Source organism: Pseudomonas sp. RV120224-01b (assembly GCF_003208145.1).
Lineage (GTDB): Bacteria > Pseudomonadota > Gammaproteobacteria > Pseudomonadales > Pseudomonadaceae > Aquipseudomonas > Aquipseudomonas monteilii.
Genome location: NZ_QKMQ01000015.1, coordinates 1 through 57,671 on the forward strand (window position 1 = coordinate 1; position 57,671 = coordinate 57,671).

General features: G+C 62.8%; 51 protein-coding genes and 1 pseudogene (1 of these 52 running past the window's edge). 34 read left to right on the top strand and 18 right to left on the bottom strand.

What is annotated here, in order from left to right:
- A pseudogene (locus N436_RS20690) lies at positions 1–275 on the top strand (IS110 family transposase); the annotation flags it as partial.
- Between the two features lie 77 nt (positions 276–352).
- Here N436_RS20690 and N436_RS20695 read toward each other — a convergent pair.
- From N436_RS20695 to N436_RS20725, 7 genes are all read right to left on the bottom strand, one after another.
- Entirely contained in the window at positions 353–1,252 is a 900-nt protein-coding gene (locus tag N436_RS20695) for a transporter (RefSeq protein WP_177410319.1), read from the bottom strand.
- Positions 1,253–1,327: 75 nt separating this feature from the next.
- Entirely contained in the window at positions 1,328–2,389 is a 1,062-nt protein-coding gene (locus N436_RS20700; protein ID WP_060497194.1) for an NADH:ubiquinone reductase (Na(+)-transporting) subunit F, read from the bottom strand.
- Positions 2,390–2,400: 11 nt separating this feature from the next.
- On the bottom strand, positions 2,401–2,760 hold the full coding sequence (locus N436_RS20705) for a phenol hydroxylase subunit P4 (protein WP_016714637.1): 360 nt from the start codon (positions 2,758–2,760) through the stop codon (positions 2,401–2,403).
- A 64-nt stretch (positions 2,761–2,824) separates the two neighbouring features.
- Positions 2,825–4,339 (bottom strand): aromatic/alkene/methane monooxygenase hydroxylase/oxygenase subunit alpha, encoded by a 1,515-nt coding sequence (locus N436_RS20710; protein ID WP_104834531.1) that lies wholly within the window; start codon positions 4,337–4,339, stop codon positions 2,825–2,827.
- Positions 4,340–4,371: 32 nt separating this feature from the next.
- Positions 4,372–4,641, bottom strand: coding sequence for an MmoB/DmpM family protein (locus N436_RS20715; RefSeq protein WP_019097310.1), 270 nt, complete (start codon positions 4,639–4,641; stop codon positions 4,372–4,374).
- A complete protein-coding gene (locus tag N436_RS20720; protein ID WP_110741833.1) occupies positions 4,638–5,633 on the bottom strand; it encodes an aromatic/alkene monooxygenase hydroxylase subunit beta in 996 nt (331 codons plus the stop codon). Before N436_RS20720 ends, N436_RS20715 begins: the two co-directional genes overlap by 4 nt.
- 55 nt (positions 5,634–5,688) lie before the next feature.
- Positions 5,689–5,946 carry a phenol hydroxylase subunit gene (locus tag N436_RS20725; RefSeq protein ID WP_110741834.1) on the bottom strand — a complete coding sequence of 86 codons (258 nt, stop codon included), beginning with the start codon at positions 5,944–5,946 and terminating at the stop codon, positions 5,689–5,691.
- A 374-nt stretch (positions 5,947–6,320) separates the two neighbouring features.
- Between N436_RS20725 and N436_RS20730 the strand changes: the two genes are divergently transcribed.
- Positions 6,321–7,997, top strand: coding sequence for a sigma-54-dependent Fis family transcriptional regulator (locus tag N436_RS20730; protein ID WP_110741835.1), 1,677 nt, complete (start codon positions 6,321–6,323; stop codon positions 7,995–7,997).
- Between the two features lie 45 nt (positions 7,998–8,042).
- On the opposite strand, the gene N436_RS20735 is transcribed toward N436_RS20730, so the two are convergent.
- The 3 genes from N436_RS20735 to N436_RS20745 form a co-directional block, all read right to left on the bottom strand.
- Positions 8,043–8,639 carry a DUF6708 domain-containing protein gene (locus N436_RS20735; protein ID WP_256590000.1) on the bottom strand — a complete coding sequence of 199 codons (597 nt, stop codon included), beginning with the start codon at positions 8,637–8,639 and terminating at the stop codon, positions 8,043–8,045.
- Positions 8,640–8,865: 226 nt separating this feature from the next.
- Positions 8,866–12,084, bottom strand: a complete 3,219-nt coding sequence (locus N436_RS20740) for a T6SS effector BTH_I2691 family protein (protein ID WP_110741836.1) — start codon at positions 12,082–12,084, stop codon at positions 8,866–8,868.
- 278 nt (positions 12,085–12,362) lie between these two features.
- Positions 12,363–12,764 (bottom strand): hypothetical protein, encoded by a 402-nt coding sequence (locus N436_RS20745; protein ID WP_110741837.1) that lies wholly within the window; start codon positions 12,762–12,764, stop codon positions 12,363–12,365.
- A 211-nt stretch (positions 12,765–12,975) separates the two neighbouring features.
- Between N436_RS20745 and purU the strand changes: the two genes are divergently transcribed.
- From purU to N436_RS20800, 11 genes are all read left to right on the top strand, one after another.
- Positions 12,976–13,842 carry a formyltetrahydrofolate deformylase gene (gene purU / locus N436_RS20750; RefSeq protein ID WP_110741838.1) on the top strand — a complete coding sequence of 289 codons (867 nt, stop codon included), beginning with the start codon at positions 12,976–12,978 and terminating at the stop codon, positions 13,840–13,842.
- Positions 13,839–14,750, top strand: a complete 912-nt coding sequence (folD, locus tag N436_RS20755) for a bifunctional methylenetetrahydrofolate dehydrogenase/methenyltetrahydrofolate cyclohydrolase FolD (protein ID WP_110741839.1) — start codon at positions 13,839–13,841, stop codon at positions 14,748–14,750. Before purU ends, folD begins: the two co-directional genes overlap by 4 nt.
- A complete protein-coding gene (locus tag N436_RS20760; protein ID WP_105948714.1) occupies positions 14,732–15,973 on the top strand; it encodes an FAD-dependent oxidoreductase in 1,242 nt (413 codons plus the stop codon). Before folD ends, N436_RS20760 begins: the two co-directional genes overlap by 19 nt.
- 12 nt (positions 15,974–15,985) lie before the next feature.
- Positions 15,986–16,291: a sarcosine oxidase subunit delta gene (locus tag N436_RS20765; protein ID WP_028613225.1), complete on the top strand. Its 306-nt coding sequence runs from the start codon at positions 15,986–15,988 to the stop codon at positions 16,289–16,291.
- Positions 16,288–19,191 (top strand): 2Fe-2S iron-sulfur cluster-binding protein, encoded by a 2,904-nt coding sequence (locus N436_RS20770; protein WP_110741840.1) that lies wholly within the window; start codon positions 16,288–16,290, stop codon positions 19,189–19,191. The genes N436_RS20765 and N436_RS20770 overlap by 4 nt, the downstream gene beginning before the upstream one ends.
- Before the next feature lie 3 nt (positions 19,192–19,194).
- Positions 19,195–19,800, top strand: coding sequence for a sarcosine oxidase (locus N436_RS20775; RefSeq protein ID WP_110741841.1), 606 nt, complete (start codon positions 19,195–19,197; stop codon positions 19,798–19,800).
- Positions 19,801–19,918: 118 nt separating this feature from the next.
- On the top strand, positions 19,919–20,341 hold the full coding sequence (locus tag N436_RS20780) for a nuclear transport factor 2 family protein (RefSeq protein WP_105948717.1): 423 nt from the start codon (positions 19,919–19,921) through the stop codon (positions 20,339–20,341).
- Positions 20,338–21,090, top strand: a complete 753-nt coding sequence (locus N436_RS20785; RefSeq protein WP_110741842.1) for an SDR family oxidoreductase — start codon at positions 20,338–20,340, stop codon at positions 21,088–21,090. Before N436_RS20780 ends, N436_RS20785 begins: the two co-directional genes overlap by 4 nt.
- A gap of 3 nt (positions 21,091–21,093) precedes the next feature.
- A complete protein-coding gene (locus tag N436_RS20790) occupies positions 21,094–22,341 on the top strand; it encodes an NAD(P)/FAD-dependent oxidoreductase (RefSeq protein WP_110741843.1) in 1,248 nt (415 codons plus the stop codon).
- A complete protein-coding gene (locus N436_RS20795) occupies positions 22,338–23,150 on the top strand; it encodes a DUF1365 domain-containing protein (protein ID WP_105948720.1) in 813 nt (270 codons plus the stop codon). The genes N436_RS20790 and N436_RS20795 overlap by 4 nt, the downstream gene beginning before the upstream one ends.
- On the top strand, positions 23,125–24,387 hold the full coding sequence (locus N436_RS20800) for a cyclopropane-fatty-acyl-phospholipid synthase family protein (RefSeq protein WP_110741844.1): 1,263 nt from the start codon (positions 23,125–23,127) through the stop codon (positions 24,385–24,387). Before N436_RS20795 ends, N436_RS20800 begins: the two co-directional genes overlap by 26 nt.
- Positions 24,388–24,394: 7 nt before the next feature.
- Here the strand turns inward: N436_RS20800 and N436_RS20805 are convergent, their stop codons facing one another.
- The gene (locus tag N436_RS20805) at positions 24,395–25,279 is read right to left on the bottom strand and encodes a LysR family transcriptional regulator (RefSeq protein ID WP_110741845.1); all 885 of its coding nucleotides are present in this window, start codon (positions 25,277–25,279) and stop codon (positions 24,395–24,397) included.
- Between the two features lie 146 nt (positions 25,280–25,425).
- Here N436_RS20805 and N436_RS20810 point away from each other — a divergent pair, with 146 nt between their 5' ends.
- On the top strand, positions 25,426–26,445 hold the full coding sequence (locus N436_RS20810; protein ID WP_019099485.1) for an alpha/beta hydrolase: 1,020 nt from the start codon (positions 25,426–25,428) through the stop codon (positions 26,443–26,445).
- Positions 26,446–26,485: 40 nt separating this feature from the next.
- Here N436_RS20810 and N436_RS20815 read toward each other — a convergent pair whose 3' ends face one another.
- Positions 26,486–26,872: a hypothetical protein gene (locus N436_RS20815; protein WP_232888342.1), complete on the bottom strand. Its 387-nt coding sequence runs from the start codon at positions 26,870–26,872 to the stop codon at positions 26,486–26,488.
- A gap of 253 nt (positions 26,873–27,125) precedes the next feature.
- Between N436_RS20815 and N436_RS20820 the strand changes: the two genes are divergently transcribed.
- A complete protein-coding gene (locus N436_RS20820; RefSeq protein ID WP_110741846.1) occupies positions 27,126–27,848 on the top strand; it encodes a pirin family protein in 723 nt (240 codons plus the stop codon).
- Positions 27,849–27,962: 114 nt separating this feature from the next.
- Here the strand turns inward: N436_RS20820 and N436_RS20825 are convergent, their stop codons facing one another.
- Positions 27,963–28,256, bottom strand: coding sequence for a DUF1330 domain-containing protein (locus N436_RS20825; RefSeq protein WP_110741847.1), 294 nt, complete (start codon positions 28,254–28,256; stop codon positions 27,963–27,965).
- Positions 28,257–28,335: 79 nt separating this feature from the next.
- Between N436_RS20825 and ribBA the strand changes: the two genes are divergently transcribed.
- From ribBA to N436_RS20865, 8 genes are all read left to right on the top strand, one after another.
- Positions 28,336–29,457 carry a bifunctional 3,4-dihydroxy-2-butanone-4-phosphate synthase/GTP cyclohydrolase II gene (gene ribBA, locus N436_RS20830; protein WP_110741848.1) on the top strand — a complete coding sequence of 374 codons (1,122 nt, stop codon included), beginning with the start codon at positions 28,336–28,338 and terminating at the stop codon, positions 29,455–29,457.
- A gap of 263 nt (positions 29,458–29,720) precedes the next feature.
- Positions 29,721–30,746 (top strand): ABC transporter substrate-binding protein, encoded by a 1,026-nt coding sequence (locus tag N436_RS20835; RefSeq protein ID WP_060497215.1) that lies wholly within the window; start codon positions 29,721–29,723, stop codon positions 30,744–30,746.
- A complete protein-coding gene (locus N436_RS20840; RefSeq protein WP_105948727.1) occupies positions 30,743–31,660 on the top strand; it encodes an ABC transporter permease in 918 nt (305 codons plus the stop codon). The genes N436_RS20835 and N436_RS20840 overlap by 4 nt, the downstream gene beginning before the upstream one ends.
- A gap of 6 nt (positions 31,661–31,666) precedes the next feature.
- Entirely contained in the window at positions 31,667–32,476 is an 810-nt protein-coding gene (locus N436_RS20845) for an ABC transporter permease (RefSeq protein ID WP_010954645.1), read from the top strand.
- 19 nt (positions 32,477–32,495) lie between these two features.
- A complete protein-coding gene (locus N436_RS20850) occupies positions 32,496–33,644 on the top strand; it encodes an ABC transporter ATP-binding protein (protein ID WP_110741849.1) in 1,149 nt (382 codons plus the stop codon).
- A gap of 98 nt (positions 33,645–33,742) precedes the next feature.
- Entirely contained in the window at positions 33,743–35,050 is a 1,308-nt protein-coding gene (locus N436_RS20855; RefSeq protein WP_110741850.1) for a substrate-binding domain-containing protein, read from the top strand.
- Between the two features lie 166 nt (positions 35,051–35,216).
- Positions 35,217–36,278 carry a TerC family protein gene (locus N436_RS20860; protein ID WP_110741851.1) on the top strand — a complete coding sequence of 354 codons (1,062 nt, stop codon included), beginning with the start codon at positions 35,217–35,219 and terminating at the stop codon, positions 36,276–36,278.
- Between the two features lie 141 nt (positions 36,279–36,419).
- Positions 36,420–37,772, top strand: coding sequence for an SPFH domain-containing protein (locus N436_RS20865; protein WP_110741852.1), 1,353 nt, complete (start codon positions 36,420–36,422; stop codon positions 37,770–37,772).
- A 130-nt stretch (positions 37,773–37,902) separates the two neighbouring features.
- Here the strand turns inward: N436_RS20865 and N436_RS20870 are convergent, their stop codons facing one another.
- Positions 37,903–39,135, bottom strand: a complete 1,233-nt coding sequence (locus tag N436_RS20870) for an acyl-CoA dehydrogenase (protein ID WP_019099496.1) — start codon at positions 39,133–39,135, stop codon at positions 37,903–37,905.
- 140 nt (positions 39,136–39,275) lie between these two features.
- On the opposite strand from N436_RS20870, the gene N436_RS20875 reads away from it, so the two are divergent.
- Together N436_RS20875 and N436_RS20880 are read left to right on the top strand one after the other, a co-directional pair.
- The gene (locus tag N436_RS20875; RefSeq protein WP_110741853.1) at positions 39,276–40,202 is read left to right on the top strand and encodes a LysR family transcriptional regulator; all 927 of its coding nucleotides are present in this window, start codon (positions 39,276–39,278) and stop codon (positions 40,200–40,202) included.
- Positions 40,203–40,389: 187 nt separating this feature from the next.
- Positions 40,390–41,544, top strand: a complete 1,155-nt coding sequence (locus N436_RS20880) for a cysteine desulfurase family protein (protein ID WP_110741854.1) — start codon at positions 40,390–40,392, stop codon at positions 41,542–41,544.
- A gap of 60 nt (positions 41,545–41,604) precedes the next feature.
- Here N436_RS20880 and nfsB read toward each other — a convergent pair whose 3' ends face one another.
- A complete protein-coding gene (nfsB, locus tag N436_RS20885) occupies positions 41,605–42,258 on the bottom strand; it encodes an oxygen-insensitive NAD(P)H nitroreductase (protein WP_060497226.1) in 654 nt (217 codons plus the stop codon).
- A 103-nt stretch (positions 42,259–42,361) separates the two neighbouring features.
- Between nfsB and N436_RS20890 the strand changes: the two genes are divergently transcribed.
- From N436_RS20890 to N436_RS20915, 6 genes are all read left to right on the top strand, one after another.
- A complete protein-coding gene (locus N436_RS20890) occupies positions 42,362–43,285 on the top strand; it encodes a LysR family transcriptional regulator (protein ID WP_110741855.1) in 924 nt (307 codons plus the stop codon).
- Positions 43,286–43,502: 217 nt separating this feature from the next.
- Positions 43,503–45,746: a TonB-dependent receptor gene (locus N436_RS20895; RefSeq protein WP_110741856.1), complete on the top strand. Its 2,244-nt coding sequence runs from the start codon at positions 43,503–43,505 to the stop codon at positions 45,744–45,746.
- 144 nt (positions 45,747–45,890) lie between these two features.
- The gene (locus N436_RS20900; RefSeq protein ID WP_105948738.1) at positions 45,891–48,338 is read left to right on the top strand and encodes a TonB-dependent siderophore receptor; all 2,448 of its coding nucleotides are present in this window, start codon (positions 45,891–45,893) and stop codon (positions 48,336–48,338) included.
- Between the two features lie 259 nt (positions 48,339–48,597).
- A complete protein-coding gene (locus tag N436_RS20905) occupies positions 48,598–49,350 on the top strand; it encodes an ABC transporter permease (protein WP_110741857.1) in 753 nt (250 codons plus the stop codon).
- A 10-nt stretch (positions 49,351–49,360) separates the two neighbouring features.
- A complete protein-coding gene (locus N436_RS20910) occupies positions 49,361–50,116 on the top strand; it encodes an ABC transporter permease (RefSeq protein WP_105948740.1) in 756 nt (251 codons plus the stop codon).
- An 11-nt stretch (positions 50,117–50,127) separates the two neighbouring features.
- Positions 50,128–50,913, top strand: coding sequence for an ABC transporter ATP-binding protein (locus N436_RS20915; protein WP_110741858.1), 786 nt, complete (start codon positions 50,128–50,130; stop codon positions 50,911–50,913).
- A 47-nt stretch (positions 50,914–50,960) separates the two neighbouring features.
- Here the strand turns inward: N436_RS20915 and N436_RS20920 are convergent, their stop codons facing one another.
- The 3 genes from N436_RS20920 to N436_RS20930 all read right to left on the bottom strand — a co-directional run bounded on the left by N436_RS20920 (position 50,961) and on the right by N436_RS20930 (position 54,990).
- Positions 50,961–53,393, bottom strand: coding sequence for a TonB-dependent receptor (locus N436_RS20920; protein WP_110741859.1), 2,433 nt, complete (start codon positions 53,391–53,393; stop codon positions 50,961–50,963).
- A 99-nt stretch (positions 53,394–53,492) separates the two neighbouring features.
- Complete coding sequence (locus N436_RS20925; protein WP_256590003.1) at positions 53,493–54,500, bottom strand: FecR domain-containing protein; 1,008 nt, start codon at positions 54,498–54,500, stop codon at positions 53,493–53,495.
- Entirely contained in the window at positions 54,481–54,990 is a 510-nt protein-coding gene (locus N436_RS20930; RefSeq protein ID WP_110741860.1) for a sigma-70 family RNA polymerase sigma factor, read from the bottom strand. Before N436_RS20930 ends, N436_RS20925 begins: the two co-directional genes overlap by 20 nt.
- 167 nt (positions 54,991–55,157) lie before the next feature.
- Here N436_RS20930 and N436_RS20935 point away from each other — a divergent pair, with 167 nt between their 5' ends.
- The 3 genes from N436_RS20935 to N436_RS20945 all read left to right on the top strand — a co-directional run.
- Positions 55,158–55,676 carry a sigma-70 family RNA polymerase sigma factor gene (locus tag N436_RS20935; protein WP_105948744.1) on the top strand — a complete coding sequence of 173 codons (519 nt, stop codon included), beginning with the start codon at positions 55,158–55,160 and terminating at the stop codon, positions 55,674–55,676.
- A complete protein-coding gene (locus N436_RS20940; protein ID WP_110741861.1) occupies positions 55,673–56,641 on the top strand; it encodes a FecR domain-containing protein in 969 nt (322 codons plus the stop codon). The genes N436_RS20935 and N436_RS20940 overlap by 4 nt, the downstream gene beginning before the upstream one ends.
- Before the next feature lie 96 nt (positions 56,642–56,737).
- Positions 56,738–57,671 carry the beginning of a TonB-dependent receptor gene (locus N436_RS20945; RefSeq protein WP_110741862.1) on the top strand. The gene runs 1,481 nt beyond the window's last position, so only the first 934 of its 2,415 coding nucleotides appear in the window; the start codon lies at positions 56,738–56,740; its stop codon lies off the right edge, out of view.

Genomic DNA, 57,671 nt, shown 5'->3' on the forward strand with positions numbered 1-57,671 from the left:
CAGCTCAAGCACTCAAGCAGGCTGCATCCAATGCTCGTAATGACAAGGGTTTCATTGGTGCATCGCACCGAGCCAGGCTGACTCGAATGGATACCAGCTGCGCCATCAAAGCCACTGCCCACCAGTTGGCACGACTGGTGTACAACCTGCTAACCAAGAAACAGGCTTATGTCGAAAAAGGTCTTGAGGAATTCGAAGCCAGGAGCCAAGACCGACAGGTCCGGGCTTTGCTTCGCAAAGCCCGGAAACTGGGGTACCAACTGGTGGCTGCCTGAGTGCTTAAAAAACAGTGGGTTGCATTTTGTTTGATGAGAGCTGGCTTGCCGGCGATGGGCTGCGCAGCAGCCCCCTTTCAGAATGGCAAGGTCAGCTTCAACCAGTAGGCATCACCCTGGGCGCGGTTGCGCACTTCGGTTTCCTTCGACCACTTCGCCGTCACGAACCAGCCATCCTTGCCGCTGTACTTGATCGACGGGCCGATGGCAAAGCTGCGCCCCTTGTTGTCTTCGATACGCTCACCGTCCTGGCGGTCGTCAGTCGTCTGCCGGTAGTAATACCCCCCTACCCCCAGCACCCAGCCATTGCCAAGCCCCCATCCCACGGCATAGTCCACATGAAACTCCTGCCCCGAACGGTAATCGGTGGCCGGGTTGCGCCGGTTGAAGTCGTACATCACCTTGGCATCCAGGTTGAGCCCGGCCGGGTCGATGTAGCTCATTGCGTACACCGGCTCGAACACCCAGTAATTGCGCCCGGGGTTGGCCAGGTCGTTCTTGTCGTAGCGCCCGGTGGGGGCAATCATGTCGAAGGCCAGGATGCTGTGGAACTTGTCACTGTGGTGAAAGCCCAGCGCCGGGCCGAAGATCACGTCGCCCAGGCCGCTGTTATGCTGCGACTGGCCGTTGAGCGATACCTTCAGGTCTACCAACGGCACGATGGCATGCAACGCCAGGCTGCCACCCAGCACGGTGTAATCGCTTACCCAGATCAACCGCGGCACAATGGCATTGGCGCGTACACGAAAGTCCACCGGCAGTTTGCGCCCGTCGTTGCCACGCAGGTTGTCGGCTTCGTAGTGGTTGACGAACAGCTGGCCATAAAAACCCGGTGGTGGCATGGCGCCGGACATGTAGTTTTCGGCACCGAGCGGGTAGGACGTGCCGCCGCCTTCGGTTGCATGGGACAGGTTGGCAGCGCCGAACAACGAGGCGCACACGGCAAGGCGCAGCAGGTTTGCAAGGGTCGGGGTCATCGGGTCAACCTTTTTTGTTGTTATCGGTCGGGTGCACGCCAGCCCCCTGTGGCCAGGGAGCCAGGCGTCAAAGGGTCAGATGCGTTTGAACAGCGCCGAACGCTGGCCTTCAGAGGCCCCATCAGCGGCGCTGTAGAAGCGCTCCATGAAGATGTCACGCTCGAACAGGCGGCCCTGCATCAGGCAGGTGATGGCCGCGTCGATCATCGGTGGCGGGCCGCACAGGTAGGCTTTGTGGCCGTTGAAGCGGCCCTCGAAATGCTGCCTGGCGGCGTCGTGCACGTAACCGCGCACACCCTGCCACTGTGCGTCTTCGGCAGCCTGGCTGAGGGCTGGCACATAGCTGAAGTTGGCATGGCGGGCAGCCAGCGCTTCGAACAGTTCGCGGTTGTACAGCTCGGCACGGGTACGGGCGCCCTGGAACAGGGTGATGCGGCGGGTATCACCACGCGCCAGCAAGTCGAGAATCATCGATTGCGGGCTGGAAAGCCCCGAGCCGCCAGCGATGAAAATCAGGTCGCCCGGTTGGGAGCTGCGCACGAAAAACTGCCCGTACGGGCCGGACAGCGCCAGCGCGTCGCCCACCTTGAGCTGCTGGTGAATGTACCCGGTGGCCACGCCGCCTTCCACCAGGCGCACATGCAGTTCCACCTCGTCCGCCTGCTGGGGCGGGTTGGCCAGGGAAAATGCGCGACTGCCTTCAATGCCAGGCAGTTGCAGGTTCACATACTGCCCGGCCTGGAAGGCCATCGGCCGGTCGAGTTTCAGGTGCACGCCGCGAATGGTCGGTGACAGTTCGACCAGCCGAGTGACTACGGCGTGGTAGTCCTGCACCGGCAGGCCGGCGAAGTCCGGGTCGACGTCGATGTCGGCCTCGATGACCAGGTCGCTCTGCGGGATGGCGCAACAAGCCAGCACCTTGCCCTCGTCGCGTTCCATGTCCATCAGGGCGAAGGACGAAGCGGCACCGAGGTCGACCTCGCCTTCCAGTACTTGGCACTTGCAGGTGGCGCAGGTGCCGTGGCCACAGGCAAACGGCAACCACACGCCTTGGCGCAAGGCTGCTTCGAGGATGGTCTGCCCCTCCTCTACTTCAATCTGTTCGCCAGTGGGTTCGATGGTGACTTGATAGCTCATGGCGGCATTCCTCAGTTGTGGCTGCCGCCCAGGCCTTCAAGGCCGGGGGTGTGCAGGTGCAGCAGGCTTTTGTGGGTGATGCCGTTGGCTGCCAGTCCTCGGGCCAGGTCGGGCGTGAAGGGCTGCTCATCCAGGCGCCACCGTGCAGTGGCGAAGTCCACCTGGGCAGCATCCGGGTGCAGGGCAATGGCCGGCTTGACCACCTGCTCGATGAAAGCGGCAAAGGGCAGCGCCGGGTCCACCGGCAGGGTGAACGGAGCGCAGAACAGCAGGTGGTTTTCCCAGCACAGGTACACCAGCTGGGCGCCGTGGAAGTTGGCCTGGCGGTCCAGGGGCTGGGCAGTGTAGGTGCCGATGGCGGTCACGGGCATGGTGTTGTTCCTCTTGTTCTTGTAGGGCCAGGGCGCGTCAACGGCGCCCTGGTGGTTCGGTGGCTCAGCCGGCCTTGCGCCCGGTGCCTTGCAAGGCCTGCCAGCGCTGCTGTTCGGGCGAACCCTGGTACTCGAAGTTGTCCTGCCCGGGGTCGATGTTGTAGTAGTCGCGCACCACCGCCTCGACATCGCCGCCACCGCAGTTGCCCTGCAGGATCTGATGCACCGGCAGCCAGGCCTGCACGTACTTGTCCGGCTCGAAGGCGAAGATGTCGCAGCAGCCATCGGAGCAGAAGTGGTAGCGCTCGCCCTCATGCACCAGGCTGCGGTGGCTCAGTTGCGTGGGCGCATCCGGCTCGGTGAAGGCCAGCGGGATCTGGCAGATCTGGCACAGCATCGGCAGCGTCGGGTTGTAAAAGCGCTCACCGCGCGCCTGCAGCTCGCGCCAATGCTCGTAGCGCGGCCGGTAGTAGCGGTCGAAGGTGTCCGGGTACTTGGCCGACAGCCAGTCCAGCTCCTCGTCGGTGGGGATCCAGGTGTGGAAGTTGGTGGCCTGGCTGTACTGGTAGAAGATCGACCAGGCCTGGTGGCTGATATGCTCCTTGCCGATGGTGGTCTGCTCGACGTACTTCGGCGGGCGGATACCGTAGCGCTCCAGGTCCTTGAACAGCGCGCCACCGGCCTGCTCGAAGTACACCTCCCAGGCTTCGGCCCAGGACATCACCTTGTTGGGCAGCATGTAGTCCATCATCATCCCTACCAGGGTCAGCAGCCGGTAACCGCGCCAGAACCACTTGTCGATCCAGCGCTGCACGATGGGCACGTTGTCCTCGTGTTGCTCCAGCAGGAACTTGATCACCTCCAGGCCCAGGGTCATGTGCCGGGCTTCGTCGGACTGCGCCGAGAAGCCGAAGGTGACCGTGGCCATGTCGCCGTTGAACGCGGCACCCGACATGAACGGCACGAACAGCAAGTTGGTCAGCACATACTCGAACGAGAACGAGATGGCGGTGAGGAACTCGAACGGGCCGGCTGTGCGCGCATCCTCGAAGAACGACTTGGGCACCGACAGGAACCACACCCGGTCGTGCATGTGGGCGAAGTCGTGCAGGCCGTTGAAGTGCTTGTTGTAGTGGCTCATGGCGTGCACCTGGGTCTGCACGTGGCGCAGTTCGTCGATGGCCTGCATCTGGCAGGCCACCCGTGCGCCGGCGCCACCAAAGTGCCGGCCGACACGGGCGAAGCCCTGGTAGGCCTGGTACTCCAGCGGAGTGACGCCGCTCAGGAACAGTTTCAGGGCGTTGACGTAGCGGGCGTCAGAGATGTTCTGGTGGCCGTTGTTCTGGGCGAAGGCATCGAAGATGGCGTACAGCTTCTTCTCTTTCTCGGCCTGGTACTTCCAGTAGGCGTCCATGGTCAGGCGGAACGGGTCTTCCCACTTGTCCCAGTCAGTGATCTTGATGCCCTCGAACCGCTCGTAGGGGTAGATGGCGTCTTTGCTCTGGTAACTCGGTTCCCAGCCCAGGTCGCGGGTCAGGCAGCGGTACTTGTCTTTCTGGTTGAGGCGTTTGGCGGCCATGGTGGTCTCCCTTGTTCTTGTCGTTGTGCGGATCAGTTCCAGTGCAGGGCGAAGCAGTCTTCGTCTTCCTCGACGTTGCCGCCGAGGGTGATCACGTCGATCAGCATTTCCTGCACGTCCCATTCACGGCCGATCTTTTCTTCCACCGTGGCGCGGTGAATCTCCAGGCGCCCTTCGGCCTGCACGCGGATCATCGCCGGCTGGTGCTGCACCTGGGCATGCGGGTTGTCCTGGGTGATGGCCTCGACGATGTAGCGGGCGCTGTCGTTGTCCTGAAAGGCGATGTACACGAGGGAAGTCATGCGGCGTCTCCACTGAGGCCCAGTTTTTTCAGGCGTGCGCCAAAGGCGCTGTCACAAGCATCCAGCGCGTCACGGCCTGGGCCGGCCTCGGCCAGCGGTAGCAGCGCTTGCACGGCACGGCTGCGCCATTCACATACCCAGCCTTCGATCAACTCACGGTTGTATGGGCTTTCGGCTGCGGCGGTTTTGACCAGCGCATCGACCCAGCGCTGGCTTTCGGCAAACCACAGGCGCATGAACTCGGTGAGCATGCCCAGCTGCCCTGCCCCAATGGCCACCAGCTGCGCATCGAAGTGCTCGAACAACAGCGGATACAGCAGGCCGTCGCTGACCAGGTTCTGCGCCAGGCTCAGCTCGAACCAGTCACGCACCACCAGGCTGTCCTCCACATAGCGGCGCAGCCCTTGCCAGGCCGGCTCGTCCAGCCAGCGCTGCCTGGCTTCGGCCAACAGCGCCAGGCCGTCGTCTTCCAGCAGCAGGCCGATGCGTGACAGGTACTGGGCAATGGCCAGCCGGTCCATGGCGTGGAACATGTGCATCTGGGTGACGCTGGTGCCGAAGGCGTCAGCAGCGATGCCGCTGTTGTTCATGTTGGCGCCCAGTTCGGCGTGACGCAGCGGCAGCAGCAGGCGCGCGACCAAAGCACGGGTTTCGACCGGCAGGCTGGCCAGCAGCTCACGCTTTTCGCAGAAGGCAAAACTGTGCTCGGCGTTTTCCTGCATGCGTGCCCGGGCTTGCACGTAGGCGCCGTAGTAGTACTGGCGCGGGTCGCTGACGGCGTACCAGTCAGCCATCTGCACGGCGGTACGGCTGGGGTCGTTGAGCAGCTTGTCCGGCTGCCACAGCGGGCGGTAGTGGAAGTTGGTGGCGGCCTCGATGTCGAAGCTGGCTTCCTGGTAGCGGCTGGCCGGCTTGTCACCGAAACGGCGGCGGGTGTGGCTGAAGGTCTGGCGGATCGGCTCGACCGTGGCCGTCTTGATCTCGATACTCATGCAAGGCGTCCTGTACTTGTTGTTGTGGGGATGCAATGCGCCGGCAGGCGGCGCTTCAATCGTCCGCGTCGCGGCTTTCGCCATAGCGCCACTTGCGCATGTCGGCATCGACGGCAGCGGCCATCGCAGCGTCCATGTGGCGCACCCGGTTGCTGGCGCAGAAGCTGGCGAAGGCCGTGCGCGGCAGGACCAGTTCGACGAACAGGTCCGGGTAACCGATGGCAAAGTCGAACTCGACGAAGGCGGCGTCCGGCTCGCTACGTACGCGGACGTAGCGCGGCATTTGCTCGAAGGTGGTGGTGGTTTGAGTCATGCACGGGTGCTCCGGTTGGACGTGCCAAGGGCTAGAGCAACGGCTGTGCCAGGCGCTTTGAAAGCGCCAAAAATGAAACCCAACCAATTGTTTTTAAAAGATTTTATTTTTCTTAAGCGTTAGCTTGAGGCAGCGCTATGCGCACGTTGCAGGCTGCCCGTTTGATCATTTGCTCAATCGCACCTGCGCCGTTTGAGCAAATGGCAAACGTCACCGGCGATTGACTTTTGCGCCGCTTTCAGGCGGTTTAGAAAAGAGAACGACCCGGGCCTTGCCTGCAGACTGCGGTCGTCCCGGCGTGACCAGCAAACCCGCCTTGCCTGAGCGGGTGCACGCCGATTCCCCATACAACTACAAACAAGGGGCGCAAGCGAATGATTACCCAGTACAGGGCGCCAGAACCTGCGCCGGCGCTGAAAGACCTGACCGAACGGGTACGGTTTGAAGGCACCGAAGGCAAGATCTGGCTGGACGAGCAGCGCATGCTGCTGGTGCAGGCCGCGACCATGGCCAGCATGCGCCGCGAGCTGATCGAAATGCTCGGCGTAGAGCGGGCCAAGGGCTTCTTCCTGCGCCTGGGCTACCAGTCGGGGCTGAAGGACGCCGAGCTGGCGCGCAAGCTGCGGCCCAATGGCAACCCGGTGGACATGTTCTTCATCGGCCCGCAACTGCATTCGCTCAAAGGCATGGTCAAAGTGCGCCCGCAGCAGCTGGAAATCGACCTGGACAACGGCCACTTCTACGCCGACATCGAATGGCAAGACTCCTTCGAGGTGGAAAACTGCCAGTCCGAAGCCCTGCATTCCGAGCAGCCGGTGTGCTGGATGCTGCTCGGTTACGCCATCAGCTACAGCTCGTTCTTCCTCGGCCGCCAGGTGCTGTACAAGGAGGTCAGTTGCCGTGGCTGCGGTGGCAGCGAATGCCGCATCATCGGCAAGCCGGTGGAGCAATGGGAGGATGCCGACACCTTCCTGCGCTACTTCCAGAGCGACCCGGTGATCGACGAACTGCAGTCGCTGCAGGTGCAGGTGGCCAACCTGCGCCAGCGCCTGCAGTACGAGTCGGGGCAGTTCTACGGCATCGGCCAGTCGGCGGTATACCGGCGCTGCTGCGCGCTCACCGACAAAGTTGCCCCTGGCAAGGCATCGGTGCTGTTGCTGGGCGAAACCGGGGTTGGCAAGGAAGTGATCGCCCGCAGCCTGCACCTGCGCAGCGAGCGTGCTGGCGCCGCGTTCGTGGCGCTGAACTGCGCGACCATACCGCCGGACCTGATCGAAGCCGAGCTGTTCGGCGTCGAGAAAGGCGCCTACACCGGCGCCCTGCAGGCACGCATGGGCCGCTTCGAACGGGCCAACGGCGGCACACTGTTCCTGGACGAGATCGTCGAGCTCACCCCGCGCGCCCAGGCCAGCCTGTTGCGTGTGCTGCAGGAAGGCGAACTGGAGCGCGTGGGTGACAGCCGCACGCGGCCGGTGGATGTACGGGTGATCGCCGCCACCCACGAAAACCTCGAACAGGCCGTGAAGGATGGGCGCTTCCGGGCCGACCTGTTCTACCGCCTGAACGTGTTTCCGGTGCACATCCCGGCACTGCGCGAGCGGCGCGAAGACATCCCGCTGCTGATCGAGCACTTCCTTGGCCGCCTGCACCACAGCTACGGCAAGAAAACCCGTGGGCTCAGCGACCGGGCGATGCAGGTATGCCTGCAATACGACTGGCCGGGCAACATCCGCGAACTGGAAAACCTCATGGAGCGCGGGGTGATCATCACCGATGAGAACCAGAGTATCGGCCTGGACGCGCTGTTTCCCCATTCGCCGCCGGCTACCGACAGCATTGGCTTGGGCAGCGATGGCCGGCTGGTGGCGGGCAGTGACCAGGCTTCGCCCGGCTGGGTGGCGCAGATTCTCGACAGCGGTACAGGCCTGGACGCCGTCGAGGCGGTACTGATGCAAGAGGCCATGCAGCGCTGTGGGCAGAACGTTTCCGAAGCCGCCCGCCTGCTCGGCATGACCCGCCCTGCCCTGGCCTACAGGCTGAAGAAGGGGTGAATCCACCGTAGCCATTTTTTTTGCAGAGGCCCTGTGCGAGCGATTCTAGCGGGTGCCATCCACTGCACCTTCTTCAGAGGGTGCAGTACGGGATTCGCGGTCTATGTCCGCTGGCCATTGAACCTTTGGCGCCAGGCAATGCATGTGGCTCAGGCCATCGTCATCGTTCCAGTCGCGGGGTGGGTGCACGAATTTGGGTAGGGCCTCAGGGCCTTGCTGCATGAAGAGCCGGGCGATAGCCCAGTAAGCCTTGCCTTGATCCAAGGTATGCGTGAAGAAGACACGGTCAATGACTTCATTGGTTTCGGGATTACGGACTGACAGCATGACGTTTTCGATCAGGCCCCCGTGGCCGGGGGCGTAGACGCGGTAGACCTCGGCGGTGACGTCGTCCCAGTTATGGGCGACCGGCTGGACGCCCCAGCGTTTGCGGCTGAACAGATAGATGTAATGGGATCTGTATTGATAGAAATAGATTTTTCGGCGTAGACGATTGAAGCGGATTGGTTCATCCCGTGGAAGCGTCAGGTCCAGTTTTATATAAAAAATACTGGCCCACAGCCCGATTGCAGACATCAACATCGCAAAAAGATCAAACACCCAGTCACGCGACAGTCCATCAACCAAATAAGTCCAGTACACGTATAAAACCAGAATGACACATGGTATTAAAATCGGAATACTGAATAACGCCACTACACCCCGCAAGCCAAAACTAGACCGAGGCAGCTCCAAATAGATATTGTTAAAGTTATTGGGCGAAGGCTTAATGCTTTCCGTTCCGTATGGGAGCATTGGAGTTTCATTAATTTGTGGTAGGTCGTGGCTCCAGCCTAGCGATCGCCCCCATAACACTCTAGCCTGAAATTTACTCACTCTCCCTCCTGTCACATATCTCTACATATGCACTTTCAATTGACCTGTCCGGCCAGTACATCACAACCAGTGTGGCTGCCACTATACTGTGCGCGCCTATGGTTGGATTTAGTTCCACAACCCCTGCTATATCCAACCATTGAATTTCGCCACCCCCAAAAATTGACTTCTGCGCTTTCTTTACAACAGCAATATCTCTTTTATAATCAGGATGAGGCGGCGGAGCAAAAGTAGAGAATACGGCATGTTTAGAAAGTGGTTCTATGTGATGAGCATGGTAATCTTCAGAGATTAACGTCTCTCCACCAAAGTATTCTGGAAATTCCCCATCACGGCCACGATGAACGATCAGGCTCCATCGGTACGCCGAGACATCATGCCTGTGCTGTGGCAATATAACTTGAAATTTTAGTTTCTGTTCCCTCTCCAGGCTAACCAATCCACCAATCCTTGGTGCACCAGGTTTATTCAAGAGATTCGCCTCGAAATGAAGCCTTGCCTGAACACCAAGCGTAGCAGCGTTAAGCTCTGCGAATGAAAGATCTGCATACTCAGGAGCATTCCAACGTACAATCGGATTTTCATCACCCTTCCCAAAGCAACAGCGTCTCACCCAGCGCTCCAGCGCAGTTGATTCATTTTCTTCTGCTCGTTTGCTTAAAGCGTATGCGCTCAGCGTCAGTATTACAGCTATACCTAAAGGGCCTATGAATAATGGATTGAACACCGCCCCCGCAAAAGCTAATGTACCCAATCCGAGGAGCGCAACGGACCATCGATATTGCGATAACGCTAAACTGTCTCCCGCTGCAGAAGCTCGCTTGGCGGCAGATATCGCTTGTGCAGTATCAAAAATCCCGGCTATTGAACTGAATAGGGCGCCGAACTTAACCAGCGCCACTCCAACTGCTGCCGTGCCTTGGGACCAGGGCGCCTTTATGTAGGTGGCACTGGATCGCATTGCCAGTCCGGCCAACTCAATCTGCCCGCCCAATATCCCCAGCAGCGAACCTTGCAACGCCAGCTTGGCCTCATGCGCCCTTGGCCCAATCTCTACCTCCACCTTTTCCTGGTTTCTGCTCAGGCTGTCGTGTTGCAAATACAATCCGCCTATCGCGAGCAACACTTCCCAACTGCTTGCCACACCCCGCAATCCGCTAAAGCCAGTCCGCACCAACTGCGCCGCTTGCTTGGAAGTAATGCGCATACCCTGCAACACCTTGCGGGCATTGGTCTCCAGCGTCCCTGCCGCCACCGAGATATCCACCAAGGCAATCTGTGCCGCACTGCTCGCCTGGGTCACCTTCATGTTGGCTCCCTCAAGCAGCCGGCCACGCACTTCTTCAGCCGTACCCTCCACCCACACCGTTACGCTGATCATGGTGTGGGTAAACCGTGGGTCGAGCACGGCAAGGCTCATCAGCCCGTGCTGCATGATCGGCCGCACCTTGTTCCAGGCCTTGGTTGAATGGAGGTCGAAGTCATCGATATTGCGATGCATCCGGTCCCTGGCCTCGGCAATCGAGGCATTGGCCTTGTGCTGCAACTCGCGCAAGTGGGCACTCTGCAGGGCGTAGTACTCGCCCAGCTTCATCTTCACTTCCAGCTCGATCAGGTGCACGCCGTTGTAGAGATACTGCGTCGCGCTGTTCAGGTGCCGCACAGCGTTCTGAATACCGGACGACAAGCAGGGTGCCAGGCGCTGGCTGGCGGCGTTGAGGGCACCCTGGGTTTCGGCAATGGCCTGCTTGAGGGTATTGCGCATGCGCAAACCGGCGTCATCGCTGCCGATGACCTTGCTCAGCATGCCGTAGAATTTGTCGCTGTCATTCCAGTTGATCACGTCGGTGGCGGAAAAGCTGGGCAGCAACCCGGCCAACAACGCACGGTCGCGCATCAGCAACGCGCGGTAAGGTGGACTGTCAGGGTCCTGTAGCCATTTCAGCCAGAGCGTTTCGCTGGTGCCGGCGGCGGGAGACGCATCGGGTGCCACGGCTTCGGTAATACCACCGCCCAGGCACAGGGCCATGGTCTTGGCATAGGCCACGCCGGACTCACGATGATCGCCGTCGTAGTCGTACTGCTCGGCCACCTTGAACATGGGCGTATCGAACAGCGCAACATAAGCACGCGCGTTCTTGTCGATGTAACCCTGAAACTCGACTTCCTGCTGGTCATACTCGGCCTGGAACGTTGCCCGTTTCGCTTCGTCGTAGCGTTCCTCCAGCCGCTCGTCACTCTCCAACTGCGCCCGCTCTACCAACCGCTGACGCTCCACCGTCGGGTCGATGAACACCGGTGGTCCGTCGCCGGTCACGGGCTCCAACGACGGCACCTTCTGCGCCGCCCACTCCCGGTGTGTGGCGCGAATGACTTGCAGGATTTGCGAGGTCTGCAGCTGGTAGGCCCGCATGGGGTCCTCGCGCCAGACCTGGCGCTTCACAACCCAGCTCAGCCGCTGATGGTTGAACTCCTGAATCAAGCCCACGGTATCGTCGAGCACCACCGCCAGCACACCGTTCTCCAGCTTGTGCCGGTTCATCGCGTTGACCAGGTATCCCTTCAAGGCAAACCGGCGCAGCCAGCGGGTATGGAAGCCATGCGCACTGTCGAACGGCGAGCACCCATACTGCGCGTATTCGAGAACCTCCTTGTCGACCTGCAAATTGTCGGGCGTCATGGCGATGCCCAGCAACTCGGGGTTGTGACGCGCCTGAGTCAGGTCTACCCCTTCGAAGCGATGGGCAGGCGCCTGGCCCTTCTTGTAGGCATCCAGCACACTTACCGGCCAAGGGTCGCTGGAGAAGGCCAGCCAGGCGCTGCCATAGCGGTCGGTGTCGATGTTGAGGAAGGACGAGGGAATGTCGTGGTTTTCATTCACGCACTTCTCGGGCAGCGATGCAGGCAGGCCCTCTGACGGTTCGTAGGGGTTGAAGCGGCGCAGATGGCCCTGCTCGCTCACTTCGTAGGCATGCCAGACCTGCTGGTCGAGCAGCACGTACAGGTAGCCCATGCGCAAGGTGCGCACGCCCAGCTTCGCCGAGACATGCAGGCTGCCGGCCACAGTGGTGAGGCCCTGCGGGCGGGTATCCGGCACCAGGGCGCGGCGCAGGGGCAGGATCGGCAGACCTTGCCGTTCACAGGCCATGCACTGGTCAGAAGGGAGCCCGGCTTCGGCTGTCGCAATGGCGATACGTTGACTGAGGGTCATAAGCGCCTCCCGATTTTTCGAAGGGAATCGATCAGGCAGCACCAGTGCGCTTCGAAATAGCGAGCAAGCAACAGAGGGGTATCGGTTGGGCCAGGCATGAAGGGGTCCTTGTCTTCCAGCGTGCTGAAGACAGGAACACTATCGGGGAATCAATTCTTCAAAGAGTCTGGCGCTTCCTAAACGGTTGTAGGATCCGTCTCTTTGGCACGTTTCCAGACATTTCCTGGGCAATAACCCGCAGCTACAGGGGCGACAGAGCGCTCACACCAGATTGACCGTCAGGTATCCCGCAGCAAGTCATGAGTATCGAGCAACCGGAAGGCCACCTGCGGGTTACGCTCCAGCCCGCGCCGGATTGCCGCCGGGATCGATTGCCGGGTCCTGCGGCACAGCCCTGGCTGGTCATCCAGCTCGATGACAATCCCACGCATGGTGCGCACTTCGTTGAACCCGGGGGCGATGTGCACACGGATGCCGAGATTGTCGTACATCCGTTGCTGCAGGCGTTGCAGGTCCTCCAGGTCCTTGAGGTTTTCCAGGCGATCGAGCAGGCGTTTCTCTTCCTGACGGGTCAGTAGCAGGATGCGCTGTGCGGCCTGCGGATGCTCGCCCAGATGTTCGCGGCCGCAGTCGCAGGCACCAGGGGGGCATGGTTGGCGCAAGGGGGGTGGCGTAGTCATGGAGCAAGCATAGCCCTACAAAGCGCCCTCAAAAAACTTTCCTGCCAGGATAAAAAATTTCACAAACCCCTGGACCGCCACCCCTCACTTCGCCTATAAATCGCCTAAAGGAAATTTATATTCCTACCAAGAAACACTACTTCGCCTGCTCGCGAAGCTTCTTTTGCCCTTGTGCCCGACCTGCCCCACTCCATCACGAGGCCTACCCGACATGCACCCCGCTCCCGATCACTTCATCCTGCGCGTCAGTTGCCCGGCCGTGTCCGGCATCGTCGCTGCGGTGACCACTTACCTGGCCGAGCACGGTTGCTACATCAGCGAGATGGCGCAGTTCGACGACGAGGACAACGGGCGCTTTTTCATGCGCGCAGTGTTCCGCTACAACACCGGCACCACAGGGGACACACCGCAGCTGGAGGCGGGCTTTGCCGACGTGGCCCAGCGCTTCGACATGCAGTGGAGCCTGCACAGCAGCGCCCGGCCGATGCGCGTGCTGCTGATGGTGAGCAAGTTCGACCACTGCCTGTCCGACCTGCTGTACCGGCATGCCAAGGGCGAGCTCGACATGCAGATCACCGCCGTGGTGTCCAACCACCTGGACCTGCGCCCCATGGCCGAGCGCCAGGGCATCCGCTTCGTCTACCTGCCCGTTACCAAGGAAACCAAGGCCGAACAGGAAGCCGCACTGTTGCGCATTGTCGAAGACACCGGCACCGAACTGGTGGTGCTGGCGCGCTACATGCAAATTCTGTCCGACGACCTGTGCCGCCAACTGTCAGGCCGGGCGATCAACATCCATCACTCGTTCCTGCCCGGTTTCAAAGGCGCCAAGCCCTACCACCAGGCCTACCAGCGCGGGGTCAAGCTGATCGGCGCCACCGCCCACTACGTGACCAGCGAGCTGGACGAAGGCCCGATCATCGAGCAGGAAGTGCAGCGCGTGGACCACGCCTACGCACCGGACGACCTGGTTGCCATCGGCCGTGACACCGAAACCATCGCCCTGTCCCGCGCCGTGAAATACCACCTTGAACACCGGGTATTCCTTAACCACGACCGCACGGTGATCTTCAAATGAACGCCATCCCCAGCGTCAAGCTGATCGACGGCAGGGCCACCGCAGCGCGGGTGCTGGCCGAGGTGCGCGAGCAGGTGCAGGAGCTGTGCCAGGGCGGCGTTCAACCAGGCCTGGCGGTGGTACTGGTAGGTGCCGACGCCGCCAGCCAGGTGTATGTGCGCAACAAGGTGCTGCGCGCCGACGAAGTAGGCATTCGTTCGCTGGAACATCGGCTGCCCGCCGACACCACCCTGGCCGAGCTGCTGACCCTGATCGACCGTCTCAACCGCGACAGCGCGGTAAACGGCATCCTCGTGCAACTGCCGCTGCCCGCGCACATCGACGCGCACCGCGTGTTGCAGGCCATCGACCCGCTGAAGGACGTGGACGGCTTTCACAGCGAAAACGTCGGTGGTTTGGCCCAGGGCCGCGATGTGCTTACCCCGTGCACGCCCAGTGGCTGCATGCGCCTGTTGCGCGACGCCTGTGGCGAGCTGCGCGGCAAGCATGCGGTGGTGGTGGGCCGCTCGAACATCGTCGGCAAACCCATGGCTGCCCTGCTGCTGCAGGCCGACTGCACGGTGACCGTGGTGCATTCGCGCAGCCAGGACCTGCCGGCGCTGTGCCGCCAGGCCGACATCCTCGTGGCCGCGGTAGGCAAACCGAAGCTGATCGGTGCCGACTGGCTGAAGCCCGGCGCGGTGGTGATCGACGTCGGCATCAACCGCATCGAAGAAGGCGGCCACAGCCGCCTGGTCGGCGATGTCGACTTCGCCGCCGCCCTGCCCCAGGTCGCCGGCATCACCCCAGTCCCAGGCGGCGTCGGCCCGATGACCATCGCCTATTTGATGAAAAACACCCTGCTCGCCCTCGACCTGCAGCAACAGGCCGCCCACCAGGAGCGCACCGCATGCCTTTCGCCCTGCTGAAATACGGCCTGAGCGCCGACTACCCGGTGGAGGTCGACCTGCCGCCACCGTGCGAACTCAAACCGCGCTATGACGTGGTGATCATCGGCGGCGGCGGCCACGGCCTGGCTATCGCCTACTACCTGGCCAGGTACCACGGCATCACCAATGTCGCCGTGCTGGAAAAGGCCTACCTGGGCGGCGGCAATACCGCACGCAACACGGCGGTGATCCGCTCCAACTACCTCACCAGCGAGGGCGTGCGCTTCTACGCAGAATCGGTGCGCATGTTCCAGAACCTGTCGAACGAGTTCGACTTCAACATCATGTATTCCGAGCGCGGCCAGCTCACGCTGGCGCATACCGACGCTACCGTACGCGCCTTCCGCCAGCGCGCCGAGGTCAACAAGCACTTCGGCGGCCGTACCGAAATGATCGACCGCCAACAGATTCGTGAACTGGTGCCCAGCCTCAACCTCGACCCCGGCCACCTCCCGGTGCTGGCTGGCCTGTGGCACATCGACGGCGCCACTGCACGCCACGACGCGGTGGCCTGGGGCTACGCCAAGCAGGCGGCCAAGCGGGGTGTGGAAATCCACCAACTGACCGAAGTGCAGGACCTGCTGATACGCAATGGCCGCATCGAAGCGGTGAAGACCAACCGTGGCACCGTGCAATGCGGCTGCGTGGTCCAGGCCGTGGCCGGTGCCAGTTCGGTGCTGATGGCCAAGGCCGGCATCCGTGCGCCGATCCACACCTACCCGTTGCAAGCCATGGTCACCCAGCCGTTCAAACCGTTTCTCGACCCGCTGGTCAGTTCGTCGGCGCTGCATTGTTATGTACAGCAGACCAGCCGGGGCGAAATCGTCTTTGGCGGCGGCTCCGACCCTTATCCGCTGTACAACACCCGCTCCACCCTCGACCTCAAGGAAAGCCTGCTGGCCCACGCCATCGAGATGTTCCCGTTCATGGCCAACGCCAAGCTGATGCGCCAGTGGGCCGGGATGACCGACATGACCCCGGACTACAGCCCGATCATGGGCCTGTCGCCGGTCGACAACTACTACCTGGACGCTGGTTGGGGCACCTGGGGCTTCAAGGCCACGCCCATCTGCGGCAAGACCATGGCCGAGCTGGTCGCCAGCGGCGGCAAAGTACCCGAAATGATCGCGCCCTTCGCCCTGGAGCGCTTCAGCCGCTTCCAGCAAGTGAACGAAATGGGCGCCACTGCGGCCAGCCACTAGGAGCACACGACGATGAAGATCCTGACCTGCCCCTTGAACGGCCCGCGCAACATCAGCGAGTTCACCTACGGCGGCGAGTTCAAGCACATGCCCGACCCGGCCAGTTGCAGCGATGCCGAGTGGGCCGACTATGTGTTCAACAGCGACAACCTGGCCGGGGTGGTGACCGAGTGGTGGCTGCACAACGCCTCCAGCTACTGGTTCCTGGCCGAGCGTCACACGGTTAGCGACCAGGTGCTGCGCACCTTCGACCCGAAAGCACTGTTCGACCGCCGCGTCGACTTCACCCCCGCCGCCACCCCGGAGATTGCCGGATGAACAGCCACACCCGCCTCCCCGCACCCATGGGCCTGCTGATCGACCGCGAGCGGCCTGTGCGCTTCCAGTTCGACGGCCAGGCCTGCGAGGGTTTTGCCGGTGACACCATTGCCAGCGCCCTGCTTGGCAATGGCCGCTGGCTGCTGTCGCGCTCGTTCAAATACCATCGCCCACGCGGCCCGCTGAGCATGGCCGGGCAAGATGCCAACACCCTGGTGCAGTTGCCCGAAGAACCCAACGTGCTGGCCGACCTGGAAGCTGCCCGCGACGGCCAGGTGGTCGAAGGGCAGAACTTCAACGGCAGCCTGCAGCATGACCGCGACGCCTACCTGGGCAAGTTCTCGCGCTTCATGCCGGTGGGCTTCTACTACCGCTCGTTCTACAAGCCCAAAGGCATGTGGAAAGTGTGGGAGCCGCTGATCCGCAAGAAAGCCGGCCTGGGTGTGCTCGACCTTGGCTTCAAGCCGCAGTATTACGACAAGGCCTATCTGTTCGTTGACGTGGCCGTTATCGGCGCCGGCCCGGCTGGCCTGCGTGCGGCCCTGGACGCAGCCAACGCCGGGGCCAAAGTGCTGCTGATCGAACAACAACCGGTGCTGGGCGGCTCGCTCACCTACGCCCGCTTCGACATCGCCGGCACCCGCGCCGCCAGCCTGCGCCAGGAACTGCTGGCCGCCGTCGAGGGCCACCCGAACATCCAGGTGCTGCTGGAGGCCACCTGCAACGGCTGGTTCACCGACAACTACCTGCCGGTAATTCAGCACAAGCGGCTATACAAGGTGCGCGCCACCCGTTGCCTGGTGGCAGCCGGCTCGTTCGACCAGCCGGTGGTGTTTCGCAACAACGACCTGCCGGGCGTGATGCTGACCAGCGCTGCCCAGCGGCTGATGAAGCTGTACGCGGTCAAACCGGGCCAGCGCGCGGTCATTCTCACCGGCCACGATGACGGCTACCTGGCCGCCCTCGACCTGCAGGAGCAAGGCGTGGCCGTAGCCGCCGTGGTCGACATGCGCGCCGCGCCGGCCGATGCCGCACTGGCTGCCGAGCTGAAGCGCCGCGATATCCCCGTGCACCTGGGCAGCACCGTGTATGAAGCCCTGCATGAAGCGGGCATGCGCCATGTCAGTGGCGTGGACATTCGCCCGATCACCGGCCAGGGCAAGGTCGGCCCGCACGGGCTGCGCCTGGCGTGCGACCTGCTGTGCATGTCGGCGGGCTACATGCCGGTGTACCAGTTGCTGTGCCAGGCCGGTGGCAAGCTGGCCTATGACGTCAACCGCGACGAATTCGCCATCAGCCATTTGCCGGCCGGGCTGGATATCGCCGGCTCGGTAAACGGTCGCCACGCGCTGGCCAACGTGCTGGCCGATGCCACACGCGGGGCCGCCGACGCGGCAACTGCGCTGGGCCTGCAAGCACCGGCGCAGTCGGTGTTCAGCGCCGAAGCCAAGGTCAATTTCCCTTGGCCGATTTTCCCCCACCCCAAAGGCAAGGATTTCGTCGACTTCGACGAAGACCTGCAAGTGCGCGACATCGTCAACGCTACCCGCAGCGGCTACCGTGACGTGCAACTGGTCAAACGTTTTTCCACGGTCGGCATGGGCCCGTCCCAAGGCCGCCACTCGGCGCTACCCACGGCGCGTCTGGTGGCCCAGGCCACCGGCCGCAGCATCAGCGAAACCGGAGTGACTACCGCCCGCCCACCGTTCCAGGCAGAAAAGCTGGCACATGTCGCCGGCCGTGCCTTCGACCCCTATCGGCAAACGCCCATGCACCGCCGTCACCTGCAAGCCGGGGCGAAGATGATGCCGGCCGGTATCTGGCAGCGCCCGGCTTATTACGGCAAACCCGAAGACCGCGAGCGCTGCATGCAGGAAGAAGCCCGCCATGTGCGCGAGAAGGTCGGCCTGATCGACGTGTCTACCCTGGGTGGCCTGGACGTACGCGGCCCGGACGCCGCCGAACTGCTGGAACGCCTGTACACCTTCGGCTTTGCCAAACTGGCCATCGGCCGCACCCGCTACGCACTGATGACCAGCGAACACGGTGTGGTGATCGACGATGGCGTTTGTGCGCGCCTGGGCGAGCAGCACTTCTATGTCACCGCCACCACCAGCGGCGTCGACCGCATCTATCAGCAGATGCTGAAGTGGAATGCGCAGTGGCGCCTGGACGTGGACATCACCAACGTCACCGCCGCCCTGGCTGCCGTCAACCTGGCCGGGCCGCTGTCGCGTCAGGTGCTGGCCAAGTTGTGTGACGATGTCGCGCTGTCGGCCGAGGCCTTCCCGTACCTGGGCGTACGGCAGGGCAAGGTGGCCGGCATCCCGGCGCGCATCCTGCGGGTCGGTTTCGTCGGTGAGCTGGGTTATGAAGTGCATGTGCCGGCGCGCCATGCCGAGCGCCTGTGGGACGCCCTGATGCAGGCCGGCGCGGGCCTGGGCATTCGCCCGTTCGGCGTCGAGACCCAACGCCTGCTGCGCCTGGAAAAAGGCCATGTGATCATCAGCCAGGACACCGACGGCATGACCCACCCCGCAGAGATCGACATGCAGTGGGCCATTGGCCGCAAGAAGCCGTTCTTCGTCGGCAAGCGCTCCATCGAAATCCTCGAAGCACAGCCGCTCAAGCGCAAGCTGGTCGGCTTCACCCTGCCCAAAGGCAGCCCACAGCCGCTGGAGGGGCACCTGGTGCTGGACGGACCGGACATCAGCGGCAACGTCACCTCCTGCGAGTACTCGCAAACCCTGGGGCAGATCATCGGCCTGGCCTATGCCGGCGCCCACCAGGCCACCCCCGGCATGCACATCCCGATCCGCGTGGAGGGCGGCGCGATGGTGCATGCCAAGGTGGTGCAACTGCCGTTCCACGACCCCGACAACCTGCGCCAGGAGCTCTGAACCATGACCAGTTTGCAAGCCAAAGCGTTTATCCTTCGCAGCCCGCGGGCCGAGCTGTTGCACGCCTGCGCGTTGACCGACCTGACCGAGGTGGCGCGGGTCGGCTTTCGCGGCGTCGACAGCGCCGCCTACCTGCAGCAACGTGGCTACCGGTTGCCGCAGCAGCCGAACCAGGCCGTGCGCCAGGACGACGGCGGCTGGGTAGCGCGGTTGTCGCACACCGAATACCTGCTGCTGGGCAGCCTGGCTGACGAAGGCACGCGGGTGGCCACCACAGAGGCCGAGTGGACGCAGGATGCCCAGCGTAACTACCTGCTGCCGCGCCAGGACAGCCATGCCTGGTTGCAGCTGTCGGGGGCGCATGGCAGCGCGGTAATGGCCAAGTTGTGCGGAGTCGACCTGCGTTTGCAGGCATTTCCCATCGGTGCCGTGGCGCAAACCTCTGCGGCGCGGATCAATGTGATCGTGGTGAATGTGGGGAGTGATGAGCAGCCGGCCTTGCAGTTGCTGTTCGATCGGGCGTCGTTGGCGTATTTCCGTGAGGCGGTGCTGGATGCGATGGATGAGTTCGATGGCGGGCTGATCGAGTTGGGCGCATTACCGGGTTGATAGCAGTCTGAACCTGTAGCCACCCGAAAAACTGTACAAAACATTTCTTTTGTATAGCTTTATACAGTGACCTGCACTATACCTTGTACAACAGCTTAGTTTTGTACAGGTATTGTGCATGTCCACCTACCTCCAGTACTTCGCCGAACGCTTTGCCACGCTCGATTCGCATAACCTCGACCTGCTGAACGACCTGTACAGCGAGGATGTCGCGTTCCGCGACCCACTGCACCAGCTCACAGGTCTTCGCGCACTGCGGGCCTATTTCGCCCAGTTGTACGCGAAGGTGCCTGACGTGCATTACCGGTTCGAAGGCACCGACGAACTGGCGCCGGGCCATGGCTACATCCGCTGGACCTTGCACTACCGCCACCCGCAACTCGCCCGCGGGCAACTGATCAGCCTGCAGGGTTGCAGCCACCTGCGCTGGCAGGAGCGGGTGCATTTTCACCAGGATTACTTCGATGCCGGCGCCCTGCTTTACGAGCATGTGCCCGTCATGGGCAGCGTGATTCGCTGGCTCAAAGGCAGGCTGGCATGAGCCGTTGCTGGCTGACCGGCGCCAGCAGCGGCATCGGCGCAGCCATGGCGTTGCAATTGCTGGAGCAAGGCCACCAGGTGGCGTTGGGGGCACGCCGGGCGGACAAGCTGGCCGCACTGGCCGCACAGTTTCCGGGCCAGGTATTGCTGACGGTGGGCGATGTCGACCAGCCAGGGGATGTGGCGCAGATGGCCGGGCAGATCGAGCAGGCCTGGGGCGCACTGGACCAGGTCATTCTCAATGCCGGCACCTGCGAATACCTGGAACCGGGGCACTTCGACCCGGCGCTGGTCGAGCGGGTAATGCGCACCAACCTGACCGGTACCAGCCTTTGCCTGGCCGCCGCCCTGCCCTTGCTGCGCCGTGGCCGGCAGCCGCACCTGGTGGTCATGGGCAGCTCGGTCAGCTGGCTGGCCTTGCCACGCGCAGGGGCCTATGGCGCGTCCAAGGCAGCCTTGCGCTACCTGGTCGAATCCCTGCGCATCGACCTGGCTGCCGAAGGCATCGACGTCACCCTGGTCAGCCCCGGTTTCGTCGACACGCCCCTGACACGCCGCAATGATTTCCCCATGCCCCAACTGTGGCGCGTCGAACGCGCCGCCGACCACATCATCACGCGCCTGCCGCGTCGCCCACTGGAGATTGTCTTCCCTGCCACCTTCACCCTGGTGCTGCGGTTGCTCGGCGCATTGCCGGCACGCCTGCGCCTCAGGCTGGGCCGCCATCTGGCGCGTCCCTCACAGGGCTGACCCATGCGCATCGCGATCATCGGCACCGGCATTGCCGGCCTCACCTGCGCCCACCTGCTGTCACGCCGAAACGAGGTCACGGTGTTCGAGGCAGCGCAGCGGGTTGGCGGGCATACCCATACCGTGGATGTGCACTGGCAGGGCCAACACTATGCCGTCGATACCGGCTTCATCGTGTTCAACGACTGGACCTACCCGCACTTCATCCGCCTGCTCACGCAGTTGGGCGTCGCCTGGCGGCCGACGGAAATGAGCTTTTCGGTGCATGACCCGCGCACGGGGTTCGAGTACAACGGCCACGACCTGGACACCCTGTTCGCCCAACGGCGCAACCTGTTGTCTGCGGGCTTCTGGGGCATGCTGCGCGATGTGCTGCGCTTCAACCGGCAGGCGCCAGCCGACCTGGCTCGGCAGCGCATCGATGGCACCACCACCCTTGGCGACTACCTGCAAGCCCAAGGCTATGGCCGGCGTTTCATCGACCATTACATCGTGCCGATGGGGGCGGCTATCTGGTCGATGTCACCCACCGGCATGCTGGACTTCCCCTTGCAGTTCTTCGTGCGCTTCTGTCAAAACCACGGTTTGCTGTCGGTCAACCATCGCCCGCAATGGCAGGTGATCGAAGGGGGCTCGCGCGCCTACCTCACGCCCCTGTGCAAACCGTTTGCCGAGCGGATTCGCCTGGGCTGCCCGGTACAACAGGTAAAACGTGACGTAAGCGGCGTCACGGTTACCTGGCCAGGCAGCAGCGAACGCTTCGACAAAGTCGTGTTCGCCTGCCACAGCGACCAGGCCCTGGCCCTGCTGGCACCGCCCAGCGAAGCAGAACGCGCCATACTGGGGGCCATCCGCTACGCCAGCAACGATGTGGTGCTGCACACCGACTCGCGCCTGCTGCCCCAACGGCGTAAAGCATGGGCCAGCTGGAACTACCGCCTGGGCGACAACGCGCAGGCGACCGCCGCACTGACCTACAACATGAACATCCTCCAGGGCATCCAGGCACCGGCCACGTTTTGCGTCAGCCTCAACCAGACGGCACTTGTGGACCCGACACAGGTACTCGCCCGCTTCGACTACGCGCACCCGCAATACAGCCTGGCCGCGCTGGCGGCACAGGCCCGCCAACACGAACTGCAAGGGCCATTGCACAGCTATTACTGCGGCGCTTACTGGGCCAACGGCTTTCACGAAGACGGTGTGCTGAGCGCGCTGTGCGTGGCCCGGCATTTTGGAGAACAGCTGTGAACAGCAGCCTGTGCCAAGGGTGGGTCAGCCACAAGCGCCTGAGCCCAAGGCCGCATGCGTTTCGCTATCGGGTTGGCATGTTCTACCTGGACCTGAACGAACAACAGCAGCTGCTGAGCCTGTGTCGCTGGCTTGGGCGCTCACGGCTGGCGCCCCTGTGCTGGCGCGAAACCGACTACCTGCCAGCGCTGACCCGCCAAGGTAAACCCTTGGCCGAAGCCGCCCGGCAACTGGTCGGCCAAGCCATTGGCCAGGTGCCCGAAGGCGCCGTGCACCTGCTTACCCAACCGCGCTGCTGGGGGTTGTCCTTCAACCCGGTGAGCACCTACTTCTGCCATGACCAACAGGGCCAGCTGATAGCCGTGCTGCTGGAGGTACGCAACACCCCATGGCGTGAACGCTTCCACTATGTGCTGCCGGTTGAGGGTGGCCTGGCGCAACCCTTTTCCGTGGCCAAGGCCTTTCATGTTTCGCCGTTCATGCCGCTGGACATGGAGTACCGCCTGCGCTTCGTCCTCGATGCACAGCGGGTGCGCATCCACATGGAAAACTGGCGCGCCGGGTACAAGGTGTTCGAAGCCGACCTGGCGCTGCTACGCCAGCCGCTGGACCGCGCCGGCTTGCAGCGGCACATCCTCACCTTCCCCTGGATGAGCCTGCGCACCCTCACCGGCATTTACTGGCAGGCACTGCGCCTGCTGCTCAAGCGCACGCCCGTGCACGACCACATTGCCAGCCAGCACGATCTGGCACTCGGCCAACCCACATGCGAGGAGCCCGACCATGCCCGAACCGACCTTGAGCGTTAGCAAATCGACCAGCATTGCCCCACTGCTCGGCAGCCTGGCCAAACATGCAGTGCTCGCACAATTGCGCCAGTTGCGCCATGGCAATTTGCGCCTGATCAGCCAAGGCCAGCAATGGACATTCGGCGACGTCGCCAGCCGGCTGTATGCAGAAGTCGAGGTCGTAGACGAGGCGGCTTGGGGCCTGGTCGCCGGCAATGGCTCGATTGGTGCCGGGGAAGGCTATATCCACGGTTACTGGCGCAGCCCGGACCTTGCCGCAGTCACCCGTCTGTTCGTGGCCAATCTGGATGTGCTGGATGCCATGGAGGGCGGCCTGGCACGCCTGGCGCGTCCGGCTCTGCGCCTGCTGCACCGCCTGAACCGCAACAGCCGGCGCGGCGCACGGCGCAATATCCTGGCGCACTACGACCTGGGCAACGACCTGTTCGAGCGCCTGCTCGACCCCACCATGATGTACTCCGCCGCGCAGTTCGACAGCCCGGCGCAAACGCTGGAACAAGCCCAGACCAACAAGCTGCAGCGCATTTGCCAAAAGCTCGAGCTCAAGCCCGAGGACCACTTGCTGGAAATCGGCAGCGGGTGGGGCAGCCTGGCCATCCACGCCGCCCGGCAGTATGGCTGCCGGGTCACCACCACCACCCTCTCGGCGGCGCAGCACGCCCACACTCTGCAGCGGGTAAAGGCCCTGGGCCTGGAGCAGCGCATCACCGTGCTGCACGAAGACTACCGCGACCTGCGTGGGCGTTTCGACAAGCTGGTGTCGATCGAGATGATCGAAGCCGTCGGCCACCGCTACTTGCCCACGTACTTTCGCCAATGCGCTTCGCTGCTCAAGGACGACGGGCTGATGCTGGTGCAGGCCATTACCATCCGCGACCAGCGCTACGCCCAGGCCAGGCGTTCAGTGGATTTCATCCAGCGCTACATTTTCCCCGGCGGCGCCTTGCCCTCGCTGAGCGTGCTGCTGGATACCGCCAGCCGCCAGACCGCCCTGAACCTTGTGCACCTGGAAGACTTTGGCCAGGACTATGCGCGCACCCTGCGCCACTGGCGCGACAACCTGCGGTCGGCGCGTGCGGAGCTGATGGCGCTGGGGTATGACGATACCTTCCAGCGCTTGTGGGAGTTCTACCTGTGCTATTGCCAGGGCGGTTTCGAGGAGCGGACCATCGGCGTGGCCCAATTGCTCTGGGCCGCACCGCAGGCGCGTCGGGCACCGCTGCTGGACCGGTGCTGACGCAAGCCTACAGTTGCACCAGCCGCTCACGCAGAAAATCGACAAACCCCTGTACCGGCCGGGCCACCTGACGGTGTTGCGGATACACCGCCGATAGCTGCAATGCCGGTGGCGTCCAGTCTTCCAGCACACTCAACAGCCGCCCGGCCGCCACCGCCTGCCCCACGATGAAGGTCGGCAGATACGTCACCCCCATCCCGGCGATGGCTGCATCCCGGAGCAACTCACCGTTGTTGGCACGCATTCGCCCGGCCACCTGAATCGCCTGCGCTTTGCTGCCCTGGCGAAACTGCCACTGCACCTGACGCGAATGCCCATAAGGCAGGCAGTCGTGCCCTGCCAGTTCATCCGGTGCTGTCGGCACGCCCCGCGCTTGCAGGTAATCCGGGCTCGCACAGTACACCCGCTCGACACTGGCAATGCGCCGCGCAATCAGGCTGGAATCCTCCAGCGCGCCAATGCGCAGAGCCAGGTCGTAACCCTCGCCGATCAGGTCGACGGCCCGGTCACTCAGGTCTACCTCCACATCCACCAGAGGGTGCAATTGCAGGAACTCGGTCAGCAGGCAACCCAGGTGCGCCATGGCAAACGACAGTGGCGCGCTCAGGCGCAAGGTGCCACGCAAAGCCTGGGCCTGGCCGCTGATGTCGTGCTCCACCTGCTGCACTTCACCCAGCAGGCGCAGGGCCGACTGGTAGTAGTGCTGGCCCAGCGGCGTGGCGTCCAGCCGCCGGGTAGAGCGGTTCAGCAGGCGCACGCCAAGACGCTCTTCAAGCTGCATCAGGCGCCGGCTGACCGATTGCTTGGACATCCCCAGGCGGTCGGCGGCGGCGGTGAAACTGCCGGCTTCCATGACCTGGGCAAAGATCCGCATGTCTTCGTAAGGGTTCATTGTCTCGCTCTTGGTGACAGTCAAACGCTTTATAGCGGCTTTTTCCCATCAGCGCATCTCCCTAATCTACGCACAGGTCGCAGCGATGGCCCAGCAGGCCAGGCAAGACGCCCATTACCAACACTTGCATAGAAAAGGATTCGCTCATGAACATTGTCCACAAAGCCCTCACCGCTTCCCTTCTGGCCCTGTCCGTCTCCAGCGCCTTCGCCGCTGGCAGCCCAGGTGTCGAGCAACACACCCAGGCCTTCCTCCAAGCCCTGGAGCAAGGCGGCGGCAAGCCACTGGAGCAACTCAGCCCGAAAGACGCCCGCGCAGTGCTCACCGGCGCCCAGGCTTCGGTCAAAGTCGACCTCTCCGGTATCGAGGTAAAGGAGCGCACCATCCAGGCAAACGGCGAGTCGATCAAGCTGCAAGTGGTGCGCCCGGCCAACGTCAAGGGCGACCTGCCGGTGTTCATGTTCTTCCACGGTGGCGGCTGGGTACTCGGTGACTTCCCGACCCACCAGCGACTGATCCGCGACCTGGTGGTCGGCTCCGGCGCGGTGGCGGTTTATGTGGACTACACCCCCTCGCCAGAAGCGCACTACCCGACGGCGATCAACCAGGCCTATGCCGCCACCCGCTGGGTGGCCGAGCATGGCAAGGAAATCGGCGTTGACGGCAAACGTCTGGCCGTAGCCGGCAACAGCGTGGGCGGTAACATGGCTGCGGTGGTAGCACTCAAGGCCAAAGAAGCCGGCACCCCTGCCCTGCGCTTCCAGCTGCTGCTGTGGCCGGTGACCGATGCCAGCTTCGAGACGGCATCGTACAAACAGTTTGCCGAAGGGCACTTCCTGACCACCGGGATGATGAAATGGTTCTGGGACAACTACACCACCGATGCCAAGGCACGGGACCAAATCTACGCCTCGCCGCTGCGGGCCAGCAGTGAACAGCTGAAAGGGTTGCCGCCAGCACTGGTGCAGACCGCCGAATTCGATGTGCTGCGCGATGAGGGTGAAGCGTATGCCCGCAAGCTGAATGCGGCCGGCGTGACCGTGACTTCGGTGCGCTACAACGGGATGATTCATGACTATGGGCTGTTGAACCCGTTGAGCCAGGTGCCGGCGGTGAAGGCGGCGATGAGGCAGGCGGGTACCGAACTTAAAGTGCATCTGCAGTGAGTCGATAAGCAAAAGACCCGCCTAGGCGGGTCTTTTGCTTCTATTGCGGAAATGGCCCGCAGGCTTCAATGAATCTGCCATCGGTGCGGCTATCTATGGCACCGTCCGCCCCGATGTAGATATCGATCCTGGGCCACTTGGGTTTGGCCCGAATGCAGTGCCACTTTCCACGGTTGTTCCAATCTAGCTGCATGAAAAATTGGTCGTTCGGGAAGATGTGACCGGGGCCGCCGGTGGTTTCGCCTGGGTATATCTCACCTTTTGAAATGTCATCTTGAACATTCAAGATATATCCAAGACGCCCCTGGCCCTTGTCAGAAAAATGAAAACTTACCCAGGGTGTAGCGACATACCAAAAGACGATTGGGGCAAGCATTATCGCGACCACCCAGCGCCAGAAATGCCGTTCCTGGTGACTAGCAGACATAGTCACACAATCTCCTGAGACCTTAAAACCCAGAAGCTAGCATTAAAATGCCCCCCTCAAACCGCACACCGTTCAGTCGAGACCAATCCTACAACCGCTGAAAAAAAGACCGTAAGAGTCGTCCTACAATTGTCACTAAAAACAATACAGTAATACTTGTTCTAGCTAATTTTTATATCGCAATAGTGACAGTAAGATCCTCCCATCAACAGCACGGCAGCCCTCCCGGCCCCGGCTTTCAAGGAGAATCACCATGCTCACCCTACGCAACGCCCAAGACCGTGGCCTGGCCTTCCATGGCTGGTTGAAGTCCTTCCACACCTTCTCGTTCGGCCATTACCGCAACCCGGACGAGCAAGGTTTCTCCGACCTGCTGGTGATCAACGACGACCGCGTCATCGCCGGCAAGGGCTTTGGTCAACACCCTCACCGCGACATGGAAATTTTCAGCTACGTGCTGGAAGGCGCGCTGGAGCACAAGGACACGCTGGGTACCGGCTCGGTGATACGCCCGGGCGATGTACAACTGATGAGCGCAGGCCACGGCGTGGCCCATAGCGAGTTCAACCACAGCCAGACGCAGCCGGTGCACTTTCTGCAGATCTGGATCGTGCCGAACGTGCAAGGCGCAACACCGCGTTACCAGCAACAGCATTTCAGCGCCGAGGAAAAGCGCGGCAAGCTACGCCTGATCATCTCGCCGGACGGTGCCGAGGGGTCGTTGCAGGTCAGGCAGAATGCGCGGGTGTATGCCGGTTTGTTCGACGGTGACGAACGCGCCACGCTGACCTTGCCGGAAAACCGCCATGCCTATGTGCATGTGGCCCGGGGCAGCATCGAGCTCAATGGGCAACTGCTGAATGAAGGGGATGGCGTGCGGGTCAGGCAGGAACAGGTACTTGAGCTGGGCAATGGGGTAGATGCCGAGGTGCTGGTGTTTGACCTGCGTCCGCATGAATTGCCAGGTATGCCATAAACAGGACCGGCCCTTTCGCGGGTAAACCCGCTCCCACAGGTACACCACAGAATTCGAAATCTGTGGTGTACCTGTGGGAGCGGGTTTACCCGCGAAAGGGCCATCAGCCCAAACTCAGGGTTCAAACCCTTCGACAATGATCACCTCTGCCTTCGCCACGCCCTGACGATGGCTGCAGGCCTCCTGATACAGCTCAGACCGGTAGCACGCCACTGCCTGCTCGTACGAATCGAACTCGATCACCACGCTACGCTGAGGGGTAGGCCGCCCTTCCATCGCCTCGCTGCGCCCGCCACGGGCCAGGAAGCGGCCGCCGAACGCCTTGAAGACAGCCGGGGCGCGCTGGGTGTACTGCTGGTATTGCTCGGGGTCGGTCACGTCCACATGGGCGATCCAATAGGCCTTCATGCGCTGCTCTCCTGTAACGGCGATATTTGTGTATGATGGTATACCATAAAAATCACCCCCACCACAGTGAGCGTGCAACATGGCTTTCAACACCATCGAGGAACTTCTCGAGGACTACCGGCAAGGCAAGATGGTCCTGCTGGTGGATGACGAGGACCGGGAAAACGAAGGCGACCTGCTGATCGCCGCCGAGCGTTGCGACGCCCAGGCCATCAACTTCATGGCCCGTGAAGCACGTGGCCTGATCTGCCTGACCCTGACCGACGAACACTGCCAGCGCTTGGGCCTGGAGCAGATGGTGCCGGCCAATGGCAGCGTGTTCAGCACAGCGTTTACCGTGTCGATCGAAGCGGCCACTGGCGTCACTACCGGCATTTCCGCCGCCGACCGGGCACGCACCGTGGCCGCGGCCATGGCCCGTGATGCCCGCCCCGAAGACCTGGTGCAACCCGGCCACATTTTCCCCCTGCGCGCCCGCGAAGGCGGCGTGCTGACCCGTGCCGGCCACACCGAAGCCGGCTGCGACCTGGCCCGCCTGGCCGGCTTCAGCCCGGCCTCGGTGATTGTCGAAGTGCTCAACGACGACGGCACCATGGCCCGCCGCCCGGACCTTGAAGTGTTCGCCGCGCAGCATGGCATCAAGATCGGCACCATCGCCGACCTGATCCACTACCGCCTGAGCACCGAGCAAACCATCAAGCGCATCGGTGAACGCGAGCTGCCGACCGTGCATGGCACCTTCCGCCTGGTCACCTATGAAGACCGCATCGAAGGCGGCGTGCACATGGCCATGGTCATGGGTGATATCCGCCGCGAGCTGCCGACCTTGGTGCGGGTGCATGTGATCGACCCGCTGCGCGACCTGGTAGGTGCCGAATACGCCGGGCCAGCCAACTGGACGTTATGGGCGGCCTTGCAGAAGGTGGCCGAGGAAGGGGCTGGCGTAGTGGTGATCCTGGCCAACCATGAATCCTCCCAAGCCCTGCTGGAGCGCGTGCCGCAGTTGACCCAGCCGGTGCGCCCTTATCAGCGCGGGCAATCGAAGGTGTACTCCGAAGTGGGCACCGGAGCACAGATTCTGCAGGACCTGGGCGTGGGCAAGCTGCGCCATCTGGGGCCTCCGCTGAAGTATGCCGGGCTGGCGGGGTATGAACTGGAGGTGGTGCAGAGCATTCCGTTCGAGCCCGGGATGCTCGGCTGAAAACACATAAGCATCTGATTTGGCGGGGCCCTGCGGGGCCCCGCAGCGTTTCTGAACGGGCGGAGTGATGGCCGGTCGCCTCATACCTCTTGCCAAAAGTTTGGAATACCATAATATGATATCCCGTAGACCTTGAATCTGCAGGCCGGCACCTACAATTACAAACGGCCACCCAGACACTTTGTTTTAGCTGCTCCCCGAACACTGTTGGCGGGCGCATCACAAGCCCCGCCTCGAATAACAAAAGCAACGAGGGCGTAACCATGCTGTTGAGCAAACGTGTAACCGCAGTGCTGTCCGCCAGCCTGCTGACCCTGGCCTGTCAAGCCGCCGTGGCCGCTGACAGCCTGAATTTCGTCAGCTGGGGCGGTACCACCCAGGACGCCCAGAAAGAAGCGTGGGCCGTCCCCTTCACCAAAGCCACCGACATCAAAGTCGTCCAGGACGGCCCCACCGACTACGGCAAGCTCAAGGCCATGGTCGAAAGCGGCAACGTGCAGTGGGACGTGGTCGATGTCGAAGCCGACTTTGCCCTGCGTGCCGCCAGCGAAGGCCTGCTGGAACCCCTCGATTTCAACCAGATCAAACGTGACAAGATCGACCCGCGTTTCGTTTCCGACCACGGCGTTGGCTCGTTCTTCTTCTCCTTCGTGCTGGGCTACAACGAAGGCAAGCTCGGTGCCAACAAGCCTGTGGACTGGACCGCGCTGTTCGACACCAAGACCTACCCCGGCAAACGCGCCCTGTACAAATGGCCGAGCCCTGGCGTGCTGGAACTGGCCCTGCTGGCCGACGGCGTAGCGCCCGACAAGCTGTACCCGCTGGACCTGGACCGCGCCTTCAAGAAACTCGACACCATCAAGAAAGACATCGTCTGGTGGGGCGGCGGCGCCCAGTCGCAACAGCTGCTGGCCTCGGGTGAGGCTTCGCTCGGCCAGTTCTGGAACGGCCGCGTCTACGCCCTGCAGCAAGATGGCGCACCAGTGGGCGTGAGCTGGAAACAGAACCTGGTCATGGCCGACTTCCTGGTCATTCCCAAAGGCGCCAAGAACAAGGACGCGGCCATGAAGTTCCTGGCCAACGCCAGCAGCGCCGAAGGCCAGGCCGAGTTCGCCAACAAGACCGCCTACGCGCCAGTGAACGTCGACAGCGTGGCCAAGCTGAACAAAGACCTCGCACCGAACCTGCCCACTGCCTACGCCCAGGACCAGGTCACCCTGGACTTCGCCTACTGGGCCAAGAACGGCCAGGCCATCGCGGCCCGCTGGAATGAGTGGTTGGTCAAATGAAAGTCGCCATCAACGCCCTGCATAACGCGCAAGGTGCCCCCACGGGCACCGGCGCCTCGGGTACAACACCCCGCCGCGCCAGTCTGAGCCAGCGCTGGAAGGGCAGCCGCAACCTGCTGCCGGCCCTGCTGTTCCTTGGCCTGTTCTTCTTCGCCCCGCTGGTCGGCCTGTTGCTGCGCGGGGTGCTGGAGCCAACGCCGGGGCTGGGCAACTACGAGCAGTTGTTCGCCAACTCGGCCTACGCACGGGTGCTGTTCAACACCTTCTCGGTGGCCGGTGTGGTGACCCTGATCAGCGTGCTGCTGGGCTTTCCGCTGGCCTGGGCGATCACGCTGGTGCCAAAAGGCTGGGGCCGCTGGTTGCTGAACATCGTGCTGCTGTCGATGTGGACCAGCCTGCTGGCACGCACCTACTCGTGGCTGGTGCTGCTGCAAAGTTCGGGGGTGATCAACAAGGCGTTGATGGCCATGGGCATCATCGATGCCCCGCTGGAAATGGTGCACAACCTCACCGGCGTGGTGATCGGCATGAGCTACATCATGATCCCGTTCATCGTGCTGCCGCTGCAGGCGACCATGCACGCCATCGACCCGATGGTGCTGCAGGCCGGTTCCATCTGCGGCGCCAGCCCGTGGACCAACTTCTGGAAGGTGTTTCTGCCGCTGTGCCGTTCGGGGCTTTTCTCCGGGGCGCTGATGGTGTTCGTGATGTCGCTCGGTTACTACGTCACCCCGGCGCTGCTGGGCGGGGCGCAGAACATGATGCTGCCCGAATTCATCATCCAGCAGGTGCAATCGTTCCTCAATTGGGGCCTGGCCAGCGCCGCCGCCGCACTGCTGGTGGTGATCACCCTGGTGCTCTTCTACCTGTACCTGAAGCTGCAGCCGGAATCCCCGGTTGGCAACGCGAGGTAAACCACCATGCTCCTGTCTCCCAATGCCATGGGCCGCCCGCTGCGCACGGGCCTGTACCTGACCACCGGGGTCATTGCGGCCTTCCTGCTGCTGCCGGTGGTGTTCATCGTGTTGCTGTCGTTCGGCTCGTCCCAGTGGCTGGTGTTCCCGCCACCGGGCTGGACCTTCAAGTGGTACGGCCAGTTCTTCTCCAACCCGGAGTGGATGGACGCCGCGCTGGCCAGCCTCAAGGTGGCCGTGCTCACCACCATTGCCGCCGTGCTGCTGGGCCTGCCCAGCGCATTCGCCCTGGTGCGTGGCCGCTTCCCGGGCCGCGAGCTGCTGTACGGGCTGTTCACCATGCCGATGATCGTGCCACTGGTGATCATCGCCGTGGCGGTGTACGCCCTGTTCCTCAAGCTCGGCTACACCGGCACGCTGTTCGCCTTCGTGGTCAGCCATGTGATCGTTGCCCTGCCCTTCACCATCATCTCGATCATCAACTCGCTGAAACTGTTCGACCAATCGATCGAGGATGCCGCGGTGATCTGCGGTGCTTCGCGCCTGCAGGCCATCTTCAAGGTCACCTTCCCGGCCATTCGCCCGGGGATGATCGCCGGCGGCCTGTTCGCCTTCCTGGTGTCGTGGGATGAAGTGGTGCTGAGTGTGATGATGGCCAGCCCCGACCTGCAGACCCTGCCAGTGAAGATGTGGACCACCCTGCGCCAGGACCTCAGCCCGGTCATCGCCGTGGCCTCGACCCTGCTGATCGGCTTGTCGCTGCTTGTGATGTTCATTGCCGCCGCCTTGCGCCGGCGCACCGAAACAAACGCCTGAGCGCGCGGAGAAAACAACAATGAGTGCAGTGATCAAAGACAACGCGCCAGGCAAGACCCTGGTCAGCCTGCGCGGCCTGAACAAGCACTACGGCGATTTCACCGCCGTGGACAACCTCGACCTGGAAATCCAGGACGGCGAGTTCCTGACCTTCCTCGGCTCCAGCGGCTCGGGCAAATCCACCACCCTGTCGATGCTGGCCGGCTTCGAAACGCCCAGCAGCGGCGAGATCCTGGTCGATGGCCAGTCGCTGGTGAACGTGCCGCCGCACAAGCGTGATATCGGCATGGTGTTCCAGCGCTACTCGCTGTTCCCACACCTGAACGTGCGCGACAACATCGCCTTCCCGCTGGCCATTCGCAAGCTCAACGCTGCCGAAACCGCCAAGCGTGTCGATGCCATGCTCAAGCTGGTGCAACTGGAGAAGTTTGCCCACCGCAAGCCCTCGCAGATGTCCGGTGGCCAGCAGCAGCGCGTGGCGATTGCCCGGGCGCTGGTGTACGAGCCACGCATCCTGTTGATGGACGAACCGCTCGGTGCGCTGGACAAAAAGCTGCGCGAAGACCTACAGGACGAGCTGCGCCAGCTGCACCGCCGGCTGGGCATCACCATCGTCTACGTCACCCACGACCAGGAAGAAGCCATGCGCCTGTCCCAGCGCATCGCCATCTTCAGCCACGGCAAGATCGTCGGCCTGGGCACCGGTTATGACCTGTACCAGAACCCGCCGAATGCCTTTGTCGCGTCGTTCCTGGGCAACTCCAACTTCCTGCGGATCAAGGCCAGCAGCAACGGTGCGGGCAGCTTCGAGGGCCATCCGGTGGCCATTCGCCTGACGCCGGGCCTTACCGCCTCGCAGGATGCACTGATCATGGTGCGCCCGGAAAAGGCCCTGGCCTTGACCGCCGAACAGGCTGCGCGCGAGCCGCTGCCGGCGGGCTGGAACGAAGTCAGTGCCAAGGTTGGCGAAGTGCTGTTCCTGGGTGAGAGCCAGACCTGCCATGTGGTGACGGCGGGTGGCACGGAGTTGACGGTGAAAGCGCTGTCGGCTTCGGGTATGCCTATGCAACCGGGCGACAGCGTGAAAGTGCGCTGGGCGGTGGCGGATGCATGTATCTATACCGAGTGGGCCGAAAGTGATTTGAGCAAGTCGGCCGGGGCGCATTGAGATCGCGGGGGCCGTTTTGCGGCCCCTACTGACTGTCACATTATCATCACGCCACTGTCGTAATCTGCCGGCCAACTCTATGCCATAGGCCACCCGGCATGCTGCGCCTGCTTGTCTTGCTGCTCACCCTGCTACCGCTAGCGACCCTGGCCGAGCCCGCTCACCTGCGCGTCCAAGGCTCCAACACCATCGGCGCCGCCTTGCTGCCAGCACTGGTGCAGGGGCAATTGCGTGCGCAGCAAGCCACCGCCATCCAGCAGCAACCGGGCAACGTCGCCAACGAGACCGTAATCACCGCGCAGGACGATCATGGCCAGCCGGTACGCATCGATGTTGCCGCCCATGGTTCCAGCACCGGCTTCGTCGCCCTCGGCCGTGGCGACGCCGACCTGGCGGCCGCCTCGCGGCCGATCAACGACAGCGAAGTGCATCAGTTGCGCGCCCTGGGCGACCTGCGCGCTGCCAGCGCCGAACAAGTCATCGGCCTGGACGGCGTGGCGGTCATCGTCCACCCCGACAACCCGCTGCCACAACTGAACACCCAGCAACTGGCGCAGGTTTTTTCCGGGCAGATCCAGCGCTGGGAACAATTGGGCATTGCTGGCGGCGCCATCCACCTCTATGCCCGTGACGACCGCTCCGGCACCTACGAGACGTTCAAGGCGCTTGTGCTGGAGCCCCTGCACGACGAACTATCAGCCAAGGCGCGGCGCTTCGAGTCCAGCGACGAGCTGGCTTCGCAAGTAGCCACCGACCGTCAGGCCATCGGCTTCAGTAGCCTGGCTGCAGTGCACGGTGCCAAGGTGCTGGCGGTGGCCGAAGGCGACGCACCGGCCATGTTGCCAGAGCGCGCGCTGGTGGCCAGCGAAGATTACCCGCTGTCACGGCGCCTGTACTTCTACCTGCCAGCCAACCCCAAACCACAGGCCAAGGCCTTGGCCGATTTCGCCCAAAGCCCCGCAGGCCAGGCGATCGTTGCCCAGCAGGGTTTCGTGTCGCAGCAGATCAAGGCCCAGCCTGTTCCGCCCTTGTCCGATATGCCGCCACGCTATCGCACCCTGGCCCAGCAAGCGCAGCGGCTGAGCGTGAACTTCCGCTTTCAGGAAGGCAGCGCCAGCCTCGACAACAAGGCCCTGCGCGATGTGCAGCGGGTGGTCGAATACCTGCGCCAGGCCGGCAAGTTGCAGAGCAAGGCCGTGCTGGTAGGGTTTGGCGACCCCAAGGAAACGCCCGGTCGCGCAGCCCTGCTCTCCCGCCTGCGCGCCCAGGCGGTGCGCCGCGAGCTGGCACGCGATGGTGTGGAGGTGCTTGAGGTAACGGGCATGGGCGATGAACTGCCAGTGGCCGGCAATGAACTGGAGCAAGGGCGCCTGCGTAACCGTCGGGTAGAGGTGTGGGTGTATTGAAGCCGTGATTACGGCCCTGGCAAAGAAATGTAACAGCTCCCCATTCGGCATCCATGGCAAACGGGTCTAGGCTCAAGCCCATGTGATACCGGGCCCCTCTGACGGCTGCCAAGCCGCCATGTCGGATCACTGTTGCCAAGCAACGTCGACATTCAAGGAGGGGCTCATGACAGCTCTGCACGCATTCCTCACCACCCCCGTTCTCGGTACCAGCGCCTGGTTGTGGCTGGTGTTCATGGCCATCGTCATCGGTTTGCTGGTGCTCGACCTGGGCGTGCTGCACCGGCACGACCGGGAAATCGAAATGCGCGAAAGCCTGCTGCTGTATTCGGGCTATTTCAGCGTCGGTGTACTGTTCGGCGCCGGGGTCTGGTATCAGCTGGGCGCCCAGTCGGCGCTGGAGTTCTACACCGGCTTCCTGGTCGAGCAGTCGCTGTCGATGGACAACGTGTTCGTCATGGCGATGATCTTCAGCTACTTCGCCATCCCCCGCCGCTACCAGCACCGCGTACTGTTCTGGGGCATCCTGGGGGTGGTGTTCCTGCGGGCGATCATGATCGGCGTGGGCGCGGCGCTGGTGCAGAACTTTGCCTGGGTCTTGTACCTCTTCGGCGCCTTCCTGCTGTTCACCGGGGTGAAGATGGCGCTGTCGAAAGAAGACAGCCACCCGGACCTGGCCAACAACCCGATCATCAAGTTCGTACGCCGGCACATGCGGGTCACCGACCAGATCCACGGCTCGCACTTCTTCATACGCCAGACCCCGCCCGGGCACAGCAAGGCCCTGCGCTATGCCACCCCGTTGTTTCTGGCGCTGGTGCTGATCGAACTGGCCGACCTGGTGTTCGCCGTCGACAGCGTGCCGGCGATCTTCGCCATTACCCAGGACCCGTTCATCGTTTACACCTCGAACATCTTCGCCATCCTTGGGCTGCGCTCGCTGTACTTCGCGCTGTCGGCGCTGATGCACCGGTTCGTTTACCTCAAGTACGCGCTGGCGTTGGTGTTGATCTTTATTGGCTGCAAGATTTTCTACCACGGCATGGTGGGCAAGGTGCCAGCGTTGCTGTCGTTGGGGGTGACATTCGGGTTGCTGCTGGGTGGGGTGGTGGTTTCGTTGGTCAAGACCAGAGCACAGAACGTGGCAGCCGAGTCTGAGCAACCGAATCCTGTTTCGAATGCGACCATGGCACGAGAAAAAGACGAAGACCCGCAACTGCGGGTCTGAGTTGTTGTGATGCAGCCTAACGAGGGTGGATTTTTCCTAATCAATCCAACGTTTTTTCCTACGCAAGGTATGCGAGTGGTCTGATTGTGAACACAGGGACAGCTTCGCCAGCATGGTGACTTTCCGCACAAGGAGTGCTCCATGCAAAAGCTGTCTGTTCCTGACCTTTCCCAATTTCGTATCAACCGCAAGCTGGTTGCAGTCGTTGCCATCCCGATCCTGGCCGCTGGCGTACTCGCAGCAATGTTCAATGAAGTGTTTTTCTATAACGAAGCGGGTCAGATGACCCACGTACGTACGATCTTTGGCGAAGAGAAAGTGGTTGAAGACGTTGGCTACGCCACAAAATGGTTCGGCCGCAGTACAGCCTGGCGCCGTACCATCGGCGTCCAATCTTCCTTGCGCATGGACAATCCGGAAGACACCCGCGGCGGGCATCCGTCCATCACACTGGACAACCTGCCCATCGTGTTTCTGGGCAATGTCGATGCAAAGGCAGAATTCAGTACCCAGTTTCGCCTGCCTTCAGGTGAAGCCTTCTTGAAAATCGCCCAAGAGTACCGCACGCCAGACAACTTCCTGCAACGTGCATTATTGCCGGCGGTAAAGGAAACACTGCAAGCCACGGCCTCACTGATGAGTGCCGACGATTACTATGCGGGTAACCGTAGCCACTTCGGTGCCGAGTTCGAGAATCAGTTGCGCAACGGCCTGTACTTGACCAGCCGCAAGGAGATCCGCGTTCAACGTGATAATCATCCGGCCCAAACCGCGATTCTGCAGGCTGGCACCGAACAGGGTAGTTTCGGCGACAACAGCGCTACGCGTTTCGTCATCGAAAAGAAGCTCGACAAAGATGGTCGGGAGTTGCGCAAACAACAGCAATTCCGCCTGTTTGGCGTCGAAGTAGTCGACGCGCGTGTCACTCATATCGACCCTAACCCGCAGTATCAGCAACGTATGGTCCGCGTACAACAGGCGCTGGCCGAACTGGCCGTGGCTCGTCAAAACCGGCTCAAGGAAGAAGAAGAGAAGGAACTGGTCTCTGCTCGTGGTGCCAAGGACGTCGAGGCCAAACGTCAGGAAAGCCTGCGCCAGCAGATTGAACGTACCACTGAAGCCGAGACCGAGAAACAGCTTGCGCTGATCAACGCGGAACGTGAGAAGCGGCGCGCCGAGATCGACAAACAGACGGCCGAGCTGCTTCGGGACAAGGCCCGTGTCACGGCAGAAGCGACCAAGATCACGGCCGATGCCGAAGCCTACGCCCGTGAGGCCACGCTCAAGGCGGACGGCGCCCTGCAAACCAAACTGGATGCGATGGTGAAGATCAACCGGGCCTGGGCAGAGGCTGCTGCAAGGGCGCCAGTGCCGAGCGTGATGATGGGGGGCCCCGAATCAGGCATTGGGCGGCAGGATGAAATGAGCAAGCTCATGAGTGTACTGGCTACGAAGGCCGCCAAAGATCTGGTGATTGACCTGAAAACCAAGTAAGCCCTCACCGGCCTCTTCGCGGCTAAAGCCGCTCCCACAGGGATCGCGTATGCCCAAGACTTGCGCCGTGCCTGTGGGAGCGGCTTCAGCCGCGAAGAGGCCGGTACAGGCTAACAACAATCAACGCCTGTCACCGCCCGCTGGTACGCAACATCTCCACCGGCACATATTTGCCAATCTCATACTTGCCAATCGCCGCGCGGTGCACTTCATCCGGCCCGTCAGCCAGGCGCAGGGTGCGTTGCATGGCATACATGTAGGCCAGTGGGAAATCGCCGCTCACCCCTGCCCCGCCATGTATCTGGATAGCCCGGTCGATCACTTTCAAGGCCACGTTCGGCGCCACCACCTTGATCTGCGCGATCTCGCTGCGGGCCACCTTGTTGCCGACAGTGTCCATCATGTAAGCCGCTTTCAGCGTCAGCAGCCGGGCCATGTCGATCTCCATACGCGAGTCGGCAATCTTGTCGACGTTGCCACCCAGCCGTGCCAGTGGCCGGCCAAAGGCGGTGCGTTCCACCGAGCGCTTGCACATCAGTTCCAACGCACGTTCGGCCATGCCGATCGAACGCATGCAGTGGTGGATACGGCCAGGGCCAAGGCGACCCTGGGCAATCTCGAAACCGCGGCCCTCACCGAGAATCACGTTTTCATACGGCACCCGCACGTTTTCGAAGAGCACTTCGGCGTGACCGTGGGGAGCATCGTCATAGCCGAACACCGGCAGCGGGCGGACGATCTTCACACCGGGCGCATCGGTGGGTACCAGTACCATCGAGTGCTGCTGGTGGCGCGGCCCCTCAGGGTCGGACAGGCCCATGAAGATCATCACCTTGCAACGCGGGTCGCAGGCGCCGGAGGTCCACCACTTGCGGCCGTTGATCACCCACTCGTCACCGTCACGCACGGCCGTGGCGGCCATGTTGGTGGCGTCCGAGGAGGCCACGTCCGGCTCGGTCATGGCGAATGCCGAGCGGATCTCGCCGCGCAGCAGCGGCTCCAGCCACTGGCGCTTCTGTGCTTCGCTGCCATAGCGCACCAGTACTTCCATGTTGCCGGTATCCGGCGCCGAGCAGTTGAACGGCTCCGGGCCAAGCAACGAGCGGCCCATGATTTCCGCCAACGGGGCGTACTCCAGGTTGCTCAGGCCGGCGCCGTATTCCGATTCAGGCAAGAACAGGTTCCATAACCCTTCGGCGCGGGCCTTGGCCTTGAGCTCTTCCATGATTGCAGTGGGCTGCCAGCGGTCGCCCTCGGCGACCTGGCGCTCGAACACCGCTTCGGCGGGGTAGACATAGGCGTCCATGAACGCAGTGACGCGCTCGCGCAGTGCCTGGACCTTGGGCGAATAGGCGAAATCCATCGGGGCTACCTTCACGGTTCGGAGTACATGGGCCAGAGCCTAGAGCAGCATGCGCCCATCCACCTAGTCTATTTTCCGCGTGTATAAACATTCATAACCGATATATGATCGGCCAATAACTCCAACAAAGAGCGGCGCCCATGAACCTCAGCAAGGTCGACCTCAACCTGTTCATCGTGTTCGATGCGATCTACACCGAAGCCAACCTGACCCGCGCCGGGCAGATTGTAGGTATCACGCAGCCAGCGGTGTCCAACGCCCTTTCGCGGTTGCGCGAAACCTTCAACGACCCGCTGTTCGTGCGCACCGCGCAGGGCATGGTGCCCACGCCCATGGCACAGAACATCATCGGCCCGGTGCGCAACGCCCTGGCACTGTTGCGTACGTCGGTGCAGGAAAGCCGTATCTTCAACCCGCAACAAGCCAACAAGACCTTCCGCATCAGCATGACCGACCTGACCGAGGCGGTAATCCTGCCGCCGCTGTTCCAGCGCTTGCGCCGCCTGGCGCCGGCGGTGCTGATCGAGAGTTTCCTGTGCAAACGCCGCGAAACCACCAAGGAACTTGCCGCCGGCCGCCTGGACTTCGCCATCGACGCCCCGCTGAACACCGACCCGCAGGTACGCCACGTCAAGCTGATGCAAGACCGTTATGTCTGTGCCTTGCGCCAGGGCCACCCGCTGGCCGACAGCAAGCTGACCCTCGACAGTTACCTGGGCATGACCCACATCCATATCTCCAGCCGCCGTAACGGCCTGGGCTATGTCGACCTGGCGCTGGGCAAGATGGGCGTACAGCGCAAAGTAGCCTTGCGCTCACAGCACTACCTGATGGCTTCGCAGGTATTGCAGCAAACCGACATGGTGATGACCGTGCCCGAGCGCTTCGCCCGCCGCCATCAACTGCGCTATCACCCCCTTCCGGTGGAAGTACCCGCGCTCGAAACGCACCTGTACTGGCATGAAAGCACCGACCAGGACCCCGCCAACCGCTGGATGCGTGAGCAAATCACCGAACTGTGCGAACGTGTGGTGGCCGAGGAAGAAAGAGCGTCGGAGCCTGCCTGAAGATGCGCACGAAGGATCGCTCATAGCCACCACGGAGGAAAAAATCCTACAAAGCTACAAATAGATAGAAAATTTATGTGTCGGCACTCAAAGATCCACTGTGGGAAGTAAAAAATTTCTCTCGGATGGCGGATACGCTTACGCCATCAATCGCCGATTTCACGGCGACAGACATGGACCTGCCTCAATGCCTAGCGCCCCGCTCTACTTTGATTACGCCGCCACCACTCCAGTCGACGACCGGGTCATCGAAACCATGCTCGCCAGTCTTGGCAGCCAAGCCAACTTCGGCAACCCGGCGTCCAGTGGTCATGCCTTCGGCCAGGCTGCCCGACAAGCCGTTGAGCACGCCCGCCAGCAAGTGGCCGAGCGCGTCGGCGCACACGTCGAGCGCCTGGTCTGGACTTCGGGCGCGACCGAGTCCAACAACCTGGCGCTAAAAGGCATTGCTCAAGGCGCCGGCCAGCCTGGGCACCTGATCACCAGCCAACTGGAACACAAAGCCGTGCTCGACACCGTGGCCGAACTGGAGCGCCAAGGCTGGGCCGTTACCCGCCTGGCACCGGATGCCGCCGGCCTGATCCAGCCCGCCAGCGTACAGGCCGCACTGCGCCCCGATACCCGCCTGGTATCGTTGATGGCAGTCAACAATGAGCTGGGCACGGTCACCGACTTTGCCGCCATTGGTGAGCAGGTGCGTGCCCACGGTGCCTTGCTGCACGTGGACGCGGCGCAGGCCGTGGGCAAGCTGGCCATCAACCTGAACACGATGGCCGTGGACCTGATGTCGTTTTCGGCGCACAAGGTGTACGGGCCAAAAGGCATCGGCGCGCTGTACGTCGGGCCACGAGCACGTACGCTGATGCGTGCGCAGATGCACGGCGGCGGCCATGAACAGGGCCTGCGCTCCGGCACCCTGGCGACCCACCAGATCGCGGGCATGGGCAGCGCTTTTGCCTTGGCCGGCCAGCCCGGTGACAGTGAATACCAGCACCTGGAGCAACTGGCAAAGCGCCTGCGCGAAGGCCTGCTGGCTTTGCCCGGCGTCAGCCTGAACGGCTGCGCCAGCCAACGCATTCCCCATACCCTGAACCTGTGCATCGACAGCAAGGGCTTCAACAGTGCGGCGCTGGCCAGCGAGTTGGCGTTATCGACCACCTCGGCCTGCAACTCGGCCAGCCATGCAGCCTCACATGTGCTGCTGGCGCTGGGGCTGGACGAGCACCAGGCACGCAACAGTGTGCGCTTGAGCATCGGGCGCTTCAGCACCGAGGCCGAAGTGGACAAAGCGATCGACGTGTTTGCCCGGGTACTGACAGCGGCATCTGCAGCGTTGTGGTAAGCCTCACCCTGGCGCGGCCTGCCGCACGGCGTCACCGGGGCACCCAGCGCCCCGGTAACCTCACAGGAAAGTGAACACCTGCGACGCTGGCAAGCGCGACTTGTTCAGCCCGGCGTTAAAGTCCGTTTCAGCACGATAGCCCAGGCTGAGGATCACAACGCTGGTGAAGCCACGCTCACGCAGCCCCAGCTCGGCATCCAGGACCTTGCTGTCGAAGCCCTCGATGGGCGTGGCGTCCAGGCCATGTGCCGCAGCCCCCAGCAATGCAGTACCCAATGCCAGATAGGTCTGTTTCTCCATCCAGTGCTGAACATCCTTCTGGTCATGACGGTGCAGGTCGACGTAGTGACGGCGGCTCTGGTTCTGCGCGGCTCGCGCCTGCTCATCGCGGAAACGGCCATCCGCAGCTTCCTGCTCGAGCACGGCATTGAGGTGCGCCTCGGGCATTTCGGTACGGGTGCAGAACACAATCACGTGCGACGCATCGAGCAGTTTCGGCGTGTTGTAAGCAAAGCGCTCCGTGGTGCTCTTGGCCAGGCGGGCCTTGCCTTCGGCCGTGTCGGCGACGATGAAGTGCCAGGGTTGGGAGTTGACCGAGGACGGGCTGTGGCGCAGTTGCTCGAGCAGGGCGTCGACAGTGGCCTGGGGAATGCGGCGCGAGGCATCGTAGGCTTTGGTGGTGTAGCGGCGCTTGGCCAGCGAGACGGTATCCATGCAACAACTCCGGAATGTACTGGGGATTTGCCGGGCATCTTATCTTTCCTGCCGCAAAGAAAAACCGGCACAATGCAGCAACACTTTCACACCTGGAGTGAAGATGCTGCGCATCACTGACCTCGAACTGTTCGTGCGCAGCAGCGTACTGGGCAGCTTCACGGCCGCCGCCCATGAAGCCGGTCTGCTGCCGGGGCAAGTGGCTGCTGCGATCAAACGCCTCGAACGCGACCTCGATGTGCGCCTGTTTGCCCGTACCACCCGTAGCCTGCGCCTTACCGCCGAAGGCGAGCGCTACCTGCCGACCGCCCTGAATGTGCTGGATAGCCTTCGCCAAGGGCGCGAAGACCTGCATGGCAACCCTGGCACCCTGCGTGGCACCCTGCAGGTGTCGGCGCCTTCCGACCTGGGCCGCAACATGCTGTTGCCCTGGCTGAGCGCCTTTCGCCGGGAGCACCCGGCCCTGCACCTGCGCTTCTTTCTGTCCGACCAGATTGCCGACCTGAACCGTGACCCGGTGGATGTGGCCATCCGCTATGGCCTCAACCAGGACGCCAACTACATCGCCCTGCCCTTGGCCAGCTGGAACCGCCGGGTGCTGGTGGCATCGCCCGATTACCTGGCCCGCCACGGCCACCCGGTCACGCCCGAAGCCCTGCAAGAGCATGCCTGCCTGCTGTACATGCAGCACAACCGGGTCTACGACAAGTGGCGGGTGGGCAACCGCATCGTGCAGGTCAGCGGGCCGCTGGTCAGCGACGATGCCGACGTCATCCGCCGTCTGGCCCTGCAAGGTGAAGGCATCGTCTACAAATCATGGCTGGACGTAAGCGCCAATATTGCAGCCGGCGAACTGCAGATCATCCTGCCCGAATACCTGGGTGAATGCGTGCCTGTAACCCTGGTTTGCCCACACCGCAAACAACTCACGCCTGCGGTGTCGCAACTGCACCTGTGCCTGCGCGACCACTTCGAGGCCCTGCGCGCTCGCGCACTGAACAACGGTTGCACTATCGTCCCGGACTGAGTGCCAGCAGGCAGCGAGCGGGGCGCAAAAACGCTTGCAACAGGTTGCACGCCACCACTGCTGCCCCAGCAGCACCCGCCCAGCACCCGACTGCTGCCCAACCTGCAACACCGCCGAAGAAACCCATAAAAAACCATATATATCAACAACTTAACAAAATGGCACAGTCCCTGCTCTAGCCCTCCCCAACAACGCTTTACATACGGGGAGATTCACCATGCATCAGCTCAACCCACTGGCCCGCCAGATCAGCCTTGCGCTGCTGCTGGCCGGCACCGGCAGCCAGGCCATCGCTGCCAACGAAGACAACAAGAACGAACCCGCCCTTGAAACCGTAACGGTCACCGCCCAGCACCGAGAGCAGACCTTGCAGGAAGTACCGGTTGCCGTGTCGGCCATCAAGGGCACCAGCATCACTGCTGATGGCGTGCGCTCGATGGGCGACATCACCACCTTCGTGCCCAACGCCTCGGCCAAGAACCCCGACGGCGACGGCCGCCCTCGTTGGTATATCCGCGGCCTGGGCACCGGCGATACCGGCGCGGCAACCGTATTCCCGGTGGGCATCTACGCGGACGATGTCTACCTCAACGCGCCCATCGCCGGTGGCGGGCCGCTGTTCGACCTGGAACGCATCGAAATCCTGCGCGGGCCGCAAGGCACCCTGTATGGCAAGAACACCACGGCCGGCGCAGTGAACGTGATCTCGAAGAAGCCCACCTTCGACACCGACGGCTATGGCACTGTCGGCTTCGGCAGCAAGAACGAGCGTATTGTCACCGGTGCCATCGGCGGTGCGCTGGTCGATGAAAAACTGGCAGGGCGAGTAGCGCTGTATTCCGAAGAGCGTGACGGTTTCCAAAACAACGACTTCGACGGCAACACCTACGGTGATGTGAACAAGAAAGCCATCCGTCTGCAGTTCCTGGCCCAGCTCAACCCCGACCTGGACGCCCTGCTCAAACTGCACAGCCGCCAGTTCAAAGGCGATGGCAGCAACGGCTCGCTGCCGGTTGGCCGCTACTACAACGTCGGCTACGAACGCCCGCACGGCCGCGATATCTCGCTGAACGTCAACGAAGACTATCGCCTGGACCACGATGGCGCCTCGCTGACCTTCAACTGGTACCTCGGCGATTACACCCTGACCTCGATCAGCGCCTACGACTACATCCGCAACCGCTCCACCAGCGATGCCGACTACACCCCCTACGAGGTCAACGGCGCGGCCATCACCGACAACAGCTACCGCCAGTGGTCGCAGGAGCTGCGCCTGGCCTCGCCGGAAGACCGCCCGCTACACTGGCTGGTGGGTGCGCACTACTTCCATGAAGACCTGGACAGCTCGGCGCAACGCATCGTCACCCCCGGGCCGACGCCCAACGGCACCGGCTCGAACCAGGTGGGCACCACCGCGTTCCGCGATTTGGGTTACGACCACCGCACCGACAGCTACGCGCTGTTTGGCAAACTGACCTACGACTTTACCGATGACTTCAGCGTCACCGGTGGCCTGCGCTGGACCCAGGAGAAAAAGGACATCGACCTGGACCTGGTGCAACTGACCCGCGCCACCGCCAACGGCCCGCTGATCCCGCTGGGCGGTGTGGGCACCAACGGTAACCGCCAGGAAGACAAGACCTGGGAAGCCTGGACCTACGACCTGACCCCCGAGTACCGCATCAATGACAATCTGCGGGTGTTCTTCCGCTACGCCCACGGCTTCCGCTCAGGTGGTTTCAACACCGGGCTTTCGACCAGCCTGGCACAGCTGACCACGGTCGACCCGGAAGAGCTGGACGCCTACGAGCTGGGGCTGAAGTCGGAGTGGTTCGATCGCCGCCTGACCGTCAACGCCAACCTCTTCTACTACGACTACTCCGACATCCAGGTGAACCTGCTGACGGTGAACAACGGCGTGCTCACCACCGCACTGACCAACGGCGCCAAGGGCAAGGTCAAAGGCGCTGAACTGGAAATCGAAGGCCAGCCGACCGAGCGCCTGCACCTGCGCGCGGCGGTGTCGTTCCTCGACACCGAATACACGGACTTCAAGAACACCAACCCTACCACCGGCGCGGTGACCGGCGACTACAGCGGCAACAGCTTCGTGCGCTCCCCGCGCAACGTGGTGTCGCTGGGCGCCGACTACACCATCCCGCTGGAAGTGGGCGGCAAGCTGGTGGCCGGTGGCGACGTGAGCTTCCGGGACAAGGAGTACTTCCTGGCCGACCGCCAGAGCAGTGCCGACGCCACCCTGAGCCAGCCCCATTACACCCTGGCCAACGCCCGCCTGAGCTGGTTCAGCCACGACGACAAGCTGAGCGTGACCGGCTTCGTCAACAACCTCACCGACCGCCGCTACCAGGTGCATGGCCGGCCCAACGGCACTGCCGGGCAGTACGTGATCACCTACGGCGACCCGCGCACCGTCGGGCTCAGCGTTACCAGCCGATTCTGATTGACAACCACTGGGGCCGCTGCGCGGCCCATCGCGACGCAAGGCCGCTCCCACAAGGAGACCGCGTTCCCTGTGGGAGCGGCCTTGCGTCGCGATGGGCTGCGCAGCAGCCCCAAGGCATCACGCCGTCTAGAAGGATTACCCATGCCCCACCACACCCCCTTGGCCAGCGCCATCGCCTTGGCCATCGCCGGCCTCGCCGTGCCCGCCTTCGCCGCCGAACCCAACGACCGCCTCGACACCGTGGTCGTGGTCGGCACCCACCGCAGCGACGTGACCGCCCTGCAAAGCGCCGCCCCGGTCGATGTACTGAGCGGCGAAAAACTCCAGGAAACCGGCGCCAGCGACCTGTCCGCCGCCCTCACCGCGCTGTCGCCCTCGTTCAGCTTCCCGCAATCACCACAAGGTGCTTTCGCGGGTTCCATCGCCCAAGGTGCCTCGCTGCGCGGCCTTGCTTCGGACCAGGTGTTGGTGCTGGTCAACGGCAAACGCCGCCACACCAGCGCAAACGTTACCCGCCAGGGCTTGGTCAACGCCCGTGGCGCGGCAGCGGTGGACCTCAGCCTGATCCCGCTGTCGGCCATCGAGCGCGTGGAAATCCTGCGTGACGGCGCCGCCGCCCAATACGGCTCGGATGCCATTGCCGGGGTGATCAACATCGTGCTCAAGGAGCGCGACGAAGGTGGCAACGCCGGCTACCGCTTCGGCGGTTACAAGAAAGGCGACGGCCTGCAACGCAAACTCAGTGGCTGGAAGGGTTTCGCCCTGCCCAACGACGGCTTCCTGACCCTGGCCTTCGACGCCGGCAGCCAGGACCCGGCCAGCGACACCCGCGACGACAACCGCCTCTTCTACCCCGGCTCTACCAGCATCGACACCGCGCGCGAGCAAAACAACCGCTACCGCAACTGGCGCTGGGGCTCGGGCAATGTCTCGGACCAGTACAACTTCACCGCCAACGCCGAAATGGGCTTGAGCGACGGCCTTAGCGCCTACGGTTTTGCCACCTACGCGCACAAGAACACCGACGCCGAGAACTTCTTCGACCCGCCCACCACCCTGCGCAGCAACTACGGCAGCGTGGCCCTGGCGCGCTACCCCGACGGCCGCCTGCCGGTCACCCGCTATGGCCTGGAAGACTTTGCGGTCACCGGCGGCCTGCGCCTTGAAGACGAAACCTTGGGCAACTTCGACCTGGCCTTGAACTACGGCGACAACCGGGTCGACTCCACCGACCGTAACGCCATCAACCCCAGCTGGGGTACGGCGAGCCCCTCGACGATCTACACCGGCCGCCGCGAAGCCGACCAGACCAACCTGACCCTGGACTGGACCCGCGACTTTGCCAACGACTGGCTGTTCAAGCCACTTACAGTGTCTGCCGGGCTGGCCTGGCGCCAGGAAAACTACGACCTGACCGAGGGCGACGCTGCCGGCTGGTCCAACGGCCCGCTGTTCAACACCGTTGACCCGGCCTCTGGCCGACGCATCCCCGGCTATTACTCGGGCATCACCCAGGTCGATGCCGTGTCGCTGGACCGTCGCGTGATCGGCGCCTATGTCGATGTCGAAGCCCAACTGACAGAAAAATTCCAGGCCGGTGTGGCGGTGCGCAGCGAGCATTATTCGGACTTTGGTGACACCACCAACGGCAAGCTGTCGCTGCGCTACGACTTCACCCCGCAGATTGCCGCGCGCGCCAGCGCCAGCACCGGCTACCGCGCGCCTTCGCTGGTGCAGAGCGGGCTGTCGTCGTTCAGTGTGCAAGTGGTAGAGCAGCCGCCAGGCAGTGGCAACTGGGTCGAGGTGCAGCAGCGCACCCTGCGCGCCGACAGCCCGGAAGCCGCCTTGCTGGGCGGCAAGGCGCTGAAGCCGGAGGAGTCGACCAACTTCTCCGTGGGCCTGGTCTGGCGGCCGTTGCCCAATGCCTCGGTCACCCTCGACGCTTACCGCATCGACATCGACAACCGCATCACCCTGTCCGATCAGTTGCCGGCCTCGGTGGTGGGCCCGATCTTCGCCGGCACCCCCTACGCCAACATCCAGAGTGCGGCGTTCTATACCAACATCGCCGACACCCGCACCGACGGTTTCGAGTTGGCGGGCCATTATCAGTTGGACGTGGGCCGCTGGGGGCGGGTGGACTTCAACGGCGGCTATGCGCGCAACAACACCCGCATCACCGGGCTGGATGATGTGGGCAACATCCCCGGCAACCAGATCATCGGCCGCAATACCCAAGGGCTGATCGAGGATGGCACGCCCAAGGACAAGCTCACGCTCAGCGCCAACTGGCTGTATGACAACTGGAGCGTCACCGTGGCTCAGCGCCGTTATGGCGAGTGGAAAAACCGCAACGCCGCAAACCCCACGCTGGACCAGACCTTCAGCCCGCAGTGGGTAACCGACCTGGATGTGTCGTATCGGTTCGACCTGGGCCTGACCTTGTCGGCGGGCGCGATCAACCTGTTCGACAGCCACCCGGACAAGCTCAAGGGCGCGCAGTTGTATGGCGTGCCCAAATACTCCATCACCAGCCCGGAGGGGGCGCAGGGAGCGTTCTACTACACCAGCGTGAGTTACGACTTCTAGGCTGAAACCGCGTTGGCTTCTTCGCGGGCTTGCCCGCTCCCACAGGATTGTGCCGGCCTTCAAACCTGCGCCGCACCTGTGGGAGCGGGCAAGCCCGCGAAGAAGCCAACATCGATGCTGCTGACGGACTGCTGCTACAGCAGCACCCTGCTGCGTCTCCAGCACCACCCTCTCCCCTCAGCCCCGCATTCCGGGGCCTGCGCCGCCTGGCACAGCTCTTGCGATACCCCCAACACCTTCTGTTTCCCCAAGGCCAGCCATGCGCGTGCTCTCACCCCTTTTCTGGTTCATCTCCCCCCTGGCCCTGCTCACGCTCTGGGCCGTGGTGGCCAATGCCGGACTGTTTCCGGCCAACCTGCTGGTCCCGCCGCAAGAGGTCTGGCTGAGCCTCAACGACCTGCTGGCCACAGGTGAACTTCAGGCGCACCTGGCCGGCAGCCTGTCGCGCCTGGCCCTGGGCTTCACCGGCGGCGCACTGGCCGGCCTCGGCTTCGGTGCGGCGCTGGCCCTGTCGAAAACGGTGGAGGCCTACTGCGCCCCGCTGTTCCACACCCTGCGTCAGGTGCCGAGCATCGCCCTGATCCCGATGTTCGTGCTGACGTTTGGTGTCGACGAAACCTTCAAGGTTGTGATCGTTGCCAAGACCGCTTTCTTCCCGGTGGCACTGGCCACCTGTGAAGGCATCCGCGCCATCCCGCGCAGCCATTTCGAAGTGGCGGCGGTGTACCGCCTGCGCTGGCCGACGCTGGTGGGGCGAATTGCCCTGCCCGCAGCAGTACCGGCCATTGTCACCGGCATTCGCGTGGCCCTGACCCGCGCCTGGGTGGTGCTGGTGGCCTGCGAGCTGCTGGCGGCGGACAGCGGCCTGGGGCAGATGATCGAGATGGGCCGGCAGATGCTGCGTATCGATGTGGTGATGGTCGGCGTGGTGCTGACCGGACTGATCGGTTTTACCCTGGATTTCACCCTGCGCCGTGTGGAGCGGCGCTTGTCAGCCTGGCAAAGCCGCTGAGGAGGCTGTGATGAAACTGCACAAATTGCGCGGTCTGGTGTTGCCACTGTTGCTGCTCGGCGCCTGGGAGTACGCCTCGCGCCAGGGCGCCGCCGGCGCCTATGCCTTCGTGCCGCTGGCGCAGGTGGGCACGGCCCTGGCCGAATTGCTGGGCAGCGGTGAATTGCTGGTCAACCTGTGGGCCAGCTTGCTGCGCACCTGCAGCGGCCTGGCCATCGGTATTGTCGGCGGTGTTGGCCTGGGCGCGCTGATGGCCCTGTCCGCACCGGCCAACCGCCTGATCGCCCCGCTGTTCCACGCCCTGCGCCAGGTACCGATGCTGGGCTGGATTCCGTTGATTGCCTTATGGCTGGGGAACGGCGAAGGCGCCAAGCTGCTGATTGTCAGCCTGGCGGCGTTGTACCCGATGGTGCTGAACACGTTCGAGAGCCTGCGCCAGGTCGCCGGCCAACACCGCGAAGCGGCGCAGGTGCTGATGCTCAGCCGTTGGCAGCAACTTCGGCTGATCCTGCTACCCGCCGCCCTGCCAGGCATCGCCGCCGGGGTGTTGCAGGCCCTGGCGTTCGCCTGGGTAACCTCGGTGGGCAGCGAGCTGTTCCTGTCTGCCGGGGCCGGCCTTGGCAGCTTGATGATGACCGCCGAAGCCGGGGCGCGCATGGAGATCATCGTGGTCTGCGTGCTGTGCATCGGCCTGTGTGGCTACCTGATGTCCTGGCTGAGCACCCTCCTCACCCGCCGCCTGCTGCGCTGGCGTACCACCTCTTGAAAGGCCCGACCATGAACGCCATCGCCCATGCTTTACCCACCAGCGCCATCACCGGCGCGCTGACCCTTCGCGGCCTGAACAAGGCGTATCCGCTCAAGGGCAAGGCTGTGCCGGTGCTGCAAGGCATCGACCTGGACATCCGCCCCGGCGAGTTTGTCAGCATTCTCGGCGCCAGCGGCTGCGGCAAATCCACCCTGCTACGATTGATCGTTGGCTTGGACCAGGCTTACCAAGGGCAGATCCTGCTGGATGGGCAACCCGTGCGCGGGCCAGGCCTGGAACGCGGCATCGTGTTCCAGGACCACCGCCTGTTCCCGTGGATGACCCTGCAGCAGAACATCGCCCTGGCGTTGAAAAACCATGCTCTGCCGACGACCGAGAAGAATCGATTGGTGGCCGAGCACATCGAACGGGTGGGCCTGAGTGGTTACGAGCAGGCCTATCCGCACCAGCTTTCCGGTGGCATGGCCCAGCGCGCGGCGATTGCCCGGGCGCTGGTGAACAAGCCCAAAGTGCTGTTGCTGGACGAGCCACTCGGCGCACTGGATGCACTGACCCGGGTGCGGCTGCAACAGGAGTTGCAGCGCATCTGGGTGCAGGAACGTTGCACGGTAATCATGGTGACCCACGATATCGAAGAAGCGCTGTACCTCGGTGACCGGGTGATCGTGATGGACGCACACCCGGGACGGATTCGTGAGGACCTGCGTATAGACCTGCCCCATCCACGCCAGCGGGATAGCCAGGTACTGCAGGGGTACAAGCAGCGCTTGCTAGAGGAACTTGTGGGGCATTGACGGGTTGTGAACTGCAAGACAGTCGGGGCGCATTGCGCCCTCTTGCATCAGAAGTCGTAGCGCAGATTCAGGCTGGCATTACGTGGGTCCCCATAGTGCCCGACACTTCCGCCAATCCCCGAGTAGTACTTCTCGTCGAACAGGTTGTTCAGGTTCAGCGTGGCCGCCAGGTTATCGGTGACTTGATAACGTGCCATCAGGCTGGCCACTGCGTAGTCACTTTGGGTGACCTTTGCCTGGAGTGTGGATGATGAATAGGAGAGCGAAATGCCTGAGTTCCACGATACACCGCCCCCCACGGTCAGCCTGTCCCAGTCACCGGTGAAGCGATACGTGTTCCAGAGTCGGAACGCGTCCATCGGCAGTTGCGTCAGCAGCCGCTCGCCTGCGGGGTCTTCAGTGCGGGAATGGCTGTAGCTGGCCTGAGCATTCCAACCGGGCAGAATTTCGCCACTCACTTCCAGATCGAACCCTTTGGTCTCACCCTTTGACGCTTTGAACGCAGCTTGTTCAACTCGCCCAACCACAACGCCGTCGTCGACTGCCAGGTTTTGCCGTTGCACCAGATACACGGCAGCATTGGCGTTCAGGCGGCCGTTGAAGAACTCCCCCTTCCAACCCATTTCGTAGTTGCTGCCAATTACCGGGTCAAGCACCTTGCCGCTGCGGTCTACCGCCGTTTGGGGTTTGAAGATATCGGTGTAGCTGGCGTAAAGCGTCTGCGCAGGGGTGATGTCGTACGTCACGCCCATGTACGGCGTGACTTCACCACGTTTCTTCATGGTATACGCCTGCTCCCAACTGCCAGGGCTGGTGTAGTAATAGTCGTAGTAGTAGTCCGACACGCGGGCGCCAACGATCAGATGGACGTCATCGACCACACTGAAGCGAAACGCGGCGTAGCTGCCCTGCTGATGGCTTTCGACATCGAAGATTTCACCGAGCACACCTCGCTCGACCGGGCGATCCACGTAGTTTTGCCAGTTATTGAAGTCGACCGTCGCTGGCGTGATGTCGTAGCCGGTGTGGTGGTTGGTGTAGTCCTGATAATTGTAGCCAGTGATCAACTGGTGGGTTCTGCCCAGCAGCGTGAACGGGCCTTGCAAGGTCAGGTCCAGGCCTTTCTGGGTTTGCGGTGCGTTGGCACGGTAACGGGTGACATTGACAGCGCCGGTGGCCTGGTTGAGATAGGCGCGGTTCGATGATGTCAGTACAGAGCCGTTGTAATTGTCCCGTTCAGAATCCATGTAATTGGCAGCGAGTTTGAGCTGCCATTCGTTGGCGAAAACATGTTCAAGGTTGACGAAATAATTGGTGGTTTCGAATTGGTCATACATCCAGCGAGCACCGCTGGAGGTCGAACGCGAAAAGTGCGTTTGCTGCCCGTTGGTATACAGCAGCGGCACACCCGGCGAGCCCCGGGTCTTGAACTTTTGATAGTCGACACCAAAACGCAGTACCGTTGCATCGTCGAGGTCGGCCTCCAGTACGCCATACAAGATATCCTTGTCTTCGCTGTACCAGTCTCGGAAGCTGTTGTTTTTCTGCTTCGCGGCTACGAACCTGCCACGTAGCCCCCCTTCCTCGGTCAAAGGCCCCGAGACATCTGCCTCGCTGCGGTAGTAATCCCAGGAACCGAAACCCTGCTGGACGTGCGCCTGGAATTCGCGTGTCGGTCGCTTGCGAATGACGTTGACCACGCCGCTTGGGTCGCCTGCGCCTGTCATCAACCCTGTGGCGCCACGCACGACTTCGATGTGGTCATACACTGCGGTATCCAGCAGCGTGCTGGGCATGTTGCGTGTCTGGTTTTCCTGAGTGGTGGTAACACCATCGATCTGGTAGGTGTTAATCGCCGAACCACGGGAATAGATGTTGTATCGCTGCCCCCCATCCTGAGACATGGTCACGCCCGGGGTCTGGTTCAGCACGCTGGTCATGTTGTTCAGTTGCTGGTCATCCATCCGTTGGCGCGTGATCACACTGATGGACTGTGGCGTTTCACGGATCGACAGGTTCATCTTGGTCGCCGTACTGGTCACCCCCGTGGTGTACGACCCGGTGCCCTCGGTGGTCTCACCCAGCAGCCGCGAGTTGATCGACGTGGCCCCCAGTTCCAGCGCCCCACTTGCTTCGGCGGCTTGCGTCAGCAAGTAGTTGCCGCTGTCGGTCCTGAACACGCTCAGCCCGGTGCCGGCCAGCAATTGGGCAAAGCCTTGCTCCACGCTGAAACTGCCCTTCACCCCCGGGCTGGCCTTGCCGGCCGTGAGGCTGGCATCGATCGACAGCGGGATACCCGCCTGGCGGCCAAACTGGCTGAGCGCCTGGTCGAGCGGGGCTGCCTCGATATCGAAACGGATGATGCTGCTGGCCGCAGGCTGCGCCAGCGCGGCATGGGTAACAGCCAGGCTGCCCAGGGTCAGGCCGGTGGCGAATGCCAGGTGGATGGCACGGGCCAGCGGGGTAATGCGAGGGGTCATGTGGAGCGTCCGAATGGGTCAAAAGGGCCGCGTTATTGGCGGGGTATGCCCTGAAGCCAATCGAGAACGAAAAAACTGCGCACATCGCCAAAGTATTTTTCAGGCCTCGGCCTTGGGCACCAGCGTCACCCAGTAGCGCGTGCGCCGCTGGATGCTCACCGGCAGGCTGCTTTCCAACAGTGCGAGGATGCGCTCGTTGTCATCCAACGGGTAGGACCCGGTAACCCGCAGCCCGCCCACACGCGGGTCGCAACGCAGAATGCCCGGGCGGTAGCGGCCGAGTTGGCCGACCAGTTCATCCAGCCGTGTAGCCTGCGCGATCACGAAACCCTCTACCCAGGCATCGTCCTGCACGGCCTGCGGCGTGATGAAAATGCCAGCATCCTCGAGCCGCGCACGCTGCCCGCTTTCGACAACCTGCTGCCCCCGCCCACCTCGTAACGTGGCCGCCACACGCCCACTGCTCACCGATAGCAACGTGCCTATACAGCCCTCACCACAGCGCACGGTGAAGCGGGTACCCAGTGGTTGCATCAGCGCATCCTGAGTGTGCACCTGCAGCGGCCGGCCGAGCGGGTCGTGGCCGGTGCGCACGTTGATTTCGCCGTAGCGCAGCAGGATGCGCCGGGTGCTGGCGTTGAAGTCGATGTCCACCGCCGTGGCGGTGTTCAGCCACAGCTCGGTACCGTCGGCCAGCACCTGGCGACGGCGCTCACCGGTCGCGGTGCTGAGGTCTGCCAGGCTGCCCTGCAGCCATTGGCTTTCCCTGGCTTGCCAGCCGATGGCACCCAACACGCTGGCGCCCATCAGCATTTTCAAGAGCTGGCGGCGGTCGCCGTTGACGTAGCGGGCCTGTTGCAGCGCCGATCTGGCCACCGGGTCGCGCAGTGCGCCTGCGTTGTTGCGGATCAGCGCCGGCAAACCCGCCATGCGCTGCCAGGCGCGTTCGTGCTCGCTGTCGGCCTGGCGCCAGCGTTCAAGCTCACGGACTTCTTCGGCGCTCATATCGCCAGACTGGGTCAACGAGAACCAGGCAATGGCCTGCTGGCGTACAGTGGGGGAAACAGGCTCGGAAGGCGGCATGGCGTCACTCGAACTGGCTTGCATAGCAGCGATCGAATGCCTTGAGCATGGCCCGCTGCACCTGGTCGACACTCAGCGCCAGCTGCGCGGCGATCTGCTTGTAGGTAAGACCGTCGAGCTGCGACAGCAGGAAGATCTCGCGCACCCGTGGCGACAGCCCGTGCAGCAGCTCATCGAGCTGTGTGAGGGTTTCAATCAGCAAGTGGCGCTCTTCGGCGGATATCTCGTATTGCTCCGGTTGCGCCGCCAAGGCCTCGGCATAGGCGCGCTCCACCGCCAGGCGCCGCCAGCGGTTGATCAGCAGGCTGTTGGCGATGGTGGCCAGGTACGCCAAGGGGCGCTGCAGGTCGTTGACCGGGCGCCGCGCGCGCATGATACGCACGAAGGTGTCCTGAGCCAGGTCGTCGGCATCCGCAGCCTCCCCCAGACGCTTCAGCAGCCAGCGCTTCAACCAGCTGTGGTGCTGCGTGTAGAGGTGTTCGACATCCAGGTCGAAGGAGCTTGGGGGTCCCATTGGCGAGTGGCCTGCGTCTGCATGCTGGAAAGGCATACATGATAATCACTCGCAATTAAACGATGCAAGGTGAGCGGCTGCCCAGGCTCGCCCCTTGTTCCCATGGCTGAGCATCACCATAATGATAAGAATTCTTATTTGAACCCGACTGTATGAAAAAGCCCTGCATGGACGCACACGCCCAGGTCGATGGCCTTTACCGCGACCACCACCGCTGGTTGCGCAACTGGCTGCAACCGCGGCTCACCTGCCAGCACCTGGCCACCGACATGGTCCAGGACGTGTTCGTGCGTATCCTCACGGCAGACAACGCGGCCGAGCGCCTGCAAGCCGTGCGCGAGCCCAAGGGCTACCTGGCCACCATTGCCCGCCGCCTGATGATCGACCACTTCCGCCGCGCGCGCCTGGAGCGGGCGTGGTTGCAAACCCTGGCCGAGCAACCCGAGGCGCTGGACATTTCCGAAGAGGACCGCGCCGTGCTGCTGGAAACACTGTGCGAACTCGACACCATGCTGGCGGGCCTGGGGCTTGAAGTGCGCCGGGCGTTTCTGCTGTCGCAACTGGAGGGCATGCCGTACAAGGCCATTGCCGAGCAGTTGGGCATATCGCTGTCCACGGTCAACCGCCATATGGCCAAAGCGCTGCACCATTGCCTGCTGTTCAACCTTGAGGCCGGCCTGCAATGAGCGTGACCGACCCGCGCCAGCGTGCGGCACTGGAACAGGCGGTGCAGTGGTATACCTTGCTGCAGAGCGGCGCGGCCAGCCCGCAAGACCACCTCGGCTGGCAGCACTGGCTGCAACAAGGCGCCGCCAACCTGTGGGCCTGGCAGCAAATCGAGCGCCTGCAACAACGCCTGCAGAGCGTGCCCGCTGCCGTGGCCGGGCGCACGCTGGACCTCGCCGGCCAGGCCAGGCACAACACCCGGCGCAGTGTGCTCAAGGGCGTGGCGTTGATGTTGGGCGGGAGCAGCCTGGGCTGGCTGGGCGTTGACCAACTCGAAAACGGCGTCTGGCTTGCCGACCATCACACGGCGGTGGGCCAGCGATTGCCCGTGGCCCTGGCCGACGGTGGGCAGTTGATGCTCAACACCGACAGCGCAGCCGATGTAAGCTACGACGCCCAACAGCGCCTGGTGAACCTGCGCCACGGTGAGGTGATGGTCACTACCGCCAGCGACCCTGCCGGGCGGCCTTTCTTCGTACAGACCGTCCATGGTCGGGTGCAGGCCCTGGGCACACGCTTTTCAGTGCGCCTGCTGAAGCGGCAGACTCAGGTCTGTGTGTTCGAGCACCAGGTGCGCATTGCACCGGACCATGGCCAACCGCTGTTGCTGCAACCTGGGCAGCGCTGCCGTTTCTCTGCGGCATTTGCCGACTCGGCGCAGTCACTGGACGCCTCGCAGGATGCCTGGACTCAGGGCCTGCTGGTGGCCAATGAACAACCGCTGGCTGAGCTGGTCGCCGAACTGGGCCGCTACCGGCGTGGCTGGCTGCGCTGCGACCCGGCGGTGGCAGGGCTGCGCGTTAGCGGCACTTTCCCGGTGGATGACACCGACAAGGCCCTGCGTGCAATCACTAGCGTGTTGCCGATAGACATCGTGCACCGCACCCGTTACTGGGTGACCGTCAGTGCCCGACACACGGGATGAACACTTTTTTGCCTGCCGATGAGATTTCTTCTCTTTCTCGTTCGACTCAGGGGTAACGGGTGCATGACCCGCTTGCCAACATAAGAGAAGCCTTCCATGAAAACGCATCATCCGCTCCGCCCGCTGGCGGCCGGTATCCGCAATGCCCTGCTGGTTTCAGCCCTGCTCGCCGCTACCCCTGCCCTGGCCGACACCACGCCCCGTGAGTACCACATCGGCCAGGGCGACCTTGGCCAGGCGCTGACGCGTTTCGCCACCCAGGCCGGTATCGTGCTGTCGTTCGACCCCACCGCCACGCAAGGGCGCAAAACGCCGGGGCTGGAGGGTGTGTACGGTGTCGATGATGGCTTGCAGGTGCTGTTGTCGGGCAGTGGCCTGCGGGTGATGCGGAACAGTGACGACCGCTGGTTCATCATCCCTGCAGGTGAAGATACCGGGGCCATGGAGCTGTCCGCCACGCATGTGAACAGTGTCGGTTTGGGGGCAACCACCGAGGGGACCGGCTCGTACACCACGGGGGTGACCAGCACCGCGACCAAGATGAACCTGTCGATTCGCGAAACGCCGCAGAGTATCAGTGTCATTACCCGCCAACGCATGGATGATCAGCACTTGGCCAGCATCACCGATGTACTGAAGGAGACACCCGGCATCACCATGTCCCAGGACGGTGGTGAGCGTTTCAATATCTATTCCCGTGGCAGTGCCATCAACAGCTACCAGTTTGACGGTGTCAACACCAGCCAGCAGAACGAAACCCGCAACATGCCCAGCACCTTGCTGGACACCGCGCTGTACGACCACATCGAAGTCGTGCGCGGTGCGACGGGGCTGATGACCGGTGCGGGCGAGCCTGGTGGCGTGATCAACCTCATCCGCAAGAAGCCTACCCGCGAGTTCAAAGCCTATGTCAAAGGCAGTGTCGGCTCTTGGGACAACTACCGCAGCGAAGCAGACGTATCCGGCCCATTGACCGAAACCGGCAATGTGCGTGGACGCATGGTGGTAGCCAAGCAGGACAACCAGACCT

Bases quoted from the DNA above. Each gene is read 5' to 3' on its own strand.
- N436_RS20825 (WP_110741847.1), bottom strand. From the start codon at position 28,256: ATGAAGGCCTATTGGATCGCCCATGTGGACGTGACCGACCCCGAGCAA.
- N436_RS20940 (WP_110741861.1), top strand. From the start codon at position 55,673: ATGAGCGTGACCGACCCGCGCCAGCGTGCGGCACTGGAACAGGCGGTG.
- N436_RS20805 (WP_110741845.1), bottom strand. From the start codon at position 25,279: ATGAACCCTTACGAAGACATGCGGATCTTTGCCCAGGTCATGGAAGCC.
- N436_RS20855 (WP_110741850.1), top strand. From the start codon at position 33,743: ATGCTGCGCCTGCTTGTCTTGCTGCTCACCCTGCTACCGCTAGCGACC.
- N436_RS20715 (WP_019097310.1), bottom strand. From the start codon at position 4,641: ATGACTTCCCTCGTGTACATCGCCTTTCAGGACAACGACAGCGCCCGC.
- N436_RS20935 (WP_105948744.1), top strand. From the start codon at position 55,158: ATGGACGCACACGCCCAGGTCGATGGCCTTTACCGCGACCACCACCGC.
- N436_RS20700 (WP_060497194.1), bottom strand. From the start codon at position 2,389: ATGAGCTATCAAGTCACCATCGAACCCACTGGCGAACAGATTGAAGTA.
- N436_RS20900 (WP_105948738.1), top strand. From the start codon at position 45,891: ATGCCCCACCACACCCCCTTGGCCAGCGCCATCGCCTTGGCCATCGCC.
- N436_RS20890 (WP_110741855.1), top strand. From the start codon at position 42,362: ATGCTGCGCATCACTGACCTCGAACTGTTCGTGCGCAGCAGCGTACTG.
- N436_RS20770 (WP_110741840.1), top strand. From the start codon at position 16,288: ATGAACAGCCACACCCGCCTCCCCGCACCCATGGGCCTGCTGATCGAC.
- N436_RS20925 (WP_256590003.1), bottom strand. From the start codon at position 54,500: ATGCAAGCCAGTTCGAGTGACGCCATGCCGCCTTCCGAGCCTGTTTCC.
- N436_RS20915 (WP_110741858.1), top strand. From the start codon at position 50,128: ATGAACGCCATCGCCCATGCTTTACCCACCAGCGCCATCACCGGCGCG.
- N436_RS20725 (WP_110741834.1), bottom strand. From the start codon at position 5,946: ATGACTCAAACCACCACCACCTTCGAGCAAATGCCGCGCTACGTCCGC.
- N436_RS20780 (WP_105948717.1), top strand. From the start codon at position 19,919: ATGTCCACCTACCTCCAGTACTTCGCCGAACGCTTTGCCACGCTCGAT.
- N436_RS20695 (WP_177410319.1), bottom strand. From the start codon at position 1,252: ATGACCCCGACCCTTGCAAACCTGCTGCGCCTTGCCGTGTGCGCCTCG.
- N436_RS20835 (WP_060497215.1), top strand. From the start codon at position 29,721: ATGCTGTTGAGCAAACGTGTAACCGCAGTGCTGTCCGCCAGCCTGCTG.
- N436_RS20745 (WP_110741837.1), bottom strand. From the start codon at position 12,764: ATGACTACGCCACCCCCCTTGCGCCAACCATGCCCCCCTGGTGCCTGC.
- N436_RS20810 (WP_019099485.1), top strand. From the start codon at position 25,426: ATGAACATTGTCCACAAAGCCCTCACCGCTTCCCTTCTGGCCCTGTCC.
- N436_RS20920 (WP_110741859.1), bottom strand. From the start codon at position 53,393: ATGACCCCTCGCATTACCCCGCTGGCCCGTGCCATCCACCTGGCATTC.
- N436_RS20820 (WP_110741846.1), top strand. From the start codon at position 27,126: ATGCTCACCCTACGCAACGCCCAAGACCGTGGCCTGGCCTTCCATGGC.
- folD (WP_110741839.1), top strand. From the start codon at position 13,839: ATGAACGCCATCCCCAGCGTCAAGCTGATCGACGGCAGGGCCACCGCA.
- N436_RS20875 (WP_110741853.1), top strand. From the start codon at position 39,276: ATGAACCTCAGCAAGGTCGACCTCAACCTGTTCATCGTGTTCGATGCG.
- N436_RS20845 (WP_010954645.1), top strand. From the start codon at position 31,667: ATGCTCCTGTCTCCCAATGCCATGGGCCGCCCGCTGCGCACGGGCCTG.
- N436_RS20815 (WP_232888342.1), bottom strand. From the start codon at position 26,872: ATGTCTGCTAGTCACCAGGAACGGCATTTCTGGCGCTGGGTGGTCGCG.
- N436_RS20860 (WP_110741851.1), top strand. From the start codon at position 35,217: ATGACAGCTCTGCACGCATTCCTCACCACCCCCGTTCTCGGTACCAGC.
- N436_RS20790 (WP_110741843.1), top strand. From the start codon at position 21,094: ATGCGCATCGCGATCATCGGCACCGGCATTGCCGGCCTCACCTGCGCC.
- N436_RS20800 (WP_110741844.1), top strand. From the start codon at position 23,125: ATGCCCGAACCGACCTTGAGCGTTAGCAAATCGACCAGCATTGCCCCA.
- N436_RS20765 (WP_028613225.1), top strand. From the start codon at position 15,986: ATGAAGATCCTGACCTGCCCCTTGAACGGCCCGCGCAACATCAGCGAG.
- purU (WP_110741838.1), top strand. From the start codon at position 12,976: ATGCACCCCGCTCCCGATCACTTCATCCTGCGCGTCAGTTGCCCGGCC.
- N436_RS20760 (WP_105948714.1), top strand. From the start codon at position 14,732: ATGCCTTTCGCCCTGCTGAAATACGGCCTGAGCGCCGACTACCCGGTG.
- N436_RS20710 (WP_104834531.1), bottom strand. From the start codon at position 4,339: ATGGCCGCCAAACGCCTCAACCAGAAAGACAAGTACCGCTGCCTGACC.
- N436_RS20865 (WP_110741852.1), top strand. From the start codon at position 36,420: ATGCAAAAGCTGTCTGTTCCTGACCTTTCCCAATTTCGTATCAACCGC.
- N436_RS20840 (WP_105948727.1), top strand. From the start codon at position 30,743: ATGAAAGTCGCCATCAACGCCCTGCATAACGCGCAAGGTGCCCCCACG.
- N436_RS20740 (WP_110741836.1), bottom strand. From the start codon at position 12,084: ATGACCCTCAGTCAACGTATCGCCATTGCGACAGCCGAAGCCGGGCTC.
- N436_RS20775 (WP_110741841.1), top strand. From the start codon at position 19,195: ATGACCAGTTTGCAAGCCAAAGCGTTTATCCTTCGCAGCCCGCGGGCC.
- N436_RS20910 (WP_105948740.1), top strand. From the start codon at position 49,361: ATGAAACTGCACAAATTGCGCGGTCTGGTGTTGCCACTGTTGCTGCTC.
- N436_RS20720 (WP_110741833.1), bottom strand. From the start codon at position 5,633: ATGAGTATCGAGATCAAGACGGCCACGGTCGAGCCGATCCGCCAGACC.
- ribBA (WP_110741848.1), top strand. From the start codon at position 28,336: ATGGCTTTCAACACCATCGAGGAACTTCTCGAGGACTACCGGCAAGGC.
- N436_RS20880 (WP_110741854.1), top strand. From the start codon at position 40,390: ATGCCTAGCGCCCCGCTCTACTTTGATTACGCCGCCACCACTCCAGTC.
- N436_RS20895 (WP_110741856.1), top strand. From the start codon at position 43,503: ATGCATCAGCTCAACCCACTGGCCCGCCAGATCAGCCTTGCGCTGCTG.
- N436_RS20870 (WP_019099496.1), bottom strand. From the start codon at position 39,135: ATGGATTTCGCCTATTCGCCCAAGGTCCAGGCACTGCGCGAGCGCGTC.
- N436_RS20705 (WP_016714637.1), bottom strand. From the start codon at position 2,760: ATGCCCGTGACCGCCATCGGCACCTACACTGCCCAGCCCCTGGACCGC.
- N436_RS20850 (WP_110741849.1), top strand. From the start codon at position 32,496: ATGAGTGCAGTGATCAAAGACAACGCGCCAGGCAAGACCCTGGTCAGC.
- nfsB (WP_060497226.1), bottom strand. From the start codon at position 42,258: ATGGATACCGTCTCGCTGGCCAAGCGCCGCTACACCACCAAAGCCTAC.
- N436_RS20730 (WP_110741835.1), top strand. From the start codon at position 6,321: ATGATTACCCAGTACAGGGCGCCAGAACCTGCGCCGGCGCTGAAAGAC.
- N436_RS20930 (WP_110741860.1), bottom strand. From the start codon at position 54,990: ATGGGACCCCCAAGCTCCTTCGACCTGGATGTCGAACACCTCTACACG.
- N436_RS20785 (WP_110741842.1), top strand. From the start codon at position 20,338: ATGAGCCGTTGCTGGCTGACCGGCGCCAGCAGCGGCATCGGCGCAGCC.
- N436_RS20905 (WP_110741857.1), top strand. From the start codon at position 48,598: ATGCGCGTGCTCTCACCCCTTTTCTGGTTCATCTCCCCCCTGGCCCTG.